Source organism: Dactylosporangium roseum (genome assembly GCF_025264685.1).
Classification (GTDB): domain Bacteria; phylum Actinomycetota; class Actinomycetes; order Mycobacteriales; family Micromonosporaceae; genus Dactylosporangium; species Dactylosporangium roseum.
Genome location: NZ_CP073721.1, coordinates 820,652 through 878,135 on the forward strand (window position 1 = coordinate 820,652; position 57,484 = coordinate 878,135).

Genomic DNA, 57,484 nt, shown 5'->3' on the forward strand with positions numbered 1-57,484 from the left:
CCGGCGCAGCACGGTCTGGTTGGTCACGTGGTGCACGTCGTCGAGGACCACGACGGTCCGCTCGTTCCGCGGGGCGTCGTGCCGGGCGTAGGTCGCCGGGTCGACGGAGATGCCGGACGCGGTGAGTGCGATCGTGAGCTGCCGCCAGGCCGCGGTGCCACAGTTGGGCTCGAACCGCACGTATGCGCTACGGCCCGGGGCGCGGCCGGCGCGGATCCACGACGTGGCGAGGACCGTCTTGCCCCAGCCGGTGGGCGCGCAAAGCAGGGTGACCGGGTGGACGACCGCCGAGTCGAGCTGCTCCAGGAGCCGCTCCCGGGCGAGATGGACGCCTGGCAGGCCGGGAGCGCCACTGACCTGTGGCCGCGATTCCGCGGGCGGCGGCCGACCCTCCAGGGGATGGGTCGACGGGCTCCAACCCAGTCCGCCGAGGAACCGTTCGGCCGCGTCGTTGTGCGCCAATCTGTCAAGAGTGCTCTCGCGTGGCACGCTGTGGTGACTCGTATGCACCGTCACTCCCGAAAGCCGCGGATTTACGACGTGCGTTCGGACCTTCCCAGTTCGTGAATGGGGCCGACTGCCAACGCGGACCACCATAGAACTGACGCCGCTCCGAGGGGGAGTCCAATATTTATCATACTCGATTCCCATGAGCGTGGAGGTGTCCCCACTTCGCCCGGTTCATCGCTCAACAAATAGAAGGATTTAAAAATTTTGCAGTAGGGCAGCGAACGCCGTGTGCGCATGACACCCGGACGAACTGATACTTTTGCCCGGTTTTGCAATCGGCGATATCTGTGCCGGGCCGCCATGTCATCACGCAGCGTGAGCTCCGGCGGCATGCCTGCGGGGCGCCGGTTGGGCACTGAGGATGCGGGGGTGACTACGCTTCCGCCGTAATAATCAACGCGTCGTGTGGACCGCAATCTACCTAGGTCAGCGGCGCGTCGGCATGCGATCTACTCAATATAGATGCTCTTGATACTCGATGGATGTCCGCCTCATCCGGATCTGCCGGTGTAATTACACCGATGTAAATAGTAGTACTCTCACGACTTGGCAGAGCGGCTACTCAATCATGTGACAATGTGCAATTTGCACTTCATGGGAAGCCACATTTCGGTACAATGCGGACAGCCGGACAGGGTTTGGGCCCCCGCCGGAAGCCGTTGCGCCCGGCCCCGGTTGTTGGTTTGGTGGATTCTTCCCGACACGATCTGACGGGCAGGGGCAGGCTCCGCCGAACAGGACAGGATCGGGCGAGACCTGGAGCACGCCTGACCGGAGGGCCGGTGTTCGACCCGGGCGGAGCCCGACGGCACGGTCGTGTGGGCGGAGATTCCGGTCGGCTAGCCGGCAAGCTGGCCCGGCTGGGCCGCGGAGTCCTCGGCCACCGGCATGCCGGACGCGCGCGCGAACGCCGCGAGCCCCTGCATGAGCGCGGCGCGGTCGTCCGGCGCCATCCGGCGCAGCACCGCCGCGATCGTCTCCTGTCGCTGCCGGCCCAGGCCGTCGAGCAGGCGGCGCGCGGTCGGCGTGAGCACGAGCCACACCTCGCGGCGGTCCCGATCGTCGGCCGTGCGGCGCAGCAGGTCGGCCGCCTCCAGCCGGTCGCACAGCCGGCTCGCCGAGGACGGCGCGGTGTGCAGGGCGATCGCCAACTGGGTCAGGTTGATCGATCCGGCCTGGTCGACGACGCCGAGCACGCGTAGCTGCGCCGCGGAGACCCCGGAGTTGTCGTTGGCGGCGCTCGTGGTGACGACCAGTGCCTGACCCGCGGCGTCGACCATGAGCGCAGCGGTCAGGGTCGCGTCGTCACTACCAGATGGGTGCGGTGAGGGTCTGCTCCGCACGATGTCCTCCGGGTGTCGCGGGGGTCACGGGTCGGCTCGGGGAGACCAGTCTAGGCAGATGATCAGCGCGTCGTCGGCTGGCTCGGCACCCGCGTGGAAGTCACGAAGGCTCCGCATGACACTACTGATCGCCTCGGCCGGTGGTTGCAACCGCGTCGATCGTATGGCACGACTCAAGTCCCGCTCACCATACGTCGGTTCATTCGGCCGGCCGGCCGCGTGCACGCCGTCGCTGACGATGAACAGGCGATCGCCTCGGCGGAGCTGTTCACGTTCTTCGACGTACCTCGTGTCGCCGAACATGCCGAGCGGCAACTGCGGATCGAGGACCACGTCCCGCACCTGGCCGCCGCGGACCAGCAGCATGCGCGGCGATCCCGCGTCGATCATCCGCAGCTCGCCGGTGGCCGTGTTGAGCGACAGCAGGAGGGTCGCCACGTGGCGGGTGCCGCCGTACTGCGAGTAGATCGCGTCAGCGGCGAGAACCGCCTGGTCGGCGAGGTCGCCGGGGCTGCTCTGTCCGGCCGGGATGGACCGGCGGGCGTTGCGCATCGCGTTGACGGCCAGGGTGGTCAGCAGCGCCGCGTCGAGGCCGGTGCCCATGCCGTTGAGGGCGGTCACGGTGAGCCAGTCGCCGTTGACGGCCCAGTCGAAGTGGTCGCCGCAGACCGCGTACGCCGGCTCGAGCTGTCCCGCCAGCTTCACCCCCGGCTGCTCGAAGCCGCGGGCCGGCAGCAGGTCCCACTGCATCTCGGCGGCCATCGTCAACCTGCCCGAACGCCGCCGGTCGAGATGGTAGCGGTCGGTTCGCCGGTAGGCGGCGGAGAGCGCGACCGCGAACGTCTCGGCCAGCTCCTGGAGGCGCGGCAGCTCGGTCGGCGCCCGCTCGGCGTCGAGCCCGACGCTGAGCACGCCCACCCGTTCGCCCCAGTTGCTCACCGGCAGGTGCAGCCTGGCGAAGGCCTGCCCCTCGCGGGACTCGACCACCGGTGTCTGGCTGGCGAACGCGCGGGTCGCCGCGGCAAGCTGCTCCTCGAGTGCCGGGTCCTGCTCGACTCCGGACGGGGCCAGCGTCGTGGTGCGGTAGTCGGCCAGCCAGAAAGTGCTGCTCTTTGCGCCGTGGTTCGCGCTGAGGTACGCGTCGAGGGTCTCCACCAGCCGATCCGGCGGAGCCGTAAGCAGTGCCTTCTCGATGGAGCCAACGCCGGACATGCGAGCCTTTCGCCAGCCTTTGCTTGCCGTAGGGCAAATAATATAAGGCAGTGTCGTCGGCTCTGCTGATACCCAGTCACGGTGTGGTTGCTACACCCAGCGGGATCCGAGCCACATCCGGGAGAACCACTCCGTGTACGTGATGTCCATGCCGCTGTAGATCGGATAGAAGTACGCGAAGCAGGCGGCGACGAGCAGGACGTAGGCGCCGGCGATGATCGAGCCGACGAGTCGTTGGTCGCTGTCGGGGCGCAGGTGGCGGGCGGGGCCGATGACGGCGCCGAGGACGTAGGCGACGGCGAGGACGAGGAACGGTTCGGCGGGTAGGGCGTAGAAGTAGAACATGGTGCGGTGTTCGGGCATGTTCTGGAACCAGGGCAGGATGCCGGCCAGTGCGCAGGCCATGATCAGCCAGGCGCGGCCGTCGCGGCGGGCGACGGCCAGCCAGCCGAGGGCGACCAGCGCGGGCAGGAACGACCACCACAGCAGTGGGGTGCCCAGCAGCAGGATCTCCGAGGCGCAGCTACTCGCGCCGCACGGTCCGGCGGTGTCCCAGTAGAAGGCGACCGGCCGGCCGAGCAGCAGCCATTGCCACGGCCATGACTGGTACTGATGCTTCGTGCTCAGGCCGGTGTGGAACTTGTACGCCTCCTGGTGGTAGTGCCACAGGTTGACCAGCGGGTCGATGAGGCGGTCGTGGGGCAGGCCGTTGGTTTCGGCGTACCAGTGGCGGAAGTAGCCGTCGTCGGAGGCGAACCAGCCCCACCAGGTGCCGAGGTAGGTCAGCAGGGCGATGCCGGCGATGGCGGCGGCCCAGCCGATCCCTTCCGGGATGCTGTCGGTGATCCAGTGCCGGGCGCCGGCGCTGCGGCGTGCGCTCATGTCGAACACGAGCACGGCGATGGCGAACAGGATGACGTACCACAGGGCGCTCCATTTGACCCCGCAGGCGAGTCCGAGCGCGACGGCGCAGGCGATGCGGTGGTAGGGCGGGCCGAGGGTGGGTCGCCGGTCGGGGTCGGCGCCGGTTTCGAGCAGGTGCAGCCATCGGGTGCGGCGCTGTTCGCGGTCGAGGACGAGGAAGTGGAACGCGACGACGATCCAGAACATCAGGAAGGTGTCGAGCAGGGCGGCGCGGGAGAGCACGAAGTGCATGCCGTCGAGTGAGATGAGCAGGCCGGCGGTGCCGGCCAGGATCGTGGAGCGGAACAGTCGCCAGGCGGCCATCGTGATGAGCAGGACCGTGGCCATGCCGGTGAGCACGGCCATGATGCGCCAGCCGAACGAGTTGTAGCCGAACAGTTGCTCGCCGAGGGCGATCATCCATTTGCCCAGTGGGGGGTGGACGACGTATTGGGGGGTGTTGTCCTCGGGGTTCCATTCGACGCCGTGTTGCAGTAGGTCCCATGCCTCGTTGGCGTAGTAGACCTCGTCGAAGATCGGTTCTTTCGGGTGTGCGAGATTCACCAGTCGCAGCACGAGCCCGATGCCGGTGACCAGGATCGCGGTCAGCCAGAAGTGCGGCGTGAATCGGCCCGGCCCGGCGAGCCGGCGGCGCACGATACCGGGCACCGGATCGGTCCCGGCGGTCTCCGCCTTGCTCGTTTCGGTCAGCACACCCGAGGTCATTGGGCGATCGTAGGATGCGGGATGCCACCATCGCACATGTGCCATTGATTCTCCTTGGGGCGCCGCTGGGCAACCCGGACGACGCCTCGGCCCGACTCCGCGAGGTGCTGGCCACCGCCGACGTGGTGGCGGCCGAGGACACCCGGCGTCTCGGTCGTCTCGCGCAGCATCTCGGTGTCACCATCTCCGGCCGTCTGGTCAGCTACTTCGAGGGCAACGAGGACCGGCGGACCCCCGAACTGGCCGACCTGCTCGAGTCCGGCGCGACAGTCGCCGTGGTGACCGACGGCGGCATGCCGAGTGTCTCCGACCCCGGCTTCCGGCTCGTCCGGGCCGCGGTGGCGTTGGGTGTGCCGGTGAGCGCCGCCCCCGGGCCGAGCGCCGTCACCACCGCGCTGGCCGTCTCCGGTCTGCCCTGCGACCGGTTCTGCTTCGAGGGATTCCCCCCGCGGAAGCCCGGTGAACGTCGAGCGTACTTCTCGTCCCTGGCGGACGAGCCGCGCACCATGGTGTTCTTCGAGTCCCCGCACCGGGTGGCCGACACGATGCGGGACATGGCGCTGGCCTTCGGCGAGGACCGCCCAGCGGCGCTGTGCCGCGAGCTGACCAAGACGTACGAGGAGATCCGCCGCGGCACGCTCGGCTCCCTGGCGGAGGACGCCGACACGGCGCGCGGCGAGATCACCCTCGTGGTCGGCGGCGCGCCGGACGTGCCGGCCGAGCGCCCGTCGGACGTGTCGCTGGCCGCCGAGGTGGCCGCCCTGGTCGCGGCCGGCACCGACCGCAAGCCGGCGATCCACGAGGTGGCGCTGCGCCACGGCGTCCCCAAGCGTGACGTCTACGCCGCGGTGGTGGCCCACAAGTAGGTCGGTGACCGGGCGGTCAGTAGGAGGCCAGGACGATGCCGGCGGCCAGGACGAGCGGGGCCGCCGTCGTCAGGGACCACGCCGCCAGCCGGGTCCGCCGGCCGCCCAGGCGCCACGCACCGGTCAGCCAGGACAGCGCCAGGCCGCAGAGCACGACCAGCACGAGGCCGACCGCCCAGCGCACGCGCAGGCCGGACAGGCTGCCGGCGTAGGCGATCCGGCCGTCGGGCACCATGCGCGCCTCCAGTGCGGTGCCGGGGGCCTTCTCGGCGCCGACGAGCGACACGCCGTCGACCGGCTCGCCGGCTCCCGGCCCGGTCGCCGCGAACGTCGCCAGGCATCGGCGCAGAACGCCCGAACCCTCGCACGACGTCACCGTCGCGGTGCCGCGGACGGCGTGCCCCATGTCCAGCCAGAACGGCTCGGCGCTGGTCCACGCGAAGAACCCCGCGAGCAGTGCGGTGAGCAGCATCGACACCAGCCCGGCGGCCGGGTTGCGGGGTTTGCGGGCCCGCCGCGACTTGCGGGACGGCGGCGGCCCGCCGGACGGGCGCGGGTGCCGCATCACCCGCATCGCCGGCACCGGCCACTGGTCCGTCCGGCCCGCCGGACGATCCTGTACGGCCATCGCGCCGGTGAGCCCCGCCGTCTCCCGCTCCTGCGTGGCGTCGGCGTCCTCCGCGGCGGCGGTCCTGTCCGTGGCGACGGCTTCCTCCGTGGCGACGGCTGGGACCGGTGAGGCGACCGTCACCGTCGTGGTGGTCGGCCACAGGGGGAAGTCGTCGGGGCGTGGCCCGGGCGCCTCGATCCGCGCGACGGGGCCGTCATCGAGCACCGGTGAGGGGGTCCCGGACGGCGCGGGCGGGATCCCCGCCGCCTCGCCCCGCCACCACCCGGCGTCCGGGCTCGGGGCCGGCCAGGGACGCTGCGTTGGTTGATCACTCACGTTCTGTATTGGACAACGGACGATGGCCGACACTTCGGATGTCGGGTCGCGTGTCGGGAGAAATGCCGAAGAGCGAAGTCATTCGCCGAAGCCCTCGGAGGGTCACTACGCTTGCGGGTCATGAGTCGTGTTCTCGCCGCGGTCGCCTGGCCTTATGCCAATGGGCCGCGCCACATCGGTCACGTGTCCGGATTCGGGGTGCCCTCCGACGTCTTCAGCCGCTACATGCGGATGGCCGGCCACGACGTGCTGATGGTGTCGGGCACCGACGAGCACGGCACGCCGATCCAGGTCCAGGCCGACGCCGAGGGGGTCACCCCGCGCGAGCTCGTGGATCGCTACAACCGCGTCATCGTCGAGGACCTGCACGGCCTCGGCCTGTCCTACGACCTCTTCACCCGCACCACGACCGGCAACCACTACCGGGTCGTGCAGGAGCTGTTCCAGGGGTTGTACGACAACGGCTACATCATCGCCAAGACCACGCTCGGCGCGATCTCGCCGTCGACCGGTCGCACGCTGCCCGACCGGTACATCGAGGGCACCTGCCCGATCTGCGGCTACGACAGCGCGCGCGGCGACCAGTGCGACAACTGCGGCAACCAGCTCGACCCCGACCAGCTCATCGACCCGCGATCCAAGATCAACGGGGAGACGCCGGAGTTCGTCGAGACCGAGCACTTCTTCCTCGACCTGCCTGCCTTCGCCGACCAGCTCAACGCCTGGCTCGACACCCGCGACGGCTGGCGGCCCAACGTGCTGAAGTTCTCCCGCAACCTCATCGACGACCTCCAGCCGCGGGCGATCACCCGTGACCTGGAGTGGGGTGTGCCGATCCCGCTGGACGGCTGGCGGGGCCGCGACGACAAGCGCATCTACGTCTGGTTCGACGCGGTGATCGGTTACCTTTCGGCGTCGATCGAGTGGGCCCGCCGCTCCGGCGACCCCGACGCGTGGCGCCAGTGGTGGCAGGATCCCGAGGCCCAGGGCTACTACTTCATGGGCAAGGACAACATCGTCTTCCATTCGGTGATCTGGCCGTCGATCCTGCTGGGCTACTCCTCGCCGGAGGCGGGTTCGCTGGGCGCACTCAACCTGCCCACCGAGGTCGTCTCCTCGGAGTATCTGACGATGGAGGGCCGGAAGTTCTCCTCCTCGCGCCGGGTGGTCATCTACGTCCGCGACTTCCTCGAGCGCTACGACGCCGACGCACTGCGCTATTTCATCGCCGTTGCCGGTCCGGAGTCGAACGACACCGACTTCACCTGGGCCGAGTTCCGTCGCCGCAACAACGACGAGCTCGTGGCCGGCTGGGGCAACCTGGTCAACCGCTCGATCTCCATGGCCGCCAAGAACTTCGGCGAGATCCCGGCCGCCGGCGAGCTGACCGCCGAGGACGAGCGCCTGCTGGCGGCCGTCCGCGCCGGCTTTGACAGCGTCGGTCGGCTGCTCGGCAAGCACCGCCAGAAGGCGGCGATCACCGAGGCCATGCGGATCGTCGGCGAGGTCAACAAGTACTTCTCGGATCAGGCGCCGTGGAAGCTCAAGGAGGACAAGGCCCGCATGGGCACGGTCCTCCACGTGGCGCTCCAGGCGGTGCGGGACTGCAACACGCTGCTCACCCCGTTCCTGCCCCACGCGGCGCAGAAGATCCACGGGCTGCTCGGCGGCACCGGCGTCCACGCCCCGATGCCCGAGATCGTGGAGGTCGAGGACCTCGACAACGGCCGGTCCTATCCGGTGCTCACGGGCGACTACACGGTGGGCGCGAAGTGGGAGCACGTGGCGATCGAGCCCGGCACGCCGCTCGCCGCCCCGACCCCGGTGTTCCGCAAGCTCGACGAGTCGATCGTCGAGGAGGAGCTGGCCCGCCTAGAGCCATAACCCACCACCCCCGTCCCCCTGCGCGATCTTGCAGTTGTGGTGCCCGATAACCCGGACAAGTTGGGAGTTTCGCGGCACCACAACTGCAAGATCAACGCATTGGGGCGCGTCACCGGCGCCGGCCGGGCCGAGTACGCCTCGAACGCCGCGCCCTGCGCGACCCCGTCGATCGTCACCCTGTGGGTCGCGGACCCTCGGTGTGCCCGACAACTGTCACTTCCGCGACGCTGGGGCCGGGCGGTGTGCGCGGAGTGAACACATCGTGAGCGCCGGACCGGGGGTGGCATGCTTAACGCCGATGAGTGCGAGAAAACCCTACCGGCAGGGCACATTCCCACCCGCACCGGATCCGTTGCCGGTCCCGGTGCTGGACAGCCACACCCACATCGACATCACGCTGCGGGAGGACGGTGACGGCGGGCCGGCGACGGTCGCGGAGGCCGTGGCGGCGGCCCGCGCCGCCGGCGTCGACCGGCTCGTCCAGGTCGGCTGCGACGTCGAGTCGTCGCGGTGGGGCGTCGAGGTCGCCGCGCAGCACCCGGCCGTGGTCGCCACCGTCGCGCTGCACCCCAACGACGCGCCGCGCGTGCCGGACCTCGACGCCGCGCTGCGCGAGATCGAGCGGCTGGCCGCCCACCCGCGGGTCCGCGGCATCGGCGAGACCGGCCTCGACTACTTCCGCACCGGCGAGGGGGACGCGCGCAAGGTCCAGCACGAGAGCTTCCGTGCGCACATCGCGATCGCCAAGCGACACGGCAAGACGCTGGTCGTCCACGACCGCGACGCCCACGACGACATCCTGCGGGTCCTCGACGAGGAGGGCGCGCCCGACCGGGTGGTCATGCACTGCTTCTCCGGTGACGAGACGTTCGCGGCGGAGTGCCTCGACCGGGGTTACCTGCTGAGCTTCGCGGGCACCGTGACGTTCGGCAACGCGGCGCATCTGCGGCGTGCGGCGGCGGTCACCCCGCTCGACGGACTGCTGGTGGAGACCGACGCGCCGTTCCTCACGCCCATGCCGTACCGTGGCCGCCCGAACGCCTCGTATCTCATTCCGCTGACGGTCCGCGCGCTCGCCGACGTCACCGGCCACGACCTCGACGCCCTGTGCGCCGCCATCTCGGCCAACGGCGACCGGGCCTTCGGTGCCTGGCGATGAGCCTTCTCGGTCCGGCTGAGGTCCGTGAGCTCGCGCACAAGCTCGGCATCCGCCCCACCAAGCAGCTCGGGCAGAACTTCGTCCACGACCCCAACACCGTCCGCCGGATCGTCCGCGCGGCGGGGCTCGCACCCGACGAGTCGGTGCTGGAGGTCGGTCCCGGGCTGGGCTCGCTCACCCTGGCGCTGCTGGAGCACGTCTCGCAGGTGCACGCAATCGAGATCGATCCGGTGCTCGCCGGGGCGCTCGGCGACACGGTCGCGCGGTTCGCGCCGGAGCACGCCGGGCGCCTGACGGTGATCGCCGGTGACGCGCTGCGGGTCTCCCTCGAAGGGGTCGCGCCGACCGCGCTGGTCGCCAACCTGCCGTACAACGTCGCCGTCCCGGTCGTCCTGCACCTGCTCGACACCGTCCCGTCGCTGCGGCACGGGCTGGTGATGGTGCAGAAGGAGGTCGCCGACCGGCTGACCGCCGGGCCGGGCAGCCGGATCTACGGCGTGCCGAGCGTGAAGCTCGCCTGGTATGCGGAGTCGCGGCAGGCGGGGAAGGTCCCGCCGAGCGTCTTCTGGCCGGTGCCCAACGTCGACTCCGGCCTGGTGGCGTTCAGCCGGCGGGAGGAGCCGGCCGAGGACCGGCGGGCGGTCTTCGCCGTGGTCGACGCCGCGTTCGCCCAGCGCCGCAAGACGCTGCGGGCGGCCCTGGCGGGCTGGGCCGGCGGCCCGGACGCGGCCGAGCGGGTGCTGCGCGCCGCCGGGGTCGATCCCGGCGCACGTGGTGAGCAGCTCACGGTGGGGGACTTCACCCGGATCGCGAACCGACAGCGAGCGCGCGCGGCGGGCCCGGGTAGGGTGCAGCAGTGACCGAGCCGCTCTTCTCCGAGGACGAGGAGTTCGACCGGCCGCGCCTGGCCGCGCACGGACCGGTCCGGGTGCGTGTGCCCGCGAAGATCAACCTCCACCTGCACGTCGGCCCGGCGCGTCCGGACGGCTTCCACGAGCTGACGACGGTGTATCACGCGATCGGGCTCTACGACGAGATCACCGCACGCCGAGGCGACACGCTCACGCTGACCATGGAGGGCGATGGGGCCGGCGAGCTGTCCCTCGACGAGGACAACCTGATCATCCGGGCGGCGCGCGCCCTCGCTGCGGAGACCGGGCACGAGCCGCATGCCCGCCTGCACCTGAAGAAGCAGATCCCGATCGCCGCGGGGCTCGCCGGCGGCAGTGCCGACGCGGCCGCCGCGCTGGTCGCCTGCGACCAGCTCTGGGGCACCGGCATGTCCCGTGACGACCTGGCCGCCATCGCCGCCACGCTCGGCTCCGACATCCCGTTCCTGGTCCTCGGCGGCACCGCGCTCGGCACCGGCCGCGGCGAGTTGGTCAGCCCGGTCCTGACCGGCGGCCACGCGTGGCACTGGGTGCTCGCGGTCGCCGACGAGGGACTGTCCACGCCGACGGTCTACAAGACGTTCGACGAGCTCGGCGCGCAGACCAACGCCGGGCCGCCCGACGGGCTGCTCGCCGCGCTGCGCCAGCGCGACCCCGAGGTGCTCGCCGGAGAGCTCACCAACGACCTACAGGCCGCGGCCCTGCACCTGCGGCCCGAGCTGCGGGGGGTGCTCGACGCCGGCCTCGACGCGGGCGCACTCGCCGGCCTGGTCTCCGGCTCCGGCCCGACCTGTGTGTTCCTCGCCGAGGACGCGCGCCACGCCGCCCTCATCGCCGCCGAGCTGGAGGCCCGCGACTGCTGCCGGGCCGTGCGCACCGCCGTCGGCCCCGTCCCCGGCGCGAGAGTGCTCTGACCCATGGCAAACATCGTCAATCTGGACAAGGTCTCCAAGGCCTACCCCGCCGGGCGCGTCTTCGACGAGGTGTCGCTGGGCATCGACGACGGCGACCGGATCGGCATCGTCGGGCTCAACGGCGCCGGCAAGACGACGCTGCTGCGCATGCTGACCAAGGCGGAGGAGCCCGACGCCGGCCGCGTCACCCACCGCCGTGACCTGCGGGTCGCCGCCCTGCCGCAGGCGCTCGACCTGCCGCCCTCGGCGTCGATTCGGGACGTTGTGGTCGGCACGGCCTGGCTTCCGGCCGGGTTCGCGGCCGAGCACGAGTGGGCCGGCGACGCGGGCGTGCGCACGGTGCTCAACGGGCTCGGCATGCCGCACCTCGGCCTCGACGCGCCGGTGGGGCCGATGTCCGGTGGTGAGCGGCGCCGGGTCGCGCTCGCCGCGCTGCTGGTGCGCGAGGCCGACCTGTTGATCCTCGACGAGCCCACCAACCATCTCGACGTGGCCGGCATCGCGTGGCTGGCCCGGCACCTGCTGCAACGGCGGGGAGCGCTCATCGTCGTCACGCACGATCGCTGGTTCCTCGACGCGGTCTGCACCACGACCTGGGAGGTCGCGGATGCCGCCGTGCGTTCGTACGAGGGCGGTTACGCGGCCTGGACGCTCGCCCGGGCCGAACGGGCCCGGGTGGCCGCCGAGGTCGAGGCGCGGCGGCAAAACCTCCTGCGCAAGGAGATCGCGTGGCTGCGCCGCGGCCCGCCCGCCCGGACCAGCAAGCCGAAGTTTCGCATCGACGCGGCCAACGCGCTGATCGCCGACGTCCCGCCCGCGCGCGACACCGTCTCGCTGCGGCGCCTCGCCGTGACCCGGCTGGGCAAGCAGGTCTACGAGCTGTCCGGCGTCGAGCTCAAGGCCGGCGACCGCACGCTGCTGTCCGGGGTCGACTGGCTCGTCGGGCCGGGCGACCGCGTCGCCGTCCTGGGCGCCAACGGCGCCGGCAAGACCACGCTGCTGCGGGTGCTGGCCGGCGTCCGCGAGCCGGACGGCGGCCGGGTGGTGCGCGGCAGCACGGTCCGGCCCGCGTTTCTTTCCCAGGAGCTGCGGGAGCTGCCGGGCGACCTGCGCATGCTGGAGGCGGTCGAGGAGGTCGCCAAGCGGGTGAAGCTGGGCGACCGTGAGCTGTCCGCCGCGCAGTTGGCCGAGGTGTTCGGCTTCACCGGTGCGCGGGTCTGGACCCCGGTCGCCGACCTGTCCGGTGGTGAGCGGCGCCGGCTCCAGTTGCTGCGGCTGCTCGCGACCGAGCCCAACGTCCTGCTGCTCGACGAGCCGACCAACGACCTCGACATCGACACGCTCGCCGCGCTCGAGGACCTGCTCGACACCTGGCCGGGCACCCTGATCGTGGCGAGCCACGACCGGTACCTCGTCGAGCGGGTCGCCGACACGGTCTACGGCATGTACGGGGACGGGCGGCTCGTCCACCTGCCGGGCGGTGTCGACGAGTACCTCGACACGATCGTCGCGGACAGTGGCTTCGCGCCCGCTGCCCCGAAGCCGGTGGTCGCGGACCGGGGGACCGATCTGCGGGCGTCCGAGAAGGACCAGCGGGCCGCCCGGAAGGAGCTGGCCAAGCTGGAGCGCGGCATCGACCGCCTCACGCAGAAGGAGGAGGCCCTGCACGCCCAGCTCGCCGAGCACGCGACCGACTACGAGAAGATCACCGCGCTGGACGCGGAGCTTCGTGCGGTACAGGTCGAGAAAACGCGGATCGAGGAGCAATGGCTCGCCCTGGCAGAGATCGCCGGGTGACTCGGTCTTAGAATCTCGACCATGGCCGCACACTTCCCGATCAACCACCACCTCCGGCCCGTCTACCGGCTGCTTGCCGGTGTCGCGGGCCTCTACATGCTGGTCTTCGGCGTGGTCGGGTTCGTCCAGACCTCCGGCGCGCCGTTCTTCACGCGCGACGAGGCCGAATGGGTGCTCGGCCTGCGCACCAACCCGGCGTTTGCGCTGCTCTCGATCGTCGCCGGCGTGGTCGTGCTCGGCGCCAACCTCGTCGGGCGCAACATCGCCCACTTCATCAACCAGCTCGCCGGCATCGTCCTGCTCATCGTCGGGATGGCGTCGCTGGCGGTGATGCAGACCGAGGCGAACGTGTTCGCCTTCTCGATGGCCAACGTCATCGTGACCTTCATCCTCGGCAGCATCGTCGGCACCGCGAGCCTTTACGACCGGGTCGGTACGCCGGCCCAGGCCTCGGCCGAGGAGGACTTCCGCCACGGACCGCGCACGGCCTGACGACCGCAGCTCCGGACGCTGAGGAGGCGGCGCGATCGCGCCGCCTCCTTTTCATTTGCTCTGCCGGGTGACCAGCGTCGGCTTGCCCTTCATGTTCGACAGGCCGTTCCAGGCCAGGTTGACCAGGTGGGCCGCGACGACCTCTTTCTTCGGCTTGCGCACCTCCAGCCACCAGCGGCCGGTCAGCGCGACCATGCCGACGAGCGCCTGCGAGTAGAGTTCCGCGAGCTTCGGGTCGAACCCGCGGCGTTTGAACTCCGAGCCGAGGATGTGCTCGGCCTGGTGCGCCACGTCGTTGAGCACGCTCATGAAGTTTCCGGTCGGGGACATCACCGGCGACTCGCGGACCAGGACCCGGAAGCCGTCGGTCTCCGACTCGATGTAGTCCAGCAGCGCCAGGGCGGCCTGCTCGAGCAGTTCGTGCGGGTGGCCGGCGGTCAGCGCGTTGGTGATCCGGTCGAGCAACGACCGGACCTCCCGGTCGACCACCACCGCATAGAGCCCCTCCTTGCCGCCGAAGTGCTCGTAGACGACCGGCTTGGAGACCTTCGCCCGCGACGCCACCTCCTCGATGGAGGTGGCGTCGAAGCCGCGCTCGGCGAACAGCGCCCGGCCGATCGAGATGAGCTGCTCGCGTCGCTGTGCGGAGGACATCCGTACACGCGACTTCGCCGAGGCCGGTGGCGGTGGTGCCGGAGGTCGCAGGTCGTCTTCGTCCAGGCGGTCGGTCACCCGTTCATCGTGCCAGCCGCGACGCGCTTGGCGTCGATGCGGTCGGTCTTGGGCCAGCGGACGTCGGTCGCCCAGCCGAGTTTCTCGAAGATCCAGATGAGCCGGGCGTTGATGTCGATCTGCCCTTTGTCGACCCCGTGGCGGGCGCAGGTCGGGTCGGCGTGGTGCAGGTTGTGCCAGCTCTCGCCGAAGGACAGGATCGCCAGCGGCCAGAAGTTGCTGGCCCGGTCGCCCTCGCGGGTCTCGAACGGGCGCTCGCCGTAGACGTGGCAGATCGAGTTGATCGACCAGGTGACGTGGTGCAGCAGGCCGATGCGGACCAGTCCGGCCCAGAAGAACGCGGACAGCGCACCCTGCCACGACCAGGTGACCAGGCCGGCGATGATCGACGGCAGCGTCGCCGACAGGATGACGATGACCGGGAAGAGCTTGTCGACGCGGCGGATGTCCTTGTCGGCCATCAGGTCGGGGGCGAAGCGCTCCCGGTTGGCGAGCTCGCGGAAGAACAGCCAGCCCACGTGGGCGTAGAACAGACCCTTGACCAGGCCGCCGAACGACTCCCCGAAGCGCCACGGCGAGTGCGGGTCACCCTCGCGGTCGGAGAACGCGTGGTGGCGGCGGTGGTCGGCGACCCACTGCGTCGGGTTGCCCTCGATGGCGGTGCTGCCGGCGATGGTCAGCGCGATGCGCAGCCCGCGGTTGGCCTTGAACGAGCCGTGTGTCAGGTAGCGGTGGAAACCGGTCCCGATGCCGAGCCCGCCGACGACGTAGAAGGCCAGTCCGAGGACCACGTCGAGCCAGGTCAACCCCCAACCCCAGGCCACCGGCACGGCGATGAGCAGGGCGGCGAAGGGCAGCACCACGAAGCCCCACAGGGCGATGAGGATGCCGACGCTCTGGCGGCCTTCCGTCAGTGGCTTGGGAGAGCGCGCGGTGGCCTCATTGGGCGCTGGATCAAGGACCGACAGGGACATGGCACCTCTCAAGATTGTTCGTCGCCGGGCGGGGTTACGCTTACGTCACCGTAACTTACGGGGGCGTAAGTTCGCCATGCGAAGCTCGTGTCAAGTCAGTTACCACGTGTCTTGTGTGATCTTCCGCCGCCTCCACGACACGATCGGCTGTCTCGGCGGCTCGGTGAGGGAAAGGTCTGGTCGCGGTGGCCCGGCGAGGAAACGGATTGATGCGCAAGCTAGGCTCTGAATGCGGTATTTGGGGTGTGGGGTAACGGCAGCCCGCAGGCCTTTGGAGCCTCGCAGTCCTGGTTCGAATCCAGGCACCCCAGCGCTGCCGCCGTCACCCGGTTCGGATCCGGGCGGTCGGTGGCCTGATTACGATGAGGCGCACCGAAACCGTCGAGGAGCGCGCCCGTGCGAAATGTGATCATCCTGGCCGCTGGCGAAGGCAAGCGGATGAAGTCCGCGATACCCAAGGTCCTGCACCCGCTGCTCGGCCGGACCCTGGTCGGCCACGTGCTGGCCGCCACGCGGGAATCCCTCGGTGGCGGTGCCGTGACCGTGGTTGTCGGCCACGGTGGTGACCAGGTGCGTGACCATCTCGCCCAGGTCGCTCCCGACGCGGTTCCGGTTACCCAGGCCGAGCGGCGCGGCACCGGTCACGCGGTCCGGATCGCCCTGGAAGCCACCCCGGACCTCACCGGGACGCTGGTCGTCCTCAACGGCGACATCCCGCTGCTGCGTGCCGAGACGCTCGCCGCGCTCGTGCACAGCCATGAGTCCACCAAGGCGTCGGCCACGGTCCTGACCGCCGAGGTCCCCGACCCGACCGGTCTCGGGCGCATCGTGCGCAACCGGGGCGGTGAGTTCGCCGCGATCGTCGAGGAGCGCGACGCGACACCGGAGCAGCGGGCCATCCGCGAGATCAACTCCGGGGCGTACGTCTTCGAGGCGGCCGCGCTGCGCGAGATGCTCGGGAAGCTCTCCACCGACAACGACCAGGGTGAGGAGTACCTCACCGACGTCATCGGCATGCTCGCCGCGGCCGGCGCGCCGATCGTGGCCCACCGCGCCCCCGACGCCACCGAGACGCTGGGCGCCAACGACCGTGCCGAGCTGGCCGGCCTGCGGGCGATCATGCGCGACCGGATCAACGACGGGTGGATGCGTGCCGGGGTCGCGATCATCGATCCGGCCACCACCTGGATCGACGTGACGGTCTCCCTGTCGCGTGACGCGGTCGTCGAGCCGAACACCCACCTGCGCGGCGCGACGAGCATCGGCGAGGGTGCGGTGGTCGGCCCCGACACCTCGCTCATCGACGTGGTCGTGGGGGAGGGTGCCGCGGTCGTCCGGACCCACGCCGTCTCCTCCGAGATCGGGCCGGGTGCGTCGGTCGGGCCGTTCGCCTATCTGCGCCCGGGCACACGGCTGGGGCGCAAGTCGAAGATCGGCACATTCGTCGAGACGAAGGCCGCCTCGCTCGGCGAGGGGGCGAAGGTGCCCCACCTGTCGTACGTCGGTGACGCCGAGATCGGGGAAGGCACCAACATCGGCGCCGCCACCGTCTTCGTCAACTACGACGGGATCAAGAAGCAGCGCTCGGTGATCGGGGCACACGCCCGGACCGGCGCCGACAACATGTTCGTCGCGCCCGTGCGCGTCGGCGACGGCGCCTACACCGCCGCAGGCAGCGTGATCGTCAAGGACGTCCCACCTGGTGCGCTCGGCGTCTCCCGCGCCAACCAGCGCAACATCGAGGGCTGGGTGGAGCGCAAGCGCCCCGGCACCGCCGCGGCCGTCGCCGCGGCCGCCGCCGCGGTTGATGCGACCGATGCTGATTCGGTCATTGTGTTTCGGGAACGTGAAGAAGACCACGTCGGCCCCGGTCAGGTGGGCGAGTCCGGTCCGCCCGACCAACAATGAGCGCAACCACGAGATCGGGAGCGGGCGACCCAATGGCCAGCATCAGTTCGGAGAACCGCAAGAACCTCATGCTCTTCTCCGGCCGCGGGTTTCCCGCGCTCGCCGAGGAGATCGGTGCGGTGCTCGGGGTCGACCCGACGCCCATGGACGCGTACGACTTCGCGAGCGGCGAGATCTTCGTCCGGTACCGTGAGTCGGTCCGTGGCTCGGATGCCTTCGTCGTCCAGTCGATGGTCGCGCCGATCAACGACTGGCTGATGGAGTCCCTGATCATGGTCGACGCGCTGAAGCGCGGTTCGGCCAAGCGCATCACGGTCGTCCTGCCCTTCTATCCGTATGCGCGGCAGGACAAGAAGCATCGGGGGCGCGAACCGATCTCGGCCCGTCTGGTGGCCGACCTGTTCAAGACCGCCGGTGCCAACCGCATCCTCACGGTCGACCTCCACACGGCACAGATCCAGGGCTTCTTCGACGGTCCCGTCGACCACCTGTTCGCGATGAACACGCTGGCCGACCACATCGAGGCCAAATACGAGGGCCGGCCGATCACGGTCGTCGCCCCCGACTCGGGCCGCGTCCGGGTGGCGGAGCGCTGGACGGACCGGCTGGGCGGGTGCCCGCTGGCGTTCATCCACAAGACCCGCGACCCGCTGAAGCCCAACCAGGTGGTCGCCAACCGCGTGGTCGGCGAGGTCGAGGGCCGGGTCTGCCTGATCGTCGACGACATGATCGACACCGGCGGCACGATCGTCTCGGCCGCGGACATCCTCTTCAACGAGGGCGCGGCGGAGGTCGTGGTCGCGGCCACCCACCCGGTGCTGTCCGACCCGGCGTGCGACCGCCTGGCGGGGAGCCGGATCAGCGAGGTGGTGGTGACCAACACGCTGCCGCTCCCGGCCGACAAGAAGGTCGACAAGATCACTCAGCTCTCGATCGCGCCGCTCCTGGCCCGCGCGATCCGCGAGGTCTTCGACGACGGCTCGGTGACGACGTTGTTCGGCGGCCTCTCCTGACGTTCGCGACGGCGGGCGATCCCACCCGCGGCGTCCGGTAGCCCGGCGCGGGGCGCTCTCTCGGCGGCCCGGTCGTCAACCCCGCACCGCTCACCCCAAGACCCGGTCCACGCGACACCTCGCCGGTCGGGACGACGCGCGGCCCGGTGGAGATGGGCAGCGGGTGGCACACGGCGCTTGGCTCGCCTGGTCGGCCGGATCGGTGCCGGTCGTTCGATTCGGTGCCGGCTGGCCGTTTTGGCGGCTTTCCGCACCGGTTGTGTGGCGCACCAGCGTGATCCGCACAACCGGGCGGGGAGGGTGTGAAGGGCTCCCGACGGCTCGGGTAAGCTAGTGCGGTTGCCACGGCGAGGGTGCTCCGACGGGCCGGGCGTGCGGTTCAAGCGCATCGCGCAAGACAGCATGACGGCTGAGCGGGCTCCGTGATCGACGCGGTGCTCCGGGCCTGTGTCCCGTGCGCCCCCTCGCCCGAGCATCGCAACTAGACAACTGTTACCGGTCGCGCCGGCCGGTGCCCGCCGCACAACCGCATCAGGAGTTTCGTCGTGTCCGAGGTAAAGATCAGCGCCGAGCCCCGCACCGAGTTCGGCAAGGGTGGTGCCCGCCGCACGCGCCGGGCCGGCAAGGTGCCCGCCGTGCTGTACGGTCACGGCGAGAAGCCCCGCCACATCGCACTGCCCGCCCGTGAGTTCGCCGCGGCGATCCGCCACGGCGGCATGACCCAGGTCTTCAACATCGAGATCTCCGACGGCAGCGCAGCCCTGGCCCTGCCGAAGGCCATCCAGCGTGACCCGATCAAGGACACTTTCGACCACGTCGACCTTCTCGTGGTCCGGCGTGGCGAGCGGGTCACCGTGGACATCCCGGTCCAGCTCGTCGGTGAGGCGGCCCGCAACACGCTCGTCATGACCGAGAGCGCCACGCTCTCGGTGCTGGCCGACGCGACCCGGCTTCCCGACCACCTGGAGGCCTCCATCGAGGGCCTGGAGCCCGGCGGCCACGTCACCGCGGCCGACGTGAAGCTCCCGTCCGGCGTTGAGCTCGCCGCCGACGCCGAGCTGGTCATCGCCGTGGTCGCCGCCGCGCCGACCGCCGAGGCCCTGGGGGCCGAGACCGCCGAGACCACCGAAGCCGCAACCCCCGAGCCGGCCGAGGCCTGATCCGACCGACGGGCCGGTCTCCGCGCCGACCCGGCACCGGGTCGGCGCGAGCCGGCCTGCCGGTGGTGTGCCGCCTCGGCCAGGACTGATTCAGGACTGATTCAGGACCGGTTCGACCCGTCCCGCGGCGGCCGCGTCGGGATCGTGTCGCGACCGGCCCGAGCCGCGCCGCCCTGCCGATCGCGGATCGGCGAACAGGTTCGACAGAAGGTCGCGGGCCGCCGGGATGGTGCCCGCGGCCTTCCCGCATGAGGAGACGCCGTGCCGGACACCGCGCCGTGGCTGGTCGTCGGGCTGGGAAACCCCGGGTCCGAATATGCGCGCCACCGCCACAACGTCGGCTTCATGGTGGCCGACCTGCTCGCCGATCGGACCGGGCTGCGCTTCAGCCGGCATCGGCGCGTCATGGCCGAGGTGGCCGAGGGGCGGCTGCGCGTCGGCGGACCGCGGCTCGTCCTGGTCAAGCCGCTCACCTACATGAACCTGTCCGGCGGGCCGGTCGCCGGCCTGGCGCAGTTCTACAAGGTGCCGGTCGACCAGATCATCGCCGTGCACGACGAGCTCGACGTGCCGTGGACTCAGCTACGCCTCAAGCAGGGCGGCGGCGAGGGCGGCCACAACGGGCTGCGCTCGATGTCGAGCTCGCTGGGAAGCAAGGACTACGTCCGGGTCCGGTTCGGGATCGGCCGGCCGCCCGGCCGGCAGAACCCCGCCGACTTCGTGCTCTCGGACTTCTCCAGCGTGGAGCGCAAGGAGCTGGACTTCTTCGTCGACCGCGCCGCGGACGCGGTCGAGATGGTAATCGACCGTGGTCTCGAACCGGCCCAGAATCAGTATCACGGGGCATAACGTCCCGGTTGTCCATGGTCCGTTTGTCCTGATCTGCCCCTGCCGTCCCGTGTGGTGCCGTGACGTATGTCCGGGTTGCACGTTGTACTCCAGGTCGCACCTTTTGTAAGGCGGACTGAGGAGGCGGACGATGGCGGTCGACAGCGGACGTACGCGGGACGGCTTCCACCGCCCTGCGCACCTGCGCCGCGAGGACCGCCACGGTTATCAGGCCCGCGAGAGCCGCCCGGCCAACCAGCGCCGGGACGCCGCGGCGCGCAACGTCCGCCAGGACGCCACGGCGACGGGCCCTCACGAGCACCGTGCCCAGGGGGTTCGTGGCGACGGCGGGCCGGGTGATCCCCACGCAGCGGCCCGGGCGCGAGACGGCGAGCACCGGTCGCCGAACGCCCGCGGCGGCGGGCGTCCGACCCAGGTCCGCCACGGAGACGCGGGGCACGAGGGCGCGGCCGACGGGCGCGCGCCGCGGATCCGGGCCGAGCGCCCGGTACAGGTCCGGCGGCCGAGCCCCATGCGGACCGCCGTCCGGCACGGGCGGGTGGACGGCGACGTGGGTGAGTCGCCCCGTGCGCGGGCCTCCACCGCTCCCGTGTCGCCCGCACCGGGGCCGCCCGTCCCGCCCGCCGAGGTGTCGCCGCAGCTCGCCGCCGAGGTCGAAGACGCCGTCCGCGGAGCCGCCGCGTTCGTGCCCGCCGGGGCGCCCGTCCTGGCACCGCCGGAGCCGGGCAACCGCGCCGCCCGGCACCGGGCCCGCTGGGCCTGGGAGGGACGGTACCTGCGGACGCTCCTCGTTCTCGATCTCGTCATCGGGTTCTTCGCCGGCTTCGTCGCCTTCGAGGTGCGCTTCGGCGTCGGGCTGACCAGCTACAACCTGCGGTACGCGCTGCTGAGCGCCCTCGTCCCGATCGCGTTCACCGCCGCGCTCGCCGTCAACCGGGCGTACGAGAAGCGCTACCTCTTCGTCGGTACCGATGAATATCAAAGGGTCCTGCGGGCCGGCCTGTCGCTGACCGCCGTGACGGTCTTCGTGGCCTACGCCGCGGAGTTCCAGATCGCCCGGGGCTGGTTCGTCGTCGCGGTGCCGCTGGTGACCTTCTCGTGCCTCGGCGGGCGGTTCGCCCTCCGGCAACTGCTCCACCGGGCCCGCAAGCAGCAGGGCGCCTGCATGCGGCGGGTGGTGGTGGTCGGCCACGAGCTCGCCGTCGAGGCGATGACCCGCCAGTTGTGCCGCGAGCGGTACCACGGCCTGAAGGTCGTCGGCGCCTGCCTCGCCGCCGAGGGCACCGTGTCCGGCGTGCCGGTGCTGGGGACGTTCGACCAGATCGCCGCGGCGGTCCGCACGGCGCGGGCCGACACCGTGCTGGTGCTGTCGTGCCCCGAGCTGGACGGCCACTCGCTCAGAAGGCTCGCGTGGCGCCTGGAGCGCGACGACATCGACCTCATCGTGGCCAGCACCCTGATCGACGTGGCCGGCAGCCGGACCACCATCCGGCCGGTCGACGGCCTGCCCATGCTTCACGTCGAGCACCCCACCCTGACCGGCGCTCGACGCCTGGTCAAGGCCATTTTCGACCGGATCGGGGCGCTCCTGCTGCTGATCCTCACGTCACCACTTCTGGCTGGTCTCGCGCTGGCCGTTCGCGCTGAGTCGAAGGGGCCGGTACTGTTCCGTCAGGTACGTGTGGGCAAAGACGGTCGCGAGTTCGTGATCTTCAAGTTTCGCACGATGCACCTGGACGCCGAAGCCCGCCTTGCTGAGCTGCGGCACCTCAACGAAGTCGACGGCGCGCTGTTCAAATTGCGCAACGACCCGCGGGTCACTCGCGTCGGACGGCTTCTGCGCAAGTTTTCACTCGACGAACTGCCGCAACTGCTCAATGTGCTCGGCGGCAGTATGTCACTGGTCGGGCCCCGCCCGCCGCTGCCGGAGGAGGTCGCCGTGTATCCGGACGACGCCCGGCGCCGGCTGGCCGTGCGGCCCGGGATGACCGGCCTCTGGCAGGTGTCCGGCAGGTCGGACCTATCGTGGGACGAAGCGGTCCGCCTCGACCTGCAGTATGTGGAGAATTGGTCACTGTCACTCGACCTGGTGATCATGCTGCGTACGTTGAGCGCGGTGACCCGAGGGGCTGGAGCGTACTGAATGAGCGATCTGCCACCCGCCACGGACGGCGGGTTCGCCCGCTGGCTCGCCCAGCGAGCCGGGGACCTGCTGCTCAAGCTGCGTGAGGAGATGGGCTACGCCGACCCTGACGCGTTGCGTAGGGCCGGTGACCGAATGTCGCATGAGCTGCTGATGGAGCAGTTGGGGCGGTGGCGCCCGGCCGACGCGGTGCTGTCGGAGGAGGGCGTGGACAGCGCCGCCCGGCTCGGGGCGGACCGGGTCTGGATCGTCGACCCGCTGGACGGCACCCGCGAGTTCGGGGAGGAAGGCCGAGCCGACTGGGCCGTCCACGTGGCGTTGTGGGGCAGGTCGTCGACGGCGCTCGAGAAGGGCGCCGGCCGGCTCGTCGCCGGCGCGGTCGCGCTCCCGGCCCAGCACTGCGTGCTGGGCAGCGACGCGCCGCCGCCGTTCCCGCCGATGCCGGGCGTGCAGGGCGAGCCGATCCGGCTGGCCGCGAGCCGCACCCGCCCGCCGGCGCTGCTGAGCGCGCTCGCCGGGAAACTTCCGGTCGAGCTCGTCCCGATGGGCTCGGCCGGCGCCAAGATCGCCGCCGTCATCGACGGGGCGGTCGACGCCTATGTGCACGCCGGCGGCCAGTACGAATGGGACTCCGCCGCCCCGGTTGCTGTGGCGGTCGCCACGGGCCTGCATGCTTCCCGTATCGACGGGACTACGTTGGAATACAACCAGCCCGACCCACGGCTACCAGATCTGGTGGTGTGTCGGAAGGCATTGGCGCCGCAACTGCTGGCCGCGATCAATAGCTGAAAGGTCCCCGTCAATATGAGCCGCGCCCCGTATCGCGTCTCCCACCTGGACGCTCTCGAGGCCGAGAGCCTGTTCGTCATGCGCGAGGTGGTCGCCGAGTTCGAGCGGCCCGTGCTGCTGTTCTCCGGCGGCAAGGACTCGATCGTGATGCTCCGGCTCGCCGAGAAGGCCTTCGCACCTGCCCGGATCCCGTTCCCGGTCATGCACGTCGACACCGGGCACAACTTCACCGAGGTCCTCGCCTACCGGGACCGCCGCGTCACCGACCTCAACGTGCAGTTGATCGTGGCGAGCGTCCAGGAGGCGATCGACAGCGGGCTGGTGCGCGAGTCGAACGACGGCATGCGCAACCGCATCCAGACGCCGGTGCTGCTCGACGCGATCGAGAAGTACCGCTTCGACTCGCTCTTCGGCGGTGCCCGCCGGGACGAGGAGAAGGCGCGGGCCAAGGAGCGGGTCTTCAGCTTCCGCGACGACTTCGGCCAGTGGGACCCGCGCAACCAGCGGCCCGAGCTGTGGGCGCTCTACAACGCGCGGATCGCGCCCGGCGAGTCGATCCGGGTGTTCCCGCTGTCCAACTGGACCGAGCTGGACGTCTGGCACTACATCGCCCGCGAGGGCATCGAGTTGCCGTCGATCTACTACGCCCATGACCGCGAGGTCGTCGACCGCGGCGGCATGCTCTACGCGATCAACGAGTTCCTGCCGCTGAAGGCCGGCGAGACGCCGTTCGTGGAGCGGGTGCGATACCGCACCGTCGGCGACGCCTCGTGCACCGCCGCCGTGCGCAGCGACGCCGACACCATCGACAAGGTCATCGACGAGGTCGCCGCGACCCGCATCACCGAGCGCGGCGCGACCCGCGGCGACGACAAGGTGAGCGAGGCGGCGATGGAAGATCGTAAGCGGGAAGGGTACTTCTGAGGTGACCGCTGTTCTGGAGACGCCGCAGCAGCGGCAGATGGACCTTCTCCGCTTCGCCACCGCGGGCTCCGTCGACGACGGCAAGTCGACCTTGATCGGGCGCCTGCTGTACGACTCGAAGGCCATCTTCGAGGACCAGCTCGAGGCCGTCGAGGCCACCTCCCGGTCCCGCGGCGACGAATACACCAACCTCGCGCTGCTCACCGACGGCCTGCGCGCCGAGCGTGAGCAGGGCATCACGATCGACGTCGCCTACCGGTACTTCGCGACCCCGCGGCGGAAGTTCATCATCGCCGACACCCCGGGGCATATCCAGTACACGCGCAACATGGTCACCGGTGCCTCGACCGCCGATCTCGCGCTGATCCTGGTCGACGCCCGCAAGGGCCTGGTCGAGCAGTCCCGCCGCCACGCGTTCCTGTGCTCGTTGCTGCGCGTGCCGCACCTGGTGCTCTGCGTCAACAAGATGGACCTCGTCGACTACTCGCAGGAGGTCTTCGAGCGGATCGCCGACGAGTTCACGTCGTTCGCGGCGAAGCTCGAGGCGCCCGATCTGACCGTCATCCCGATCTCCGCGCTGCACGGTGACAACCTGGTCACCCGCAGTGAGAAGATGTCGTGGTACGAGGGGCCGTCGCTCCTGCACCACCTGGAGCACGTGCACATCGCCTCCGATCGCAACCTGGTCGACGTGCGCTTTCCGGTGCAGTACGTGATCCGTCCCCAGTCGACGGTCGTCTCCGACTACCGCGGCTACGCGGGTCAGATCGCGTCCGGCGTCATGAAGCCGGGTGACGAGATCATGGTCCTGCCCTCCGGCTTCACCACGCGCATCACGCACATCGAGACGGCCGACGGCCCGATCCAGGAGGCCTACCCGCCGATGTCGGTGACGATCCGGCTGGCCGACGAGATCGACATCGCGCGCGGCGACATGATCTGCCGCCCGAACAACGCGCCGGCGGTCGCCCAGGACATCGAGGCGATGATCTGCTGGATGGACGAGACCCGCCCGCTGTCGGTCGGCGGGAAGTACGCGATCAAGCACACCACCCGATCGGCCCGCACCGTGGTCCGCGGCCTGCAATACCGGCTCGACGTCAACACGCTGCACCGCGACGAGTCCGCGACCGGACTGGCGCTCAACGAGATCGGCCGGGTGCGCCTGCGGACGACGGTCCCGCTCCTCGCCGACGAGTACCGCCGCAACCGGACCACCGGGGGCTTCATCATCATCGACGAGGCGACCAACCGCACGGTCGGCGCGGGAATGATCATCGAGGCGGCCTAGCGCCGCCGCCACTGCCGCGCGTCGATCTTGCAATTGTGGTGCCTGACAAGCCGGGCATTCAGGGAGTGTCACGGCACCAGAACCGCAAGATCGGCGAGGGTGGATCCGGGGGACGCCGCGCTAGCTGGGGGAGCGGGGCGGCGGGGCCGGCCGGGCGATCGACACCCGGGCCACCCGCCGGCCCTCCACCGTGCTCACGTGCAGGTGCCAGCCGTTGTGGCGGACCGAGTCGCCGGCCTTCGGCACCTTGCCGAGGCGGGCCATCAGGAACCCGGCCACCGTCTCGTAGGGCCCGGCCGGCAGCGTGAGGCCGGTGCGCTCGGCCAGGTCGGCGAGGTTGAGCCGGCCGTCGACCTCGTCGATGCCCGGCCGTTTGGTGGCCGGCGACGGGGGAGCGTCGTACTCGTCGTGGATCTCGCCGACGAGTTCCTCGATCAGGTCCTCCAGGGTGACGATGCCGGCCGTCCCGCCGTATTCGTCGACGACCACCGCCAGGTGGTGGCCGCTGCGGCGCATCTCCGACAGGGCCTCCAGCACACGCTTGCTGGCCGGCAGGCGGTGCACCTCGCGGGTCAGGTGCCGCAGCGTCAGGCCCGGGTCGACGGAGGGCGGCAGCGTCAGGTCGCGCACGTGGACGAAGCCGAGGACGTCGTCCTGGTCGCCGTCGATGACGGGAAAGCGGGAGTGCCTGGCGCGCCGTACCAGAACGATCGCCTCGGCGACGGTGAGCTGTGCGTCGAGGAAGACCACCTCGGTGCGCGGGACCATGACCTCGCGGACGTGTCCGGTGCCGGTGTTGACCGCGATGAGGGAGCGCAACTCGGCCTCGCTGATCCGGAGATCCGCCGGAGTGGCGTGAAGGCGGCTGGCCCAACGGTTCAACAGGGCAGCGACAGCCTGCCGTATGGTTCCGGGGGCAGGCTCCGGCATGGACGGATTGTAGGCATCCGGCTCCCGGTCATTCACCGGCGAAGTGTAAATTTGTGGTTCTCGATGACTTTGTGGAGGTGAGCGTGAGACTGCTCGTGACCGGTGGTGCCGGTTATATCGGCAGCGTCGTGACCGCGCTACTGCTCGACGCCGGGCATGACGTCACGGTTCTCGACGATCTCTCGACAGGTCATCAGGAGGCGGTGCCGCCCGCCGCCGCCTTTGTCCGCGGCCGCGTCCACGAGGCGATCGGCGACGTGCTCACGCCCGACTTCGACGGCGTCCTGCACTTCGCCGCCTTCATCGCGGCCGGTGAGAGCGTGCAGAAGCCGGAGAAGTACTGGGACAACAACGCGGTCGGCACGCTGAAGCTGCTCGACGCTATGCGCGCCGCCGGGGTCCGCAGGCTGGTCTTCTCCTCGACGGCCAACATCTACGGCGACCCCGACGAGGTGCCGATCCCGGAGACGGCGACGGTGCGCCCGCCCAACCCGTATGCGACGTCGAAGCTCGCCGCCGACCACGCCCTCACGGGCGAGGCGATCGGCCACGGCCTGTCGGCGGTCAGCCTGCGGTACTTCAACGTGGTCGGGGCGCTGCACCGCGAGGACGGCTCCATGATCGGCGAGCGGCACGACCCGGAGACCCACCTCATCCCGATCGCGCTGCAGGTCGCGGCCGGCCGACGGGAAAAGTTGCAGCTCTTCGGCGACGACTACGACACGCCGGACGGCACGAACATCCGCGACTACATCCACGTCGCCGACCTGGGCACCGCCCACCTGCTGGCGCTCGGCACGATGGACGGCCCCGGCCATCGGATCTACAACCTGGGCAACGGCACCGGCTTCTCCAACCGCCAGGTCGTCGACGTGGTGCGCGAGGTGACCGGCCACCCGATCCCGGTGGAGATGGCGCCGCGCCGCCCCGGTGACCCGGCCCAGTTGGTCGCCTCGTCGGACAAGGCCAAGCGCGAGCTCGGCTGGCGCCCGCAGCACGTCGAGCTGGCCACGATGGTTCACGACGCGTGGGCCTTCCTGCGCCCCTGACCGGTCGTCGTCTCCCCGGTCGTTACTGGGCGTCGAGCTTCTGCCAGGTGGAGCCGTCGACCGAGAACGCCGTGTAGATCGCCGACATCTCGTAGGCCACGTAGCCGGCCTGGGTCCGCGCCAGGCGGTTCGTCGGGTGCAGGCCCGCGAGGCGGTGCCAGGTCGCGCCGCGGTCCCCGGAGACCAGCCAGTGCCCCGCGCCGTCGACGATTAACAGCCTGCCGTCGAGCAGCGGCACCGGATCGCCCCCGATCGTCGCCTGGCCGGCGGTCGGGTTCACCGAGCCGAACGTGGCGCCGCCGTCGACCGACGACACCACGCCGAGCAGCCGGGCCGGGCTTGTGTCCGGGTCGACCACCACGGCGAACACGTCCCGGCCCTGCGTCACCGTGCGGGCCTGGCCCGTGCCGGGGAAGGTCGTCATGTTCCAGTTGGCGCCGCCGTCACGTGAGACCGCCAGCGCCGGTTGGCCGGCGGACCGCCCGCCGACCCACCAGGAGCCGTCGCCGCCGACGACGGGGGCCGTCCAGCACACGTCGAGCCCCCGCGGCTGCCGTGGCGGCGCCACGAGCCCCTCCGGAGTCACCGCCAGGACCCGGCGGCCGCACGGCGCCGAGCCGACCGTGAACAGGTGCGCGGTGCTCGGCAGCGGCGCCGCGCCGTCGCCGGCCGGGACGGTCCGCTGGCCGGTGTCCCACGTCTCGCCGTCGGTGCTCGTCGACAGCACCGGCGTCGGGCCCGCACCGAGCAGCGCGATCCGCGCCGGCGCGCCGGTCACGACCATCGTCGGCACCGCGTCGGCGGCGGTGGAGGCCAGCGGGCCGGGTGCGCGCCGCGTGCGCCAGGTCCGGCCGCCGTCCGTGGTCGCGCTGACCCAGGTCGTACAACTCGTCGTGCCTTGGCACTCGGCGCTCAGCAGGAAACCGCGGTCCGCGTCGAGGAACTCCACGTCGCGGACCTTCCCCGGGAGGTCCGTCGGCAGGTGGGGCAGGCCGTTGACGGTGATGTCCTCGGCGGTCCAGACGCCGGCCGGGCCGCTGGCGGCGGGCTGGTCGGGCGGCGGCTGATCCTCGCCGGTGACCGTCACCGCCACGCCGGCGAGCACCAACCCTACGACGGCGCAGGCCGCGCCGGCCCGGCCGAGCCGCCGCCGGCGCCGCAGCACGTTCGCCCGGGCGGCGATCACCGAGAGCGGTGGCTGCTCGATGTCGAGCCGGTCCCGCTCCGCGCGCAACCGGACCTCCAGTTGGTCAGGCACTGGTCACCTCGGCTCGATACCCGGGCAGCAGCGCGGCGAGCGCCGCCCGCCCGCGGGCCAGCCGCGACTTCACGGTGCCGGACGGCACGCTCAGCGCGGCGGAGATCTCGTCCACGCTGAGGTCGGCGTAGTAGTGCAGCACGATGACCTCCCGGTAGTTGCGTGGTATGGCGTCGAGCGCCTGGGTCAGGTCGGTGCGGTCGGGCTCGGGGCCGGTCTGCGTGAGCGTGGCCCGCTCCCGGAGCAGGATCAGGTCGAGGACCTTGCGTCGCCGCCACCGCCGCCGCACGACGTTGAGCGCGACGGTGCGCAGCCAGGCCTCGGGGTTGTCGATGCCGGTGAACCCGCCGGGGCGCGCGACCGCCCGCGCGAACGCCTCCTGCACGACGTCCTGCGCCTCGGTCAGGTCCGCGGTGAACGCGTAGAGCTGCGTGACCAGCCTGCGGTAACAGGCGTGGTACACCTCTGCCACGTCGCTCACGCTGTTCACGATCCCCCGGGTGGCTCCCCGGTTCCCGTCAGTTCGGAAGAACAGTTGCCGACAGGGTGGCCTCTTGCCATTTCCGCGCGTCCTGCGACACCCGTGCCGGCTCGCCGAGGGTCGCGTAGCCGTTGTCGAGCGCGGTGAGCGAGCCACCGGGCCCGGCGACGACGTCGAAGCGCTCGCCGTCGATGCTCTCCAGGTAGACCGTCTCGGTGTTGCCCTGGACCCACACGAGCACCGAGCGGTCCGGGCGGACCAGCGCGCCGAAGTCGCGGTCCTTGAGCGCGTTGTCCGCGTTGAGCGGTGCGGGCAACTCGATCTTGGTCTTGGACTCGGCCCAGTTGAGGCCGCCGTCGGTGGTGCGGAAGAGCCGGATGCCCTTGGCGTGCCGCACGAAGGCGTACGCCGTACGGCCGTCGAGCGTCGCCAGCGTCGGCACGTCGAGGCCGGCCGGCCCGTCGAGCGTGTGCGCGATCCAGGTGCGGCCCTGGTCGCGGCTCACCGAGACGCTGGGTGCGCCGGTGTACAGGTCGGCGCCGGTCACCCACCAGCCGGCGGCGGCGGACAGCTTGCCGACGACGGTCCGCCGTGCCATCGGTGGCTGACTGACGAGCAGGCTCAGCGCGCCGTCGCTCTGCCGCACGCCGAAGAGATCGCCGTACTGCACGAGCTGCACCACACGGTCCGTGCCGCCGAGCGGGAGCCGCTCGGCGGGACCGACCACCGGCGCGGCGGTGGTCTGATCCGGCAGCGGCGTCGCGGACGCCTCGTCGAGCTTGAACCGGACAGCGGTGCGCGAACCACCGCTCACCTCGCCGCTGAGCAGGAACGTCGTGGGGGAGACGCGGATCAGTTCGACGTGGTCGAGTTTGTCCAGCGGGCTCTGCCGGAGCGCGTCGAGCACGAACGGGGCACGCCGTTGGGCGGCGTCCTCCCGCAGCGTGACCACCTGGAGGCTGCACCGGCGGTTCTGCGGCACCTCCACGCAGACGTCGACCGCGGCGATCACCCCGTCGGGCAGGTCGCCGGCCGCGGCGCGCACCGTCGTCGTCGACGCGTAGCGACTGGTGGCCGACGCCGGGGCCGAGGGGGAGACCGACCACGGTTCGGCGAGATCGGGGTTGGGCCCGAGGACCGCCGGGGTGGGCCGGCCGAACACGCCGGCCAGCGCGACCGGCGCGAACACGGCGAGCGTGCCGACCAGCGCACCGACCACGGCCATCCGGTCGCGCATCCGCACCCGGCCCGCGCGGCGATGGAGCGTGCTGAAGTCGGGGAGCCAGGTGGCCGCCTCGACCTGCGCGCGGAGTGCGCGGAAGTCCAGCTCAGGGCGCATCGCGCACCTCCTGCTGGACCGGCTCGGGCTCCGGGACGACCGGTCGGCGCCGCGGCGCCTCGGGCACGTTCTCGGCGTCGCTGAGCAGCGTGGCGAGCATGGCGCGGCCCCGCGACAGGCGTGCCTTGACCGTTCCCACGGGCACACCCAGCGTGTCGGCAACCTCGTGCACCGACATGTCGGCCAGGTGATGCAGCACGATCGTCTCCCGGGTGGCCTGCGACAACTGTTGCAGCGCGGCGACCAGGGCGACCCGGTTGGGATCGACGCCGGGCACGCTTTCCACGGGACGGGCGACCCGGCCGCTGCGCACCAGTGTGTCGAACAGGCGGCGGCGCCGCCAGCGGGTCCGTGCCAGGTTCATCGCGACCGTGCGCAGCCAGGCCTCCGGGTCGGCGACGTCGAGGAACTGCCGCGGACGGGCGAGCGCCCGCGCGTAGGCCTCCTGGACGAGGTCCTGTGCCTCGGCGTGGTCGCCGGTGAGCGCATACAGGGCGGCGACGAGCCGGCGGTAGTGCGCCTGGTACGCATCGCGCACCGCTTCGCGCGCTTCCAGCTCCTCGCCCACGCCGTGCCACCTCCCTTGTTCCGTTACGCTCACCAGACAGACGCCTGTGCGGCGCTTCCGGTTGCGCCTGACAGAATGGCCGACATGTCGTCTCCCGCCCGACCGCGCGTGCTCTCCGGGATCCAGCCCACTGCCGACTCGTTCCATTTGGGCAACTATCTCGGTGCTCTGCGGAACTGGGTCGCCATGCAGGAGACCCATGACGCGTTCTACTGCGTGGTCGACCTGCATGCGATCACCGCCGGCCACGACCCCGCGCTGCTACGCAAGCGCACCCGGGTCAGCGCGGCGCAGTTGCTCGCCGTCGGCCTCGACCCGGAGCGGTGCACGCTGTTCGTGCAGAGCCACGTGCCCGAGCACGCGCAGCTCGGCTGGGTGATGGGGTGCATCACCGGTTTCGGCGAGGCCAGCCGGATGACACAGTTCAAGGACAAGTCGCAGCGGCAGGGCGCCGACCGCTCCAGCGTCGGCCTGTTCACCTACCCGATCTTGCAGGCCGCCGACATCCTGCTCTACCAGGCCGACGCCGTGCCGGTCGGCGAGGACCAGCGGCAGCACCTGGAGCTGACGCGCGACCTGGCGCAGCGGTTCAACACCATGTTCGGTCAGACGTTCACGGTGCCCGCGCCGCACATCATCAGGGACACGGCGAAGATCACCGACCTCCAGGAGCCGACGGCGAAGATGTCCAAGTCGGCGTCGACGGCCAACGGCCTCATCGAGCTGCTGGAAGACCCCGCCAAGGCGGCCAAGAAGATCAAGTCGGCGGTCACCGACACCGGTCGCGAGATCGTCTTCGACCAGGAGCACAAGCCCGGCGTCGCCAACCTGCTCACGATCTACGCCGCGCTGACCGGCCGGACGATCGAGGAGCTGGTCGATGCGTACGAGGGCAAGGGCTACGGCGACCTGAAGAAGGACCTCGCCGAGGTGGTCAAGGAGTTCCTCCGGCCGATCCAGGAGCGCACCAACGCCTATCTCGACGACCCCGCACAGCTCGACAAGCTGCTCGCGATCGGCGCGGAGAAGGCCCGTGCCGTGGCGGGGCCGACGCTCAAGGCCGTGTACGACCACATCGGGTTCCTCGCGCCCGGTGCCGCACACTGAGGTGGACAAAACCACCATCGGTGTCGCGATCGACATCCCGGACCCGTGGGGCGGTGAGCTGACCGCCGCCCGGCTGGCCGCCGGGGATCCGGTCGCCGCCTACGTGCCCGCCCACGTGACGCTGCTCGGCCCGACCGAGATCGCGGCCGGCGACCTGCCGGCGATCGACCGGCACCTGGCCGAGGTCGCGGCCGAGCACAAGGCGTTCACCGTGCGGCTGCGCGGCACCGGAACGTTCCGGCCGGTGACCCAGGTGGTGTTCGTCGCGGTCGCGGCCGGGATCAGCGAGTGCGAGCAGCTCCACGCGGCGGTGCTGTCGGCCGACGCGATCCGGGCGACGGTGCGGTTCCCGTACCACCCCCATGTGACGGTCGCCCACGACGTCGCGTCGGACCGGCTCGACGCCGCCTTCACCGAGCTGGCGGGGTACGAGGCGTCGTTCGCGGTCGGCGGCTTCACGCTGTTCGAACACGTCGACGGGGGACGGTGGCGACCCTATGCGGAGTACCGCCTCGCGGCGGACGATTGAGGGGTGAGCCTGCTCGACCGGCTGGAGGCCGGGTTCGATCGCGCGGTGGCCGCCGGGCGGCGCCGCTCGCGGGTGTTCGACCACGTCTGGCGGGCACAGCAGCGGTACTTCGACGTGGACGCCGCCCGGCTCGCCGCGGCGACGGCGTACTACGGCTTCTTCGCCGTCTTCGCCATGGCGGTCGTGGCGTTCTTCATCCTGGGCCGGGTGCTCGGCGGCAACCCGGCGGTCGTCGATCGCGTCCAGGTGTACCTCCGGGCCAACCTGCCGCAGCTACAGGCCGACGAGATCTTCGCCGGCAGCCAGCAGATCGGCCTCATCGCGCTGGTCGGCCTGATCATCGCCGGCGTCGGCTGGGTGGAGAACCTGCGCTCCTCACAGCGGGCGCTCTGGCAGTTGCAGGAGCATCCCGGCAACCCGATCGTGCGGTGGCTGGTCGACCTGGGCGTGCTCGTGGCCCTGGGCCTGCTGCTGCTCATCTCGGTCGGCATCTTCGCCGGCGTCCAGGAGCTGCTGTACTGGCTGGCCGGCGACTTCGAGCAGGACCCGATCCGCGTCGCACTGCGCGGCACGGCGACGCTGCTGTCGGGGATCGTCGACCTCATCCTCGGCGCGGCCCTGCTGGCCGGCGTGCCCCGCCTGCGCATGTCGCTGCGGCGGCTGTGGCCGTCGGCGTTGCTCTTCGCCATCGGGCTCGGGCTGCTCAAGACGGTGGGGAAGCTGTACATCACCCGCGCGGAGCACAACCCCGCGTACCAGTTGGTCGCGGGCACGATCGGGCTGCTGCTCTACATGTACCTGCTGCACCAGTTGCTGCTCTTCGCCGCGGCGCTGGCCGCGACCAGCCCGCACGGCCGGGTCAAGGACCTGGCGGGCGGCGAGCCGCGCGGCGACGTGAATGCCGCGGTCCGCGCCGCTCAGTTGGTGGAGGAGGCGGCGGAGACGACCGAACGTGCGGCGGAGACGGTACGGTCGGCTCTCCCGTCGACCGCTCCTTCCGCCGCCTCGCCTTCCGCCGCCTCGCCGTCCGCTGCGGCCGCTCGGCCTGCCACGGCCGCTTCTTCCGCCGCCGCCGCGGCGGCGGCCGAGATGGCACGCCGGATCGTTTCTTCCGGCGGTTCGACGCCGGTCGAGCGCCGCGACCCGTCATGATGGGCGCCGTGGGTGCACTCGTGACTTTGGACCTGCCGGCCGACGCGCCGGCGCTGACCCTGCCGTGGATCATCACCTTCGGCCCGCTCGACGACGAGGAAGAGTGGGAGCCGGTCGTCTGCGGCCCCTACGAAAGGGCGCACGCACTGGCGCTCGCGGAGGCGGTGGTGGCCGACGAAGACCTGATGGCCGTCGTCGAGCCGCTCCAGCCACACGTGACGGTCGCCCAGATCCAGGGCGACATCGCCGCGGCCCGGATGGCCGCCGAGAACGAGGACGTGGAGACGGCGGCGCTCGACGCCGAGCTTGCGGACACCGAGTACCACGACCACGACCACGGCGAGGACGAGGACCACACGCACGAGCCGCCGTCGGTCGACGAGATCCGTGCGGGCTTCGCCCGGATCGCCGCCAAGCTCACGTCCTGACCATCGTCCCGCGGGACACCGCCGGTCTCAGCCGGTGGTGTCCCGCGGCAGCCACACCGTCGTGTCGGGCGGCAGCAGCTCGTCGACCGGCGAGCTGGCGAGGATCGGCGGGCCGGGCAGCGGGACCGCCGACCCGCTCAGGTTCGCCGCCACCACCAACTGCTCGGTCTCGAAGCACAACACGCCCTCCGGCGCCGGCCGCCAGGCCAGTCGGTGTGCCGGTCGGCGCAGGCTGAGCGCCCGGCGATAGAGGTTGAGCATCGAGTCGGGATCGTCCCGCTGCGCCTCCACGGTCGACGCGGCCCACTCACGGGGCATCGGCAGCCAGGCCCGCTCCGACGGTCCGAACCCGAACGGCGGTGTGTCACGCTCCCAAGGCAGCGGCACCCGGCAGCCGTCCCGGCCGGTCAGCTTGCCCCCGGAGCGGATCCGCTGCGGGTCGAGCCGCAGCTCGTCGGGCAGGTCGAGCACCTCGGACAGCCCGAGTTCCTCACCCTGGTAGATGTACGCCGAACCGGGCAGGCCCAGCATCAGCAGCGCGGCCGCCCGGGCCCGCCGCAGGCCGACGACCCCGTCCCCGAAGCGGGTGACGTGCCGCTGCCGGTCGTGGTTCGACAGCACCCAGGTGGCGGGCGCCCCGACCAGCCCGGCGGCCTCGATCGAGGCGTCGATGACCCGCCGCAAGGTCGCCGGCTCCCACGGCGCCTCGAGAAAATCGAAGTTGAACGCCTGGTGCAGTTCGTCCCCGGCGACGTATCGCGCCACCCGCTCCGGCGTGGAGTCGAACACCTCGGCGACGGCCATGCGCTGCCCGGGGTAGGAGTCGAGGATCCTTCGCCAGCCGCGGTAGATCTCGTGCACCTCCTCCTGGTCGAAGTACGGCAGGACGGCCTGTCCGGCGACGTCCGGCAGTCCTTCGGCCTTGACCATTCCGTGTGCCACGTCGACGCGGAATCCGTCGACGCCGCGGTCCAGCCAGAATCGGAGAATGGCGTCGAACTCCTTGCCGACCTGTGGATTTCGCCAATTCAGGTCGGGCTGGCCGGGGTCGAACAGGTGCAGGTACCAGTGCCCGTCCGCGACGCGGGTCCAGGCCGGGCCGCCGAACAGCGACTGCCAGTCGTTGGGCGGTCCGTCCCCGCGCCCTTCGGCGAAGATGTACCGGTCGCGCAGTCCTTGCTGGAACCACGGGTGTAGATCGGAAGAATGGTTCGGGACGATGTCGACGATGACGCGCAGCCCGATGCGGTGCGCCTCGGCGAGCAGGTCGTCAAAATCGCGCAGGGTGCCGAAGATCGGGTCGACGGCACAATAGTCGGCGACGTCGTATCCTCCGTCGACCATCGGCGACCGGTAGAACGGCGACAGCCAGACGGCGTCCACCCCGAGGTCCGCCAGGTAGCTCAACCGGCCGGTGATGCCCGGAAGGTCCCCGACACCGTCACCGTTGGAGTCCGCGAAACTGCGCGGGTAAACCTGGTAAATCACCGCACTTCGCCACCATTCCACGCCGCCACGCTAGCGTCTCAGCCCTGCCGTGGAAGCTCTTTCGCCTGCTGAGACGTGTTGGCCAGGCGATATTTCCGCTGTATGGTCCTAACCCGCCGCCAGGCCGCTCCATCTCATGATCATGGGAAAGAGGTGGCTGCCCCGATAGCCAGATCTTTCCCATGATCATGAGGTCGAACTGCACGGCGGCGGATTGTGGCGGAACGTGGGCCGGTCGGCACACCTCGGCGGCGACGGCGCCCAGGCCCCGGTGATCACGGCAACCGGTGGGCGTGCACCGCTGACAGGAACCACGACCAGCGGTGCGTCGTCGTCGGCACCGGGGGCCAGTCGTTGATCACGGCCATCAGTTGCCAGTACCGCTCGGCCCGCGGGTCGATCGAGAGCTCCAGCGCCTCGATGATCTCCGCCCGGTAAGCGGCGTCGGCGTGGCGGCCGGTGCCGGTCGCCCAGCGTTCGAGCACCTCGGAGACCACCGGTGCCGCGTCCGGCGACTCCGGGGTCACGCCCCGGTCCATGGCCCCGGCGATGAGGTCCGTGAACCAGGTGATCTCCGACCAATCGGTCGGGACCGCGCGCGGGGTGGCGGCCGTGAAGCTGCGTCGGCTCATCTCGCGCAGCCTCGCCCGGAAGTCGGGCTCACGCACCATCTCGGCGAGCTCTATCCACGCGTCGACCTGCTCGTCGGTGGGGTCGTCGGGCAGGTCCGCGGAGACACTGCGCATCCTGGCCGAGAACTCGGCGGCCTCGGGGGAGCCCGGCACGTCGGTGAAGATGCTGTCGAAGAACTCGTCGATGACGCGTTGCCGCTCGTCGGCACTGGCCTGGGCGATCCTCGTCATCCGCTCGAGCTCCTCGGGTGAGGGGTCGCGGCGGGCCGCCGCGCGCAGAGCCGCCCGGCGCAGGCGCAGCACCCGGATCTGGACCCCGATGGCCTCGGCGTGCGCGGCGGCGACGCTGGCCAGGTCGACGTCCCGGTCGAGGACCCGGCGGATGGTCGCGATGTCGAGGCCCAGCTCGCGCAGGGTGCGGACGAACTCCAGCCGGACGAGGGACGCGTGGTCGTATCGCCGGTAGTTGGCCCGTGACCGTTCCGCCTCCGGCACCAGGCCGACGTCCGAGTAGTACCGGATCGTCTTCACCGGCAGCCCGGTCAGGCGCGACAGCTCCCCGATGTTCATGTAGCCCAGAGTGGACCCTCCAGTGGGTGGAGGGTCAACGAGCCGCTACGTTGCGGTGGTGGAACCTCTCCGGCTGATTCTTCTCTACGCCCACCTGATCGGGTTCGCCCTCCTGCTGGGTGGCGCCGTCACGCAGTACATCTCGAAGCACATCCGCATCAACAGCGCCATGGTGTGGGGTGCGACGATCCAGGTCTTGACCGGGATCGCGCTGGCCGCTCCGCTGCGGGGCGGCGGCGATGCCGAGCCGGCGCCGGCCAAGCTGGTCGTGAAGGCTGTGATCGGGATCGCGATCTTCGTGATGGCCTTCTTCTCCCGCAAGCGAGAGGTGGTCAACACCGGCCACTTCACGGCTCTCGTTGGATTAACGCTCGTTAACGCCGCGGTTGCGGTCTTTTGGAGGTAAACCGCGTGTTGCAAGATCCATCTCGGTAAGTCGGCGCGACCGCCGGCACGTCACGGCCCTATAACGCACCGCTCCCAACCCGGCCGCAAACTGCAGAACTGTCGGTCCGAGGGCGTACGCTCCCGCCGTTGGGTTCACCGCGTTGGGGCGGTGCTTTGGGAAGGGAGACCGTCTTGCGCCGAGTGCGTGGGATGAAGGTTCTCGCGGCTGCCGCCGTGGCGATCGTCGCGTTGGGCACGGCCGCATGCGGCGATGACAGTGGCAGCGGGACGGGCAGCGACGGCAGCGCCCCTGCGAAGCAGAACGTCAAGGTGGGCCTCGCCTTCGACATCGGTGGTCGGGGCGACAAGTCCTTCAACGACTCCGCCGCCGCGGGCCTCGACCGGGTCAGGAGCGACCTCAACATCGATGTCAAGGATCTGGCCGCGGTCGCCGGCGAGAGCGAGAACGACAAGTATTCACGGCTGAAGCTGCTCTGCCAGAGCGGCTACAACCCGGTGATCGCCGTCGGCTTCGTCTACGACGGCGCCGACGCCAAGAACGGCCCGCTGGCCCGTGCCGCCAAGGACTGCCCGAACACCAAGTTCGCCATCGTCGACGGCGGCACGACCGCCGACAACGTGGCCGACCTCGTGTTCGCCGAGGAGCAGGGCTCGTTCCTGGTCGGTGCCGCCGCGGCCCTGAAGACCAAGACCGGCACGGTCGGCTTCATCGGTGGCTGCCAGGTCGACCTGATCAAGAAGTTCGAGGCGGGCTTCACGGCCGGTGCCAAGGCCGCCAAGGCCGACGTCAAGGTCCTGACCAACTACCTGTCGACCCCGGCCGAGGCCTGCAAGGGCTTCAACGACCCGACCGGCGGCAACACCGCCGCCAGCGGCATGTACGACAAGGGTGCCGACATCATCTACGCGGCGGCCGGCGGCTCCGGCACCGGCGTCTTCGAGGCTGCCAAGGCCAAGAAGACCCTCGCCATCGGTGTCGACTCGGACCAGTACAACACCGTGACCGACGCGTCGCTCAAGACGGTCATCATGACGTCGATGCTCAAGCGGGTCGACAACGCCGTCTTCAACTTCGTCAAGGACTACGCGGCGGGCAAGTTCAAGGCCGGTCCGACGGTGTTCGACCTGAAGGCCGACGGCGTCGGCTACGCCACCTCCGGTGGTCAGGTCGACGACATCAAGGACAAGCTCGACGGGTTCAAAGCCGACATCGTGTCCGGCAAGACCATGGTGCCGACGAAGTAGTAGCAAGTAACAGTAGACATCCGGTGCGTGGCGGGGGACTGTGATCCGGTCCCCCGCCAGCACGTGTTAGGAGCCTCTGGATGACCGCGGAACCACCCGCCGTCGAACTGAAGGGGATCACCAAAAGGTTCCCCGGCGTTGTGGCGAATTCCGACGTCAATCTCGCCGTCCGGAAGGGCACGATCCACGCGATCGTCGGTGAGAACGGTGCCGGCAAGTCGACCCTCATGAAGATTCTCTACGGGATGCAGGCCCCGGACGAGGGCGAGATTCTGATCGAGGGCCGCCCCGTGCGGTTCTCCTCGCCGCAGGGGGCGATCGAGGCCGGCATCGGCATGGTGCACCAGCACTTCATGCTGGCCGACAACTTCACGGTCGCCGAAAACGTCGTGCTCGGAGCCGAGAAGCTGCACGGGATCGGTGCGCGGGCCAGGACCAGGATCAAAGAGATATCCCAGCGGTACGGGCTGGGCGTCGAGCCCGACGAGCTCGTCGAGGACCTCGGGGTCGGCGACCGCCAGCGCGTCGAGATCCTCAAGGTGCTCTATCGCGGCGCCCGCATCCTGATCCTCGACGAGCCGACCGCGGTGCTGGTCCCGCAGGAGGTCGACGAGCTGTTCGGCAACCTCCGCGAGCTCATCCGCGAAGGCCTGACCGTGCTGTTCATCTCGCACAAGCTCCACGAGGTGCGGGCCGTCGCCGACGACATCACCGTCATCCGCCGCGGCACGACGGTCGCCTCCGTCAAGCCCGCCGACGTCACGGCCCGCCAGTTGGCCACGCTCATGGTCGGCAGCGAGCTGCCCAGCCCCGAGGCCCGCGAGTCGACCGTCACCGACGTGCCGGCCCTGGTCGTCAGGGGCCTCACCGTCACGGGCGCCGACGGCCGCCCGGTCGTCTCCGAGGCCACGTTCACGATCCACAAGGGCGAGGTCGTCGGCGTCGCCGGCGTCGAGGGCAACGGTCAGGCCGAGCTCGCCGAGGCGATCATGGGTATGCGGCCCGCCACCGGCACCGTGCTGCTGGGTGACACCGACGTGTCCGCCTGGACCACGCGCCGCCGGCGCGAGGCCGGTATCGGCTACATCCCGGAGGACCGGCACCGGCAGGGCCTGCTGCTCGACGCGCCGCTCTGGGAGAACCGCATCCTCGGGCACCAGACCCAGCGGCCCAACGCCCGCGGGCCCCTCATCGACGTCGGCGGCGCCCGGCGCGACACCATCCGGATCGTCGCCGAGTACGACGTCCGCACCCCCAACATCGACGTCGCCGCCGTGGCGCTCTCCGGCGGCAACCAGCAGAAGCTCATCGTCGGCCGCGAGATGAGCCACGCGCCCAAGGTGCTCATCGCCGCGCACCCGACCCGCGGGGTTGACGTCGGTGCCCAGGCCGCGATCTGGGACCACATCCGTAGTGCGCGCATCGCCGGGATGGGCGTGCTGTTGATCTCCGCCGACCTCGACGAGCTGATCGGCCTGTCCGACTCGCTGAAGGTCATCTACGGTGGGCGGCTGGTGGCCGACGCCGACCCCGCGACGGTCACGCCCGAGCAGCTCGGCGTCGCCATGACCGGCGCGACGACCGACCCGACCGCCGCCGCAGCGGGACAGCAGGAGGCCACCCCATGACCGGTCCGGAGCGCAGCGGAGGGGCCGGTCATCGTGGGCTCAGTGTGGAGGTCGTGCGGCCGGAGCGGAGCGGAGGGCGCATGACCGGTCCGGAGCGCAGCGGAGGGGCCGGTCGTCGACCGGCTCAGTGTGAAGGTCAGGACACCGACGAGCGAAGCGAGGAGGGGGCATGACCGCCGCCGTAGGCTCCCGGCGGATCGACCTCGGCAAGCTGCTACCGCAGCTCATCGCCCCTGTCGCGGCCCTGATCATCGCCGCGGCGATCTCGTCGGTCGCGCTGCTCATCAGCGGCAAGGACCCGCTGCTGGCCTTCCAGCATATGTACGACTACGGTACGGTGCCCGACTCGCAGGTCGAGATCCTCAACAAGGCCAGCGAGTACTACATCGCCGCCGTCGCGGTCGCCATCGGCTTCAAGATGGGCCTGTTCAACATCGGCGTCGAGGGCCAGTCGAAGATCGGCGCGTTCATGGCCGGCGCGCTGGCCAGTGCCTCCTTCATGAGCTGGGTCCCGGGACCGGTGCGGATCGTGCTGATCATCGTCGTGGCGATGATCGTCGGCGCGCTCTGGGCCCTCATCGCGGCGCTGCTGAAGACCCGGCGCGGGGTCAGCGAGGTCATCTCGACCCTGATGCTCAACGCCATCGGCGGCCTCGTCGTCACCTGGCTGCTCAACGACCACTGGGGTGTCCAGGAGCCCCGCGCGCAGATCAAGACCACCGGCATCCTGCCCGGAAACTCCCGGATGCCCGGCCTGCCGATCATCTCCGGCACCGACCAGAAGGTGCTCGGCTTCCTGGTGATCGCGGTGGTCCTGGGCGTCGTCTACTGGTTCGGCATCGGCCGCACCCGCTTCGGCTTCGATCTGCGGGCCACCGGCCACAACCCGAGCGCGGCGGTGGCCAGCGGCGTCGACGCCAAGCGGATGGTGATCGTCGCCATGCTGATCTCCGGTGCGATCGCCGGCCTGGTCAACCTGCCCCGCATGCTCGGCGAGAGCCACACCTACACCGAGGGCTTCGGCGGCATCGGCTTCACCGGCATCGCGGTCGCGCTGCTCGGCCGCAACCACCCGGTCGGCATGGCGCTGGGCGCGATCCTCTGGGGCTTCCTGGCCCGCTCGCAGCTCATCCTCGACCTCGACGGTATCCCCAAGGAGATCGTCCTGATCATGCAGGGCGTCGCCGTCCTGTCCGTGGTCATCGCCTACGAGCTGGCCGCCCGCATCGGCCGCCGCGCCCAGCAGAAACGGGTCGGTGTCGCGACCGCGGTCCCGGCCGGTTCGGCCCCGCTGGCCGCGGCCGGCGTCCCGACGGGCGGCGCCGGTGGCGCGACCGCCCCGGGCGCCACCGCGACGGAGACCCAGGCCAAGTCCGGTGACGCCGGCACGGAGGAGTCGAAGTGACCGCCGACACCATGCTCTCGACCGCTCCGGCGGCCCCGGCGGGCAAGCCGAAGTCGCGGCGGATGACCACCCCTAAGGTCCTGCTCATCATCGCCGGGGTGCTCATCGGTCTCTCGCTGGTGCACCTGCTCACCGGCGCCGACGACGTCACCTCGCAGGGCGCCGTCCAGGCGGCCCTCCAGGCCGCGATCCCGCTCGGCCTGGCCGGCCTCGGCGGCCTCTGGTCCGAGCGTGCCGGCGTCGTCAACATCGGCCTCGAAGGCCAGCTCATCCTCGGCACGTGGTTCGGCGCCTGGGGGAGCATCGAGTTCGGCCCGTGGGTCGGGCTGCTGCTCGGCGTCCTCGGCGGTGCCGTCGGCGGGCTCGTGCACGCGGTGGCGACCGTCACCTTCGGCGTCGACCACATCATCTCCGGTGTGGCGATGACGATTCTGGCGCCGGGCCTCGCGCGGTACCTCTCCTATCTCGCGTGGAACGGCACTCCCGGCGCCGGTGCGACCCAGTCGCCGACCGTGTCCCGCCTGCCCCGCGTCTCCGTGCCGTTCGTCGACGACCTGGCCGGGCTCGAGCGCAAGCACTGGTTCCTGATCAGTGACGTTGCCGGGGTCCTGCGTGGCCTGCTGGTCGACGTGTCGATCGTGACGATCCTCGTGGTGCTGCTGATCCCGCTGAGCTGGTGGCTGCTCTGGCGCACCACGTTCGGCCTGCGGGTCCGTTCCGTCGGCGAGGACCCGCACGCCGCCGAGAGCCTCGGCATCAACGTGTACCGGTACAAGTACTACGGCGTGATCATCTCCGGCGCGATGGCCGGCCTGGGCGGCGTGTTCCTGTCGACGGTGAGTTCGGCGATCTACCGAGAGGGCCAGACCGGTGGCCGCGGCTACATCGGTCTCGCCGCGATGATCTTCGGCAACTGGCGGCCGGGTGGCCTGGCGCTGGGCGCCTCCCTGTTCGGCTACACCGACGCGCTGCAACTGCGGCGCGGCAGCGAGTCGGTGCACGCCCTGCTCATCCTCGTGGGGGCGCTCCTGCTGGCGCTCGCGATCTGGGAGTTCCGGCGCCGCAACCGCGTGGTCGCCGTCGCTTCCGCCGTCCTGGGCGTCCTGTCCTACGTATTGTTCTTCTCGGTGGACACGATCCCGACGGCACTCGTGCAGGCCGCGCCCTACGTCACGGTCCTCGTGGTGCTGGCGCTCGCCGCGCAGCGGCTCCGACCGCCTGCCGCGGACGGCAAGCCGTACAGACGTGGAGGATGACGGGTGGACGTCGACTGGGCCGCGCTGCGAAGCGCGGCCATCACGGCGATGGAGCGTGCCTACGCCCCGTACTCGAACTTTCCGGTCGGCGCGGCGGCGCTCGTCGACGACGGCCGGGTGGTGGTCGGCTGCAACGTCGAGAACGCGTCGTACGGCCTGGGTCTGTGCGCCGAGTGCGGGCTGGTCTCCAACCTCCGGGTGACCGGCGGCGGCCGGCTCGTAGCGCTCGCCTGCGTCGACGGTGAGGGCCGCCCGCTCATGCCGTGCGGCCGCTGCCGCCAGCTCCTGTGGGAGCACGGCGGTCCGTCGCTGCTCATCGACCACGCGAGCGGGCCGCTGCCCATGACGGCGCTGCTGCCGTATGCGTTCGACGACACCGACCTGGAGCGGTTCGCGGCCGAGCGGGACAAGCAGCCGACCGTCCCGGCGGCGCTCGCGCTGAAGGTCGGCAGCGGCACCGTCTTCGTCCACCCCGAGATCGCCGCGGGCCAGCAGGTCTGGACCGCGTACTGGGAGCGCTCGTCCGGCACCGGCGACGACGAGCGGACGGGCATCCTCGAGGAGGGGCCGACCTGGGACACCGCCGCCGAGGCGGTCAACTGGGGCCGGATCCGCACGCCCCGTGTCGTCGTGATCGACGCGCAGGGCACCGCTAGCTGGGCGGGGGACACCCCCCGGCCGGCCGGCATCGAGCAGGACTGGAGCACCCGATGAGCTTCGCGGCCGTGGACGTCATCCGCACCAAGCGGGACAAGGGCCGCCTGAGCGACGAGCAGATCGACTGGGTCGTCGACGCGTACACCCGCGGCGCGGTCGCCGACGAGCAGATGTCGGCCCTGGCGATGGCGATCCTGCTCAACGGCATGACCGCCGCCGAGATCGCCCGCTGGACCGCCGCCATGATCGCCTCCGGCGAGCGGCTGGACCTGTCGGAGGTGGGGCGCCCGACCGTCGACAAACACTCGACGGGCGGCGTCGGCGACAAGATCACTCTGCCGCTGACGCCCCTCGTCGCCGCCTGTGGTGCGGCGGTACCGCAGTTGTCCGGCCGCGGTCTCGGCCACACCGGCGGCACGCTGGACAAGCTGGAGGCCATCCCGGGTTTCGGCACCAAGCTGACGAACGAGCAGTTCGTCGAGCAGTTGCGCACCGTGGGCGCGGCCATCTGCGCCGCGGGCGAAGGGCTGGCCCCGGCCGACCGCAAGCTTTACGCCCTGCGCGACGTCACCGGCACCGTCGAGGCGATCCCGCTGATCGCCAGCTCGATCATGAGCAAGAAGATCGCCGAGGGCACCGGCGCGCTGGTGCTCGACGTGAAGTTCGGCTCGGGCGCGTTCATGCGCGACGTGGCCGACGCCCGCGAGCTGGCCCAGACGATGGTCGAGTTGGGCAAGGCGCACGACGTGACCACGGTCGCGCTGCTCACCGACATGGAGGTGCCGCTGGGCCGCGCCGTCGGCCACTCCGTAGAGGTCGAGGAGTCGCTGGAGGTGCTCGCCGGCGGCGGCCCGCAGGACGTCGTCGCGCTGGCCATGGCGCTGGCGCGGGAGATGCTCGACGCGGCGGGTCTCGCCGACGCCGATCCGCAGGCCGCGATCGACGACGGCAGGGCGATGGACTCGTGGCGGGCCCTGGTCCGCGCGCAGGGCGGTGACCCGGACGCGCCACTGCCCGTCGCCGACGAGGTCGAGCGGATCACCGCCGACCGGGACGGTTATGTTGCCACCATGGACGCCTACGCCGTCGGGGTCGCCGCCTGGCGGCTCGGTGCCGGCCGGGCGCGCAAGGAGGATCCGGTCAGCTCCTCGGCCGGGATCATCCTGCACCGCAAGCCCGGCGCGGCAGTCAAGGCCGGCGACGTGATCATGGAGCTGCGCGCGGAGGACGCCGCGAAGCTGCCGGCCGCGCTGGAGGTGGCCCGCACCGCGGTGACCGTCGCCGAAGCTCCGCCGAATCCCCGACCGCTCATCCTGGACAGGATCTCCTGATGCCCGAGCTGATCAAGGCACCCACCCAGATCCCCGTGCCCGGCGGGAAGATCATCGACGAGTACGTGGGCCGGGTGAACTCCGGCGAATCCGCGGTCTCGGTCGCGAAGATGATCGCCCCGGGCGGCTGGACCGAGCCGTTCCAGACCCCGGTGTTCGACGAGTTCACGGTTGTGCTGCGCGGCACGGTCCGCGTCGAGTACGACGGCGGTGTCGTCGACGTCTCCGCCGGTCAGGCCGTGGTCACGCGGGCCGGCGAACGGATCCGCTACAGCACGCTCGACGGTGAAGACGCCGAATATGTGGCGATCTGTCTGCCCGCGTTCGCCCCTGACCTCGCCAATAGGGATCCGGACTGACGCTCGGCTACAGTGCGCGGGTGAGCGTCACGGCGCCGGACCCGCAGCGCGTGCGGGAGGCGAGTCTCGAAGAGCTGCACCGCCTGCGGCTTCCCCTTCCACCGCCCAACTTCGCCCTGTGCTGGGAGCCGGGAGACCTGGTGGAGTTGCGCCCCGGCGACGAGATCGAGGCGCGCGCCGCGGTCCTCAACGTGGTGCTCGCCCGCACCGTCGGCATGCCGCCGAAGCTCGCGATGACGTGGCTGCTGGAGGCGAAACTCGTCGATCGGCTGACCCTGCCGGAGTGGCACTTCGTCGCCGAGGGCGAGGGCGACGAGCGGTCCTTCGTGCTGCACCTGGAGGCGCTGTTCGCGCTGTCCTGGCTGTTGGGCATCGCGATGGACCTCGATCCGCTGCGCCCGTCGGCCGACGGGCTGCTGGAGCGCCTGCCCAACCTGCCGCAGGGCGAGACGTTCACCGCGTGGCGCTGCCGGACACTCGCGGCGCCGCGCGACGCGGCCTCGGCGGCAACGCTGCTGGACCTGTATTACTGCCTGGACTGGTCATACCTGGAGGCCGAGCGGCGCCGCCTGCCGCTGCCGGGCCAGGTGGACTCCAACGTCGTGGGTCAGCGGCGCTGGGCGCTGGAGTGGGCGGTGGTCTTCACCGGTCCGTACCACGGCCCCCCACCCAACTGGGAGGAAGTGGATCTCTCGACCTAGCGCCGTCGCCACACGGACAGCTCGACCGCCAGGGTGGCCTTGATCGGCTCGGCCAGCCCTGCCAGCCGAGCCCGCACCGCCGCGGCATCGACGTGCCAGGCGCTGGGGCCCATGCCGGCCAGGGCGGCCGCGTCGGAGCGGGGGAGTCGCAGCGGGGCCGTCAGCACGTGCGCCGATTCCTGGGTGAACCACCGCTCCAGGCCGCCGGCCAGCCGGGCGGGCTTCTCCGGGTCGACGCCGATCAGGCCCAGCGCCGCCACCAGCTCCGCCAGGTGGTCCGGCGTCGGGGTCACCACCACGAGCCGCCCCGACGGCCGGAGGATGCGGGCGAACTCGGCGCCCGAACGGGGGGCGAAGACGTCGAGGACCGCGTCGGCCGAGCCGTCGGCGACCGGCAGGCCCTGCCAGACGTCCGCCCGCACGGCACCCACCCTGGGATCGGCCCGGGCCGCGCGCCGCAGGGCGGGCTTCGACACGTCGACGGCCAGGCCGGTCGCCTCCAGGGCCAGCGCCCGCGCCAGGTAGTGCGCGGTCCCGGCACCGACCTCGACGACGAACCCGGCCGTGGCGACACACGAGCGCACCGCGTCGGCGATCACGTCGAAGTGCCCCGCCGCGAGCAGGGCCGCGCGGGCCGCGACCATCTCGGCGCTGTCGCCGGTGTGCACCGTCCGGCCGGCGGTCAGGTCGACGTACCCCTGCTTCGCCAGGTCGAACGAGTGCCCCCGTGGGCAACGAAACGCACGGTCACCGGGTGAAAGCGGATCGTGGCAGACCGGACAACGGAGATGTGTGATGACGGCGGCATGCACCCTACTAGTGTCGTTCCATGGTTGCACCTACCTACGACGAGATCCGTCGCGCGCCGAAGGCTCTGCTCCACGACCACCTCGACGGCGGACTGCGCCCCGCCACCATCCTCGACCTCGCCGTCGGCATCGGCCACGACCTGCCCGCCGCGACCCCCGAAGGGCTGGCCGAGTGGTTCGTCGCCGCCGCGGACTCAGGATCCCTGGAGCGCTACCTCGAGACGTTCTCACACACCGTGGCGGTGATGCAGACGGCGGACGCCCTGCACCGGGTGGCGCGGGAATGCGCCCTCGACCTGGCCGCCGACGGGGTGGTCTACGCGGAGGTCCGCTTCGCGCCGGAGCAGCACCTGGAGAAGGGTCTGACCCTGCCGGAGGTGGTGGAGGCGGTACTGGACGGGTTCCGCGACGGTTCGGGGGAGGCCGCCGCCGCCGGCAACCCGATCCGGGTCGGCACCCTGTTGACCGCGATGCGCCACGCGGCCCGCTCGATGGAGATCGCCGAGCTGTCGGTGCGATACCGCGACGCCGGCGTCGTCGGGTTCGACATCGCCGGGGCCGAGGCCGGCTTCCCGCCCACCCGCCACCTGGACGCCTTCGAGTACCTCCAGCGCGAGAACTCGCATTTCACCATCCATGCCGGCGAAGCGTTCGGCCTGCCGTCGATTTGGCAGGCCATCCAGTGGTGCGGCGCGGACCGGCTCGGGCACGGCGTGCGCATCGTCGACGACATCGGTCCGGACGGCTCCCTCGGCCGGCTGGCCGCATACGTGCGGGACAAGCGCATCCCGCTCGAGCTCTGCCCGTCGTCGAACGTGCAGACCGGCGCCGCACCCTCGATCCGGGAGCACCCGATCGGGCTGCTGCGTGACCTGCGGTTCCGGGTTACCGTGAACACCGACAATCGGCTGATGAGCGGCACCTGCATGTCCCGCGAGATGGCGCTGCTCGTCGAGGCGTTCGGCTACGGCTGGTCCGAGTTGCAGTGGTTCACGGTGAATGCCATGAAGAGTGCGTTCATTCCCTTCGATGAACGGTTGGCGCTCATCAACGATGTGATCAAGCCAGCCTATGCAAAGCTGGCTTGACGGTGACCGTGATGTCCATCTTTGTCGCCGATGATCATCTGGGTGTATCGGGTAAATCGCCCAGCGTAGGGGGATGATCGGCGGATATCACCATCAACCGTATCTTTCTTTCAACCTGGTGCATAAGGTGCAGCGGAAGGCCTGGGCTTTCTTCTTGAGACACAACATGGTGGAATCTCGGAGGTTCGGCCCAGTAGGGTCGGCCGGTCGCGGGTGCCCGCTGTTTCGCGGGGCGCCGGTTCGGAGGGCGGTGAAGTGAGCAAACGGCCAACGACGCGGGAGCCCGTCTCTTCGCGTCTGCGTTTCCCTGTCGGCCGGCTCCGGGACCTGCCGATCTGGTCGAAGCTCGGCCTGATCATGATCGTCCCCATCATCGCGACGATCGTGGTCGGTACCAATGGCCTCATCAACAACATCGGCGAGGCGAACGACGCCGATCGCGCTCGCACCCTCTCCGGACTGTCCGCCCAGGCGTCCGCGCTGGTCCACGAGTTGCAGAGCGAGCGCGCCAACGCGACGCTGCTGCTCGGTGTGCTCGGCCAGCCGGCCGATGTCGAGGCCCGCGCCGTCTTCGAGCGGCAGATCCAGAAGACCGAAGACGCGAGCAAGAACTACCGGCTCACCCGGTCCGGCCTGGCCGACCCGCCGGAGGACTTCCGGCGCCAGTTGGCCGCCATCGACACGCAGTTGCTCGATCTGCCGGGCATGCGCAAGCAGATCACCGACGGTGGCAAGGAGCTCCTGGCGAGCACCGTCGTCAACCGGTATCGCACGCTGATCGACGACCTGCTGAGCATCCGCGACAGCGCCGCCGAGATCTCCTCCAACCCCGAGCTCGGCGCCGACATGCGCGCCGCCGCCGCGATCTCCGAGATGAAGGAGCAGGTGGCCATCGAGCGGGTCGTCGTGCTCCGCGCGCTGACCAGCGGCACCTTCACGCCGCAGCTCCGCAAGGAGTTCGACGCCTCGCTGACCGGCTACGCGCAGGCCCAGGAGCAGTTCCGCGTCGTGTCCGAGCCGTGGCACCGCGACCTGTTCGACAAGAAGATCGCGGGCTCCGACCTGCGCGAGGCCGCCACGTTCGAGGGCAAGCTCACCCCGCTCACCGGCGACAGACTGCCCCCGCCGACGGAGCTGTTCACCGCAGCGGCGTGGGACAGCGCGATGGTCAACAAGGCCAACCTGCTGCGCGGCATCGAGTCCGAGTTCGACGAGCACAACATCGAGAGCGCGACCGCGCACCGCAACGACCTGCAGCAGCAGGTGCTCATCACCGCCGGCCTCCTGATCGGCATGCTCCTGCTGGCGATCCTCTTCGCCTGGATCGTGGCCCGGTCGATGGCACGTTCGCTGCGCGAGCTGCGCCACGGCGCGCTCACCGTCGCACAGTTCGGCCTGCCACAGGCCGTGCAGCGACTGCGTGACCCGTCGCTCGCCACGCAGATGTCACCGCACCAGGTGGCACTGCAGATCGCCGAGCCGCTGCCGATCCGCAGCCGCGACGAGTTCGGGCAGGTCGCCGAGGCGTTCAACGCCGTCCACCTCGAAGCCGTCCGCACCGCGGCCGAGCAGGCCGCCCTGCGGGCCAGTGTCGCGACGATGTTCGTCAACCTCGCCCGCCGCTCGCAGATCCTGGTCGACCGGCTCATCGGCCACCTCGACCGGCTGGAGCGCGGCGAGGAGGACCCGGACCGTCTGGCCGAGCTGTTCCAGCTCGACCACCTGGCCACCCGGATGCGCCGCAACGACGAAAACCTCCTGGTGCTCGCCGGCGCCGACTCCACCCGCATCCAGCGCGAGCCCGCGCCGCTCATGGACGTGCTCCGTGCCGCGCAGTCCGAGGTGGAGCACTACACGCGCATCGAGTTCGGCATGATCGACCGGGACATCGAGATCGCGGCCCACGCGGTCAACGACATGGTCCACCTGGTCGCCGAGCTGCTGGACAACGCCACCGCGTTCTCGCCCCCCGACTCGGCGGTCATCGTCGAGGCCCGGCGCGTCGGCGACCGCGCGGTGCTGCTGGTCGAGGACCACGGCATCGGCGTCTCGCCCGAGCAGTTGGCTGAGCTCAACGACCGGCTCGCCAATCCGCCGATGGTCGACGTGGCCGTCTCCCGGATGATGGGTCTCGTCGTGGTCGCCCGGCTGGCGGCCCGGCACGGCGTCAAGGTCGAGCTGCGCGCCGCCCGTGAGCGCGGCACCATCGCCGACATGACGCTGCCCACCGGCGTGCTCGTGCCGCGGGCGCTGTCCGGGCGGGCGACCGCCGGTATGCCGACCGCCGGTATGCCCGCCGTCGGTCCCAACGACATGGTCCAGGCCCGCCCGATCTCCCCGACACCGGCACCGCGGTCGCCGTTCGCCTCGCCGCTGGCGCTGGAGAGCGGGCCCATACCGAGCGGCGGTCCCCGGCTCGGCACGCTCACCAGCAGCGGGCTGTTCGGCTCCCAAGGCGGCACCGGGGAGCGCCCGACCGTCAACGACCTCGTCAACGGTGCACCGCCACGGCCGGCCCCACCGGCCGAACGGCCGTCGTTCGACGCTCCGCCGCAGCATCCGGCACCGTCCGGGCCGCCCTCCTACGGCAACGGAGCCGGCAACGGTGCCAGTAACGGCGCCGGCAACGGCGCCGGTAGTCGTAGCCTGCCCGCCTGGTCCGATCTGACCGGCGTCAACGGCACGACCCCGCAGCGGTCCGCCCCGCCGAGCGATTTCAGCCCGCTGCCCCAGCGGCGCGCGAACGAGAACTGGACGCTCGACGGTGAGGTCGCCGACAACGCCGACAACGGCGGCCAGATCCCGCGCCAGCGGCCGGAGACCCCGGAGACGCCGGCGGCCTTCACGCTGCCCGCATGGCCTCCGGCGACCACCCAGGCGCCGGTCCCCGAGCCGTACCAGCCCGCGCAGCCGGCCTTCCAGCCCCAGCAGCCGGCCTTCCAGCCCCAGCCGCCGGTCGACATGACGGCGGAGATCCCGCGGGTGCGGCTCGACTGGGACCCGGCGACCACGGATGGCGACTCCGCCGGCGACTCGCGGCAGCGCTTCGTCGACGAGACGATGGAGCTGCCGATCTTCCGGGAGCTGGAGTCGGCGTGGTTCCAGACGAAGCGCCCGAGTTTCGACGACCCCGCTCCGGCGGCCCCGCCTGCGCCCACGCCCGCCCCGGCGCCGGAGCGCAACGGCGCCGCCACCCGGCCGGTCGAGGTCACCTACAGCGACGCCCAGACTCCGTACGTGCCGGCCCAGCGGCTCGAAACCCGTTCTCCGGGTGAGAGTTCGCGAGGTTCGGCCGAGCGGGGGACAGGCGGTCCGGCAGTAAACTGGCACACTGCGGCAGACGAAGGATGGCAAGCGGCGGCGGCACTCGCCGATGCGCAGGAATTTACTACGACCGACAGAGGTTTGCCGAAGCGCGTTCCGATGTCGCAACTAGTTCCAGGTGGGGTTGAAAAGAATCCCGCCGCTGCGCACAAGAGGACGCCGGAGTCCGTGCGCGGTCTGTTGTCGGCGTATCACCGAGGCGTTCAGCGCGGCCGCACGCGGTCCGACGACTCGAAAACCCCGGAGCCGACTTCGGCCGGGCCTCAAAACTCGCAGGTTGGCAAGGAGCAAGAGGCATGACATCTACGCAGGATCTCGGTTGGCTGCTCGCCAACTTCGCGGACCGAGTGCCGGGGGTGGCCCACGCTGTCGCGGTCTCGGCCGACGGTCTGCTGTTGGCCGCCTCTCGTGACCTGCCGCGCGACCGTGGTGACCAGCTCGCCGCGATCGCGTCCGGCTTGGTGAGCCTGACCCAGGGCGCCTCCCGCTGCTTCGAGGGCGGTGCAGTGCTCCAGACCGTGGTCGAAATGGACAACGGCTTCCTGTTCCTCATGTCGATCTCCGACGGCTCGTCGTTCGCGGTCCTCGCGGCCCGCGCCTGCGACGTCGGCCAGGTCGGCTACGAAATGGCGCTGCTTGTCGATAGGGTCGGTGACGCGTTGACGCCACCCCCGCGGCCGACCGCGTCAATGCTCGGTTGAAGCTGAACTAGGTGACAGAGCACTATGCATTAGCTGTTGACGAGGCCCGACGAGTGAGGAGGTGAACGGCGAACATGGCCGAGCGCGATGAGCCAACGGGCGCGTTGGTAAGGCCGTACGCCGTCACCCGAGGTCGCACCCGGCCCAAGCTGGAAATTGCGATCGAGGCGCTGGTCGAGACCACCGTGCGTGGCCGTGCGGCCAATTCGAGGCCGGGCGGTGCGCACGGCCAAGAACAGCAATACATTTCCACGCTTTGCGACGGTCGCTTGCAGTCTCTCGCCGAGATCGCGGCGCGCATGCAGCTCCCGCTGGGTGTCGCCCGGGTGATCGTGGCGGACATGGCTGCCGACGGACTGGTCGCGGTGTACGAGCCGGCCTCGCTCGACGAAAACGAGTCGGTGGGCACAGAACTGCTTGAGAGGGTGCTGAGTGGACTTCGGAGGCTCTGACGTGGCGCACCGCCCAGGGCGGGTCACGTCAGCGAAGATCGTCATCGCCGGCGGTTTCGGCGTGGGCAAGACCACACTGGTCGGCTCGGTCTCGGAGATCACACCGCTGACCACCGAGGCCATCATGACCTCCGCCGGTGTCGGTGTGGATGACACCCGTAATGTGCCCGGCAAGACGACGACCACGGTCGCGATGGACTTCGGTCGTATCTCGATCGACCGAGATCTGATCCTGTACCTGTTCGGTACCCCGGGCCAGACCCGCTTCTGGTTCATGTGGGACGAACTGGTCCGCGGGGCCATCGGCGCGGTCGTCATGGTGGACACCCGCCGCCTCGCCGACTGCTTCGCAGCGATCGACTTCTTCGAGCACCGGCGCCTGCCGTACCTGGTGGCCATCAACTGCTTCGACGGCGTTCAGTACCACAACGCCGACGACGTGCGCGAGGCCCTCGCCATCTCGAGCGACGTCCCGGTGATCTCCTGCGACGCCCGCTCGCGCGAGTCGACCAAGAACGTGCTCATCTCGCTCGTGGAATACGTTCTGTCGATGCGGCGGGCCCGCGCCACGACGCCCGCCTGAGCCCACCCGACGCCCCTCAGCCGCACCGCGCACCGAGCAACCCCGTTGACGGGACCGCCCGGTGCGCGTTCGCGTTCGGCACTGCTCTCCCGGACCCAGCCTCGGCCGACCGCCGCGCCGTGGCGATGTGACAGGGCCCTTGCCGCCTCCAGGAAGCCGTCTGGCGCGAGTTTGGATCGTCCCGCTCCACGGGGAGTGCCTGTAGGGCCTCGCCGGCTCCAGCAGCGCCTGAGGCCGCGGCGGTGCCGGTCCCCGCCGCCCTCCTACCATCTCCGGTGCTCGATGAGTACACGACGCACGCCGGTGGCTTTCTCCGCCACGGAAAAGGCCGCGTCCAAAGCTGGACGCGGCCCTCTCGGTCCGGATGTGTCAGCGACGGGCGGAGCGGTACTCGTACTCGCGCTCCTGGTAGTCCTGGCCCGCCTCGCGGCTGAAGTCCCAGCCACCGGCAGACTCGCGGCCCGGGCGACCGCCGACGGCGAAGCCGCCGACCTCCTGGCCACGGCGCCAGCCGCGGAAGTAGCCCGTCGTGTGGGCCGCGATCTGGGCCGCGTCGCGGACGATGCGCAGTGGGCGCTCCGCGGCGCTGACTGGGGAGCCGGGGACCAGGTTCTGCTGGGGGACCCGCTTGGGAAGGCCGGAGTGGGTCTCGTCGCCGATCTGCGGAACGCTGGCCCGCTGGGCCGCCTGCCACGCCACGTCGTTCGAGTTTTCCCAGCTAACCTGGGGGCGCTCGGTCTCCGGGGTCTCGGAGTCCCAGTCGGTGAACCACGCGGACCGGGCGGCCGCGAAGATCAACAGGTCGCCGTCGCCGTCGCCGTTGTCCTGTGCCGCCGGCTTGGCTGCGGCGTCCGCACGCTCGGCCGCGGCCCGGCGGCTGCGACCGGCGCCGCTGCCGCTGCTGCGGGCGGTGGCACGTTCCGTCGCCGGCTCGACCAGACGGAGCGCCGGTGGCTCGAACCGGAACTCGCCGCTGTAGTCGCCGCTGAGCTCGTCGCTGTAGCTGCGAGTCAGCGCCGGATCCGGCACCGGGGCAGGCTCGACCAGCCGCAGGCCAGCCGGCTCGGCCGGCAGGTCACCGGTCTGCCACGGCGGCGGGATACGGCCTTCGCGCTGCCGGGGCAGCTCAACCTGGTGCTCGCTCCGCTCCGAGGCTTCCGAGCGCTCCGACCGGGACCGCTCGCTGCGTGAGATCTCCGTGCGGGACCGCTCCGACCGGGGAATCTCCGAGCGCGCCGACCGCGGGATCTCGGTGCGCGACGACGGGGCCTCGGCCTCGGCTCGCGCCCGCCGGGAGGCCCGGGACGGCTGCTCCTCGGCCTCGGCGCGGTTGCGCTCGGGACGGTTCAGCACTGCTGAGCGACCGTGGTCCGCGGTGCCCAGGCCGGGGAGTTCGCCGGACGGGTCCTTGCGGGCGCGGCTGTGCTTCGCCGACGGGGTCAGCTCTTCGAGGTCTGTGGGCGGCGCCGGAATGTCGCTGAGCCGCGGCAGGCTGCTCAGCTCCGAAGACGGGGCCAGCGGGTCGGAGAAGGAGAACGTCTTCTCCGGTGTCCCCCCGCCGCCGAGCGGCCAACCGGCGCGTGAACCCGGCGCCGGGGCAGCGGCGTCCAGGGTGGGCGGCTCACCGAGCGAGCTGAGGTCGCTCAGCCGAACGGTGTTGGACTCGGCCACGGCGGGCGGCACGGAGGCCGGAGCCGGGGGTGCCGAGGACGGCGGTGCCGACGGGCGCGCGACCGGTGCGAACGGGTCGTAGCCGAACGAGGGGTCGAACCGCGGAGGCTCCTCGGCGCCGCCGCCGAGCAGCGGGGCGATACTCGGTGGAGGCGGCGGCATGAGCGAGGCGAACTGCGGCTCGGCCGCGGCGGGCGCCGACGGCGGTGGGATCACCGGAGCCGGCGCGACCGGCGGCGGAGAGACCGGCTCGGGCGCCACCGGCAGCGGCGCGACGGGCACCGGCGCCGGCGGTTTCGGCTGGAGCGGCACCGGGATCGACTGCATCGACGCCGGAACGGGCCGCTGGAAGGTCGGCGGGGTCGGCGGCGCCGGTGCGTACATCGGGGTCGGCGGCTGATACGGCGCGGGGGTGTACCCCGGCGGTGTGGACACGACCGGCGGCGTGGACGTTACGGGCGGTGCCGAGGTCACCTGCCCGTAGGCGGCGGCCGCAGGCGTGTAGCCGGGCGGGGTGGAGATCACCGGCGGCGTCGACACGACGGCCGGCGGCCCGGAGACGACGGGCGAAGCGGCGGCCGGAGGTGCGGACACGACCGGCGGCTGGGGCTGCGTGGCAGCGGTCTGCGCCCGGCGGCGCCCGCCGACGGCACGCGACGCGGCCGACTCTTCGGCGCGTGCGGCCTCGGCGGCCCGGGACGCGACCCGCGACCGGGCCGGTGCGCTCTCGGCCGAAGCGGCGGGGGCTGCCGGGGCGCCGGCCCGCGACCGGGTGGGCGTGCTCTCGGCCGAGGCGGCCGCGCGTGAATGGGCCGACGCGGCGTCGGACGCGGTGCGCAGCGGCGTGGCGGGCGCGAGCGGCGCCGTGACACGCTGGCGGCCGGCCTGGGCACGGCTCACGGCCGAGCCCATCTTGTCGGCGAGCACGCCGACGAGGGCCGCCGCGGCGGCGTCGCTGGCGCGCACGGCCGCGACCGACTGCCGGATGGTCTCGGCGACGGCGGTGGTGAGGGCCCGGTTGACGCCGGTGCGGCGGGGAGTCTCGGCGATGGCGACCCGCAGGGCGGTGATCGCCTCACCGAGGGTCTTCGCGTCGGCGACACCGGTCTCGGCCAGTTCGGTGACGACCTGGTTGTCGCGGTTGCGACCGGCGGCGCCACCGCCGAGGATGCCGGGCTCCGGCAGCGCGTCGAGGATGGCCAGCGGGATCGGCTCGGCCGGGTCCGGGTAGGCCCGCAGCGCCGCCGGGTAGAGCTCGCGGAGCACCTCGCGGAGCGTGGCCGCGGCGCTCTGCCGTCCGGCGACGACGGCGGCGTGCGCGGCAAGCACCGGTTTGAGGGGGAGCATGTCCCGCGGCGGGCTCTGCCCGACCGCCGAGAGGACACCGGCCTGCAGCGCCCGGGCGAGGCCGACGGCGCGCCGCTCGGCGGCGTTGGACTGGATCTCCTCGGGGGAGTCGTCGTCGGCGAAGCGCTCGGCGTAGTCGTCCGCCGAGTCGTCGTCGGTGAACGCGAGGTTGCGGCCCGCGGCGGTCAGTAACTGGGTGACGACGTGGTCGTCGCTCTCGGCCGCGACCGCGACGGCGGACTGGCCGCCGGAGCGCTGCGCCAGCAGCGCGCTCAGCTCGGCGTAACCGCCGGCGTTGTCGCTCACCTCGCAGATGTCGATGAGTCGGCCGGCGTCGTCGACGACCGCGACGGTCAACCAGATGTCGGAACCCGACTGCGGCTCGGCGAGGTTAGCCGACGCCAGACCGCAGTACACCCGAACGAGCGCCACCGCGTCGTCCTCCTCCCGGGACAGCAGTTGAGCTTTCATTCACACGGCGGCGACGTGTCCCGGCGCCTCGCCCTGTGTAGCCGCAGGTCAAGCTGAACGACCTCTAGTGAACAGGGTGACGGCTGGTGACGCGATCAGCCTTTTCGGTCGAATGCCCCGCTGGCTGATCGTCGTCCGTCGTCGCCACCGTCCGGCTAGGGGACGGGTCGTGCCCGCCGTGCCAAGTGCCCACGGCTTAGATCCTGTCGGTCACAAATCAATCACGCCAGTCCACGGCGGCAGAAATCTTGCCGATTATGGTCCGCCAGCCGAGGGCTGCCTGTTGTGCCCCGATTTTCTTGAGCCGCCGCTTCGCGAAGAAGCCACCGACACCACCGCCAGCCGCAGCTCGCAGCCCTTCGTCGAGGTCATCGAGCGGGGAGCCGGGGGCGAGAGCGGTGCGGACCGGCTCGAGCCGCAGCGCGTAAGCAAGGTCACGCGCGGCCTCGCCGGCGGCGAGCAAGAGGTCGGTGTCCCACGCGTCCTGGCCGCCGCGGAGGTTCTCCACGACGAGATCCAACTCGTACCGATCCTCGTCCTTCGGGACGACCGCCGACGCGGTGATGCGCGTCTTGAGGCTCTCCCAGGTGTCGAGTTGCCGGAGGTCGTGCTCCGCGTCGGACCGCACGAACTCGACGAGGCCCTCGACACTGCGGAAGAGCAGGAGCTTGCCCTGGTGGCTGAGGAAGGCGGGCACCTCTTCAGGCTCCTCCTCTTCCTCTTCTTCCTCCTCGACTTCCTCGGCCTCGGCTTCCTCGTCGGCGGAGGCCCCTTCCTCGTCGATCTCGTCCTTGCCCTTGCCCTTGCCCTTGTCCTCGTCGTCGTCGTCCGTCTTGTCGGCGTCGGACGCGGAAGTCTCATCCTCGGAGCGCTGCTTCTTGGCGGTGGACGCCTTCTTGGGCGCCGGCGCCTCCTCGGGTGCTTCCTCGAACATCTCGGGGTTTTCGAGGATGACGACCTCGTCCTCGTCCACGTCGTCCTCGCGGCGGCGCAGGACGGCGAAGTCGTCGTCCTCCTCCTCCGGGATCTCGGTCGGGGTCAGCTCGCTGGACAGCCGGTATGCCCGCAGCGTGTAGCCCACACCCTTGGGCA

Annotated in this window: 51 protein-coding genes and 1 tRNA gene (2 of these 52 cut by a window edge); 35 read left to right on the forward strand and 17 right to left on the reverse strand. The window is 70.9% G+C overall.

Annotated elements, in window-relative coordinates; all coding sequences use genetic code 11:
• The 4 genes from Drose_RS03785 to Drose_RS03800 form a co-directional block, all read right to left on the reverse strand.
• Nucleotides 1–462, reverse strand: the beginning of a protein-coding gene (locus tag Drose_RS03785) for a LuxR C-terminal-related transcriptional regulator (RefSeq protein WP_260726763.1). Its footprint begins 2,343 nt before the window's first position; 462 of the gene's 2,805 nt are visible here — the first part of the coding sequence; its start codon is at nt 460–462; its stop codon lies off the left edge, out of view.
• Nucleotides 463–1,349: 887 nt separating this feature from the next.
• Nucleotides 1,350–1,790 (reverse strand): MarR family transcriptional regulator, encoded by a 441-nt coding sequence (locus Drose_RS03790; RefSeq protein WP_260726764.1) that lies wholly within the window; start codon nt 1,788–1,790, stop codon nt 1,350–1,352.
• Between the two features lie 87 nt (nt 1,791–1,877).
• Nucleotides 1,878–3,065 carry a PP2C family protein-serine/threonine phosphatase gene (locus Drose_RS03795; protein WP_260726765.1) on the reverse strand — a complete coding sequence of 396 codons (1,188 nt, stop codon included), beginning with the start codon at nt 3,063–3,065 and terminating at the stop codon, nt 1,878–1,880.
• Between the two features lie 90 nt (nt 3,066–3,155).
• Nucleotides 3,156–4,739 (reverse strand): dolichyl-phosphate-mannose--protein mannosyltransferase, encoded by a 1,584-nt coding sequence (locus tag Drose_RS03800; RefSeq protein WP_390891319.1) that lies wholly within the window; start codon nt 4,737–4,739, stop codon nt 3,156–3,158.
• Between Drose_RS03800 and rsmI the strand changes: the two genes are divergently transcribed.
• Nucleotides 4,709–5,560 (forward strand): 16S rRNA (cytidine(1402)-2'-O)-methyltransferase, encoded by an 852-nt coding sequence (gene rsmI / locus Drose_RS03805; RefSeq protein ID WP_260726767.1) that lies wholly within the window; start codon nt 4,709–4,711, stop codon nt 5,558–5,560. The genes Drose_RS03800 and rsmI overlap by 31 nt on opposite strands.
• Before the next feature lie 16 nt (nt 5,561–5,576).
• Here the strand turns inward: rsmI and Drose_RS03810 are convergent, their stop codons facing one another.
• Nucleotides 5,577–6,506, reverse strand: a complete 930-nt coding sequence (locus tag Drose_RS03810) for a hypothetical protein (RefSeq protein ID WP_260726768.1) — start codon at nt 6,504–6,506, stop codon at nt 5,577–5,579.
• A 120-nt stretch (nt 6,507–6,626) separates the two neighbouring features.
• Here Drose_RS03810 and metG point away from each other — a divergent pair, with 120 nt between their 5' ends.
• The 6 genes from metG to Drose_RS03840 all read left to right on the forward strand — a co-directional run bounded on the left by metG (nt 6,627) and on the right by Drose_RS03840 (nt 13,642).
• A complete protein-coding gene (gene metG, locus Drose_RS03815) occupies nt 6,627–8,390 on the forward strand; it encodes a methionine--tRNA ligase (RefSeq protein WP_260726769.1) in 1,764 nt (587 codons plus the stop codon).
• A gap of 298 nt (nt 8,391–8,688) precedes the next feature.
• Complete coding sequence (locus Drose_RS03820) at nt 8,689–9,549, forward strand: TatD family hydrolase (protein WP_260726770.1); 861 nt, start codon at nt 8,689–8,691, stop codon at nt 9,547–9,549.
• Complete coding sequence (gene rsmA / locus Drose_RS03825; RefSeq protein ID WP_260726771.1) at nt 9,546–10,409, forward strand: 16S rRNA (adenine(1518)-N(6)/adenine(1519)-N(6))-dimethyltransferase RsmA; 864 nt, start codon at nt 9,546–9,548, stop codon at nt 10,407–10,409. The genes Drose_RS03820 and rsmA overlap by 4 nt, the downstream gene beginning before the upstream one ends.
• Entirely contained in the window at nt 10,406–11,353 is a 948-nt protein-coding gene (locus tag Drose_RS03830) for a 4-(cytidine 5'-diphospho)-2-C-methyl-D-erythritol kinase (RefSeq protein ID WP_260726772.1), read from the forward strand. The genes rsmA and Drose_RS03830 overlap by 4 nt, the downstream gene beginning before the upstream one ends.
• Nucleotides 11,354–11,356: 3 nt before the next feature.
• Nucleotides 11,357–13,150: an ABC-F family ATP-binding cassette domain-containing protein gene (locus Drose_RS03835; protein ID WP_260726773.1), complete on the forward strand. Its 1,794-nt coding sequence runs from the start codon at nt 11,357–11,359 to the stop codon at nt 13,148–13,150.
• A 21-nt stretch (nt 13,151–13,171) separates the two neighbouring features.
• Nucleotides 13,172–13,642 (forward strand): DUF4383 domain-containing protein, encoded by a 471-nt coding sequence (locus Drose_RS03840; protein WP_260726774.1) that lies wholly within the window; start codon nt 13,172–13,174, stop codon nt 13,640–13,642.
• 51 nt (nt 13,643–13,693) lie between these two features.
• Here Drose_RS03840 and Drose_RS03845 read toward each other — a convergent pair whose 3' ends face one another.
• Both Drose_RS03845 and Drose_RS03850 read right to left on the reverse strand, forming a co-directional pair.
• Nucleotides 13,694–14,296 carry a TetR/AcrR family transcriptional regulator gene (locus Drose_RS03845; protein WP_259867428.1) on the reverse strand — a complete coding sequence of 201 codons (603 nt, stop codon included), beginning with the start codon at nt 14,294–14,296 and terminating at the stop codon, nt 13,694–13,696.
• Between the two features lie 74 nt (nt 14,297–14,370).
• Entirely contained in the window at nt 14,371–15,348 is a 978-nt protein-coding gene (locus Drose_RS03850) for an acyl-CoA desaturase (RefSeq protein WP_260726775.1), read from the reverse strand.
• 239 nt (nt 15,349–15,587) lie between these two features.
• Here Drose_RS03850 and Drose_RS03855 point away from each other — a divergent pair.
• The 9 genes from Drose_RS03855 to cysN all read left to right on the forward strand — a co-directional run bounded on the left by Drose_RS03855 (nt 15,588) and on the right by cysN (nt 25,425).
• Nucleotides 15,588–15,659: transfer RNA gene (locus Drose_RS03855), tRNA-Gln, on the forward strand.
• Between the two features lie 127 nt (nt 15,660–15,786).
• Nucleotides 15,787–17,256 (forward strand): bifunctional UDP-N-acetylglucosamine diphosphorylase/glucosamine-1-phosphate N-acetyltransferase GlmU, encoded by a 1,470-nt coding sequence (glmU, locus tag Drose_RS03860; protein WP_260729606.1) that lies wholly within the window; start codon nt 15,787–15,789, stop codon nt 17,254–17,256.
• Nucleotides 17,257–17,288: 32 nt separating this feature from the next.
• Nucleotides 17,289–18,269: a ribose-phosphate diphosphokinase gene (locus tag Drose_RS03865; protein ID WP_260726776.1), complete on the forward strand. Its 981-nt coding sequence runs from the start codon at nt 17,289–17,291 to the stop codon at nt 18,267–18,269.
• 545 nt (nt 18,270–18,814) lie between these two features.
• Complete coding sequence (locus tag Drose_RS03870) at nt 18,815–19,429, forward strand: 50S ribosomal protein L25/general stress protein Ctc (RefSeq protein WP_260726777.1); 615 nt, start codon at nt 18,815–18,817, stop codon at nt 19,427–19,429.
• 261 nt (nt 19,430–19,690) lie between these two features.
• On the forward strand, nt 19,691–20,278 hold the full coding sequence (pth, locus tag Drose_RS03875) for an aminoacyl-tRNA hydrolase (RefSeq protein WP_260726778.1): 588 nt from the start codon (nt 19,691–19,693) through the stop codon (nt 20,276–20,278).
• A 130-nt stretch (nt 20,279–20,408) separates the two neighbouring features.
• Nucleotides 20,409–22,421, forward strand: a complete 2,013-nt coding sequence (locus Drose_RS03880) for a sugar transferase (RefSeq protein WP_260726779.1) — start codon at nt 20,409–20,411, stop codon at nt 22,419–22,421.
• Entirely contained in the window at nt 22,422–23,210 is a 789-nt protein-coding gene (locus Drose_RS03885) for a 3'(2'),5'-bisphosphate nucleotidase CysQ (RefSeq protein WP_260726780.1), read from the forward strand. It begins immediately after the preceding gene.
• A 15-nt stretch (nt 23,211–23,225) separates the two neighbouring features.
• The gene (gene cysD, locus Drose_RS03890) at nt 23,226–24,134 is read left to right on the forward strand and encodes a sulfate adenylyltransferase subunit CysD (protein WP_260726781.1); all 909 of its coding nucleotides are present in this window, start codon (nt 23,226–23,228) and stop codon (nt 24,132–24,134) included.
• 37 nt (nt 24,135–24,171) lie between these two features.
• A complete protein-coding gene (gene cysN / locus Drose_RS03895; RefSeq protein ID WP_260729607.1) occupies nt 24,172–25,425 on the forward strand; it encodes a sulfate adenylyltransferase subunit CysN in 1,254 nt (417 codons plus the stop codon).
• A gap of 120 nt (nt 25,426–25,545) precedes the next feature.
• Here cysN and Drose_RS03900 read toward each other — a convergent pair whose 3' ends face one another.
• On the reverse strand, nt 25,546–26,355 hold the full coding sequence (locus tag Drose_RS03900; RefSeq protein WP_260726782.1) for a hemolysin family protein: 810 nt from the start codon (nt 26,353–26,355) through the stop codon (nt 25,546–25,548).
• A gap of 83 nt (nt 26,356–26,438) precedes the next feature.
• Between Drose_RS03900 and galE the strand changes: the two genes are divergently transcribed.
• Nucleotides 26,439–27,404, forward strand: a complete 966-nt coding sequence (galE, locus tag Drose_RS03905) for a UDP-glucose 4-epimerase GalE (RefSeq protein ID WP_260726783.1) — start codon at nt 26,439–26,441, stop codon at nt 27,402–27,404.
• Nucleotides 27,405–27,426: 22 nt separating this feature from the next.
• On the opposite strand, the gene Drose_RS03910 is transcribed toward galE, so the two are convergent.
• From Drose_RS03910 to Drose_RS03925, 4 genes are read right to left on the reverse strand one after another with little or no spacing between them, the layout of a single operon-like run.
• Nucleotides 27,427–28,662 carry a sialidase family protein gene (locus Drose_RS03910; protein WP_260726784.1) on the reverse strand — a complete coding sequence of 412 codons (1,236 nt, stop codon included), beginning with the start codon at nt 28,660–28,662 and terminating at the stop codon, nt 27,427–27,429.
• A complete protein-coding gene (locus Drose_RS03915) occupies nt 28,655–29,143 on the reverse strand; it encodes an RNA polymerase sigma factor (RefSeq protein WP_260726785.1) in 489 nt (162 codons plus the stop codon). The genes Drose_RS03910 and Drose_RS03915 overlap by 8 nt, the downstream gene beginning before the upstream one ends.
• A 37-nt stretch (nt 29,144–29,180) precedes the next feature.
• Nucleotides 29,181–30,482: a beta propeller repeat protein gene (locus tag Drose_RS03920; protein ID WP_260726786.1), complete on the reverse strand. Its 1,302-nt coding sequence runs from the start codon at nt 30,480–30,482 to the stop codon at nt 29,181–29,183.
• Entirely contained in the window at nt 30,472–31,050 is a 579-nt protein-coding gene (locus tag Drose_RS03925) for an RNA polymerase sigma factor (RefSeq protein ID WP_260726787.1), read from the reverse strand. Before Drose_RS03925 ends, Drose_RS03920 begins: the two co-directional genes overlap by 11 nt.
• A 75-nt stretch (nt 31,051–31,125) precedes the next feature.
• Between Drose_RS03925 and trpS the strand changes: the two genes are divergently transcribed.
• The 4 genes from trpS to Drose_RS03945 are packed head-to-tail and all read left to right on the forward strand — an operon-like array spanning nt 31,126 to nt 34,266.
• Nucleotides 31,126–32,157 (forward strand): tryptophan--tRNA ligase, encoded by a 1,032-nt coding sequence (gene trpS / locus Drose_RS03930; RefSeq protein WP_390891320.1) that lies wholly within the window; start codon nt 31,126–31,128, stop codon nt 32,155–32,157.
• Nucleotide 32,158: 1 nt separating this feature from the next.
• Entirely contained in the window at nt 32,159–32,686 is a 528-nt protein-coding gene (locus tag Drose_RS03935; RefSeq protein WP_260726789.1) for a 2'-5' RNA ligase family protein, read from the forward strand.
• A 3-nt stretch (nt 32,687–32,689) separates the two neighbouring features.
• Nucleotides 32,690–33,838, forward strand: a complete 1,149-nt coding sequence (locus tag Drose_RS03940) for a YihY/virulence factor BrkB family protein (RefSeq protein WP_260726790.1) — start codon at nt 32,690–32,692, stop codon at nt 33,836–33,838.
• Nucleotides 33,839–33,846: 8 nt separating this feature from the next.
• Nucleotides 33,847–34,266 carry a hypothetical protein gene (locus Drose_RS03945; RefSeq protein ID WP_260726791.1) on the forward strand — a complete coding sequence of 140 codons (420 nt, stop codon included), beginning with the start codon at nt 33,847–33,849 and terminating at the stop codon, nt 34,264–34,266.
• A 27-nt stretch (nt 34,267–34,293) separates the two neighbouring features.
• Here Drose_RS03945 and Drose_RS03950 read toward each other — a convergent pair whose 3' ends face one another.
• Complete coding sequence (locus Drose_RS03950) at nt 34,294–35,775, reverse strand: glycoside hydrolase family 13 protein (protein ID WP_260726792.1); 1,482 nt, start codon at nt 35,773–35,775, stop codon at nt 34,294–34,296.
• Nucleotides 35,776–36,029: 254 nt separating this feature from the next.
• A complete protein-coding gene (locus Drose_RS03955) occupies nt 36,030–36,956 on the reverse strand; it encodes a MerR family transcriptional regulator (RefSeq protein WP_260726793.1) in 927 nt (308 codons plus the stop codon).
• Nucleotides 36,957–37,014: 58 nt separating this feature from the next.
• On the opposite strand from Drose_RS03955, the gene Drose_RS03960 reads away from it, so the two are divergent.
• The 9 genes from Drose_RS03960 to Drose_RS04000 all read left to right on the forward strand — a co-directional run bounded on the left by Drose_RS03960 (nt 37,015) and on the right by Drose_RS04000 (nt 45,946).
• Entirely contained in the window at nt 37,015–37,362 is a 348-nt protein-coding gene (locus Drose_RS03960) for a hypothetical protein (protein ID WP_260726794.1), read from the forward strand.
• A 191-nt stretch (nt 37,363–37,553) separates the two neighbouring features.
• Nucleotides 37,554–38,609 (forward strand): BMP family lipoprotein, encoded by a 1,056-nt coding sequence (locus Drose_RS03965; RefSeq protein WP_260726795.1) that lies wholly within the window; start codon nt 37,554–37,556, stop codon nt 38,607–38,609.
• Nucleotides 38,610–38,689: 80 nt separating this feature from the next.
• Entirely contained in the window at nt 38,690–40,237 is a 1,548-nt protein-coding gene (locus tag Drose_RS03970; protein ID WP_260726796.1) for an ABC transporter ATP-binding protein, read from the forward strand.
• A 169-nt stretch (nt 40,238–40,406) separates the two neighbouring features.
• The gene (locus Drose_RS03975; RefSeq protein ID WP_260726797.1) at nt 40,407–41,642 is read left to right on the forward strand and encodes an ABC transporter permease; all 1,236 of its coding nucleotides are present in this window, start codon (nt 40,407–40,409) and stop codon (nt 41,640–41,642) included.
• A complete protein-coding gene (locus tag Drose_RS03980; RefSeq protein ID WP_260726798.1) occupies nt 41,639–42,898 on the forward strand; it encodes an ABC transporter permease in 1,260 nt (419 codons plus the stop codon). The genes Drose_RS03975 and Drose_RS03980 overlap by 4 nt, the downstream gene beginning before the upstream one ends.
• Before the next feature lie 3 nt (nt 42,899–42,901).
• Nucleotides 42,902–43,612 (forward strand): cytidine deaminase, encoded by a 711-nt coding sequence (locus Drose_RS03985; protein ID WP_260726799.1) that lies wholly within the window; start codon nt 42,902–42,904, stop codon nt 43,610–43,612.
• Nucleotides 43,609–44,886: a thymidine phosphorylase gene (locus Drose_RS03990; protein ID WP_260726800.1), complete on the forward strand. Its 1,278-nt coding sequence runs from the start codon at nt 43,609–43,611 to the stop codon at nt 44,884–44,886. The genes Drose_RS03985 and Drose_RS03990 overlap by 4 nt, the downstream gene beginning before the upstream one ends.
• A complete protein-coding gene (locus Drose_RS03995; protein WP_260726801.1) occupies nt 44,886–45,245 on the forward strand; it encodes a cupin domain-containing protein in 360 nt (119 codons plus the stop codon). Before Drose_RS03990 ends, Drose_RS03995 begins: the two co-directional genes overlap by 1 nt.
• A gap of 20 nt (nt 45,246–45,265) precedes the next feature.
• Nucleotides 45,266–45,946 (forward strand): DUF4272 domain-containing protein, encoded by a 681-nt coding sequence (locus tag Drose_RS04000; protein WP_260726802.1) that lies wholly within the window; start codon nt 45,266–45,268, stop codon nt 45,944–45,946.
• Here Drose_RS04000 and Drose_RS04005 read toward each other — a convergent pair.
• On the reverse strand, nt 45,943–46,758 hold the full coding sequence (locus tag Drose_RS04005; RefSeq protein WP_260726803.1) for a putative RNA methyltransferase: 816 nt from the start codon (nt 46,756–46,758) through the stop codon (nt 45,943–45,945). The two genes, Drose_RS04000 and Drose_RS04005, sit on opposite strands and share 4 nt — an antisense overlap.
• Before the next feature lie 17 nt (nt 46,759–46,775).
• On the opposite strand from Drose_RS04005, the gene Drose_RS04010 reads away from it, so the two are divergent.
• The 5 genes from Drose_RS04010 (at nt 46,776) to Drose_RS04030 (ending at nt 52,903) form a co-directional block, all read left to right on the forward strand.
• Nucleotides 46,776–47,843 (forward strand): adenosine deaminase, encoded by a 1,068-nt coding sequence (locus Drose_RS04010; RefSeq protein WP_260726804.1) that lies wholly within the window; start codon nt 46,776–46,778, stop codon nt 47,841–47,843.
• Nucleotides 47,844–48,098: 255 nt separating this feature from the next.
• On the forward strand, nt 48,099–51,467 hold the full coding sequence (locus Drose_RS04015) for a sensor histidine kinase (protein WP_260726805.1): 3,369 nt from the start codon (nt 48,099–48,101) through the stop codon (nt 51,465–51,467).
• Nucleotides 51,464–51,868: a roadblock/LC7 domain-containing protein gene (locus tag Drose_RS04020; protein ID WP_033358336.1), complete on the forward strand. Its 405-nt coding sequence runs from the start codon at nt 51,464–51,466 to the stop codon at nt 51,866–51,868. The genes Drose_RS04015 and Drose_RS04020 overlap by 4 nt, the downstream gene beginning before the upstream one ends.
• A gap of 74 nt (nt 51,869–51,942) precedes the next feature.
• Nucleotides 51,943–52,320 (forward strand): DUF742 domain-containing protein, encoded by a 378-nt coding sequence (locus Drose_RS04025; protein WP_260726806.1) that lies wholly within the window; start codon nt 51,943–51,945, stop codon nt 52,318–52,320.
• On the forward strand, nt 52,301–52,903 hold the full coding sequence (locus Drose_RS04030) for a GTP-binding protein (RefSeq protein WP_260726807.1): 603 nt from the start codon (nt 52,301–52,303) through the stop codon (nt 52,901–52,903). The genes Drose_RS04025 and Drose_RS04030 overlap by 20 nt, the downstream gene beginning before the upstream one ends.
• Before the next feature lie 369 nt (nt 52,904–53,272).
• Here the strand turns inward: Drose_RS04030 and Drose_RS04035 are convergent, their stop codons facing one another.
• On the reverse strand, nt 53,273–56,392 hold the full coding sequence (locus tag Drose_RS04035) for a hypothetical protein (RefSeq protein WP_260729985.1): 3,120 nt from the start codon (nt 56,390–56,392) through the stop codon (nt 53,273–53,275).
• 217 nt (nt 56,393–56,609) lie between these two features.
• Nucleotides 56,610–57,484 carry the 3' portion of a DNA primase gene (locus tag Drose_RS04040; RefSeq protein ID WP_260726808.1) on the reverse strand. Its footprint extends 211 nt past the window's final position, so only the last 875 of its 1,086 coding nucleotides appear in the window; its start codon lies off the right edge, out of view — the gene reads right to left on this strand; its stop codon occupies nt 56,610–56,612.

Coding starts and splice junctions, on each gene's coding strand:
- Drose_RS03990 (WP_260726800.1), top strand. CDS start 43,609: ATGAGCTTCGCGGCCGTGGACGTCATCCGCACCAAGCGGGACAAGGGC.
- Drose_RS03800 (WP_390891319.1), bottom strand. CDS start 4,739: ATGGCACATGTGCGATGGTGGCATCCCGCATCCTACGATCGCCCAATG.
- Drose_RS03845 (WP_259867428.1), bottom strand. CDS start 14,296: ATGTCCTCCGCACAGCGACGCGAGCAGCTCATCTCGATCGGCCGGGCG.
- trpS (WP_390891320.1), top strand. CDS start 31,126: ATGGCCGACATGTCGTCTCCCGCCCGACCGCGCGTGCTCTCCGGGATC.
- cysN (WP_260729607.1), top strand. CDS start 24,172: ATGGACCTTCTCCGCTTCGCCACCGCGGGCTCCGTCGACGACGGCAAG.
- rsmA (WP_260726771.1), top strand. CDS start 9,546: ATGAGCCTTCTCGGTCCGGCTGAGGTCCGTGAGCTCGCGCACAAGCTC.
- Drose_RS03885 (WP_260726780.1), top strand. CDS start 22,422: ATGAGCGATCTGCCACCCGCCACGGACGGCGGGTTCGCCCGCTGGCTC.
- Drose_RS04020 (WP_033358336.1), top strand. CDS start 51,464: ATGACATCTACGCAGGATCTCGGTTGGCTGCTCGCCAACTTCGCGGAC.
- Drose_RS03840 (WP_260726774.1), top strand. CDS start 13,172: ATGGCCGCACACTTCCCGATCAACCACCACCTCCGGCCCGTCTACCGG.
- Drose_RS03795 (WP_260726765.1), bottom strand. CDS start 3,065: ATGTCCGGCGTTGGCTCCATCGAGAAGGCACTGCTTACGGCTCCGCCG.
- Drose_RS04010 (WP_260726804.1), top strand. CDS start 46,776: ATGGTTGCACCTACCTACGACGAGATCCGTCGCGCGCCGAAGGCTCTG.
- Drose_RS03850 (WP_260726775.1), bottom strand. CDS start 15,348: ATGTCCCTGTCGGTCCTTGATCCAGCGCCCAATGAGGCCACCGCGCGC.
- glmU (WP_260729606.1), top strand. CDS start 15,787: ATGAAGTCCGCGATACCCAAGGTCCTGCACCCGCTGCTCGGCCGGACC.
- Drose_RS04025 (WP_260726806.1), top strand. CDS start 51,943: ATGGCCGAGCGCGATGAGCCAACGGGCGCGTTGGTAAGGCCGTACGCC.
- Drose_RS03820 (WP_260726770.1), top strand. CDS start 8,689: ATGAGTGCGAGAAAACCCTACCGGCAGGGCACATTCCCACCCGCACCG.
- Drose_RS03965 (WP_260726795.1), top strand. CDS start 37,554: ATGAAGGTTCTCGCGGCTGCCGCCGTGGCGATCGTCGCGTTGGGCACG.
- Drose_RS03975 (WP_260726797.1), top strand. CDS start 40,407: ATGACCGCCGCCGTAGGCTCCCGGCGGATCGACCTCGGCAAGCTGCTA.
- Drose_RS03790 (WP_260726764.1), bottom strand. CDS start 1,790: ATGGTCGACGCCGCGGGTCAGGCACTGGTCGTCACCACGAGCGCCGCC.
- Drose_RS04035 (WP_260729985.1), bottom strand. CDS start 56,392: ATGAAAGCTCAACTGCTGTCCCGGGAGGAGGACGACGCGGTGGCGCTC.
- rsmI (WP_260726767.1), top strand. CDS start 4,709: ATGCGGGATGCCACCATCGCACATGTGCCATTGATTCTCCTTGGGGCG.
- Drose_RS03970 (WP_260726796.1), top strand. CDS start 38,690: ATGACCGCGGAACCACCCGCCGTCGAACTGAAGGGGATCACCAAAAGG.
- metG (WP_260726769.1), top strand. CDS start 6,627: ATGAGTCGTGTTCTCGCCGCGGTCGCCTGGCCTTATGCCAATGGGCCG.
- cysD (WP_260726781.1), top strand. CDS start 23,226: ATGAGCCGCGCCCCGTATCGCGTCTCCCACCTGGACGCTCTCGAGGCC.
- Drose_RS03995 (WP_260726801.1), top strand. CDS start 44,886: ATGCCCGAGCTGATCAAGGCACCCACCCAGATCCCCGTGCCCGGCGGG.
- Drose_RS03920 (WP_260726786.1), bottom strand. CDS start 30,482: ATGCGCCCTGAGCTGGACTTCCGCGCACTCCGCGCGCAGGTCGAGGCG.
- Drose_RS03900 (WP_260726782.1), bottom strand. CDS start 26,355: ATGCCGGAGCCTGCCCCCGGAACCATACGGCAGGCTGTCGCTGCCCTG.
- Drose_RS03865 (WP_260726776.1), top strand. CDS start 17,289: ATGGCCAGCATCAGTTCGGAGAACCGCAAGAACCTCATGCTCTTCTCC.
- Drose_RS03880 (WP_260726779.1), top strand. CDS start 20,409: ATGGCGGTCGACAGCGGACGTACGCGGGACGGCTTCCACCGCCCTGCG.
- Drose_RS03835 (WP_260726773.1), top strand. CDS start 11,357: ATGGCAAACATCGTCAATCTGGACAAGGTCTCCAAGGCCTACCCCGCC.
- Drose_RS03955 (WP_260726793.1), bottom strand. CDS start 36,956: ATGAACATCGGGGAGCTGTCGCGCCTGACCGGGCTGCCGGTGAAGACG.